General features: G+C 60.4%; 48 protein-coding genes, 1 tRNA gene and 1 pseudogene (1 of these 50 running past the window's edge). 35 read left to right on the forward strand and 15 right to left on the reverse strand.

Annotated elements, in window-relative coordinates:
• Positions 1-148: 148 nt before the first annotated feature.
• Positions 149-1,285, forward strand: a complete 1,137-nt coding sequence (locus F2P47_RS14655) for a hypothetical protein (RefSeq protein ID WP_152217132.1) — start codon at positions 149-151, stop codon at positions 1,283-1,285.
• A gap of 21 nt (positions 1,286-1,306) precedes the next feature.
• On the opposite strand, the gene F2P47_RS14660 is transcribed toward F2P47_RS14655, so the two are convergent.
• Positions 1,307-2,056 (reverse strand): hypothetical protein, encoded by a 750-nt coding sequence (locus F2P47_RS14660; RefSeq protein WP_152217133.1) that lies wholly within the window; start codon positions 2,054-2,056, stop codon positions 1,307-1,309.
• Positions 2,057-2,699: 643 nt separating this feature from the next.
• Positions 2,700-3,746 carry a methyltransferase domain-containing protein gene (locus tag F2P47_RS14665; RefSeq protein ID WP_152217134.1) on the reverse strand — a complete coding sequence of 349 codons (1,047 nt, stop codon included), beginning with the start codon at positions 3,744-3,746 and terminating at the stop codon, positions 2,700-2,702.
• Positions 3,747-3,936: 190 nt separating this feature from the next.
• Here F2P47_RS14665 and panD point away from each other — a divergent pair, with 190 nt between their 5' ends.
• Complete coding sequence (gene panD, locus F2P47_RS14670; protein ID WP_152217135.1) at positions 3,937-4,293, forward strand: aspartate 1-decarboxylase; 357 nt, start codon at positions 3,937-3,939, stop codon at positions 4,291-4,293.
• Positions 4,294-4,296: 3 nt separating this feature from the next.
• Here the strand turns inward: panD and F2P47_RS14675 are convergent, their stop codons facing one another.
• On the reverse strand, positions 4,297-5,043 hold the full coding sequence (locus tag F2P47_RS14675; RefSeq protein WP_152217136.1) for an SIMPL domain-containing protein: 747 nt from the start codon (positions 5,041-5,043) through the stop codon (positions 4,297-4,299).
• Positions 5,044-5,170: 127 nt separating this feature from the next.
• Between F2P47_RS14675 and F2P47_RS14680 the strand changes: the two genes are divergently transcribed.
• Positions 5,171-5,247: transfer RNA gene (locus F2P47_RS14680), tRNA-Ile, on the forward strand.
• A gap of 744 nt (positions 5,248-5,991) precedes the next feature.
• Here the strand turns inward: F2P47_RS14680 and F2P47_RS14685 are convergent.
• A pseudogene (locus F2P47_RS14685) lies at positions 5,992-6,510 on the reverse strand (transposase); the annotation flags it as partial.
• Positions 6,511-7,296: 786 nt separating this feature from the next.
• Here F2P47_RS14685 and F2P47_RS18150 point away from each other — a divergent pair.
• Complete coding sequence (locus tag F2P47_RS18150) at positions 7,297-7,524, forward strand: helix-turn-helix transcriptional regulator (protein WP_152217137.1); 228 nt, start codon at positions 7,297-7,299, stop codon at positions 7,522-7,524.
• 595 nt (positions 7,525-8,119) lie between these two features.
• Here the strand turns inward: F2P47_RS18150 and F2P47_RS14695 are convergent.
• Together F2P47_RS14695 and F2P47_RS14700 are read right to left on the reverse strand one after the other, a co-directional pair.
• Positions 8,120-9,322, reverse strand: a complete 1,203-nt coding sequence (locus F2P47_RS14695) for an EAL domain-containing response regulator (RefSeq protein WP_152217138.1) — start codon at positions 9,320-9,322, stop codon at positions 8,120-8,122.
• Positions 9,323-9,341: 19 nt separating this feature from the next.
• A complete protein-coding gene (locus tag F2P47_RS14700) occupies positions 9,342-12,599 on the reverse strand; it encodes an MASE4 domain-containing protein (protein WP_152217139.1) in 3,258 nt (1,085 codons plus the stop codon).
• Positions 12,600-13,063: 464 nt separating this feature from the next.
• Here F2P47_RS14700 and F2P47_RS14705 point away from each other — a divergent pair, with 464 nt between their 5' ends.
• Entirely contained in the window at positions 13,064-13,423 is a 360-nt protein-coding gene (locus F2P47_RS14705) for a hypothetical protein (RefSeq protein ID WP_152217140.1), read from the forward strand.
• 241 nt (positions 13,424-13,664) lie between these two features.
• Here F2P47_RS14705 and F2P47_RS14710 read toward each other — a convergent pair whose 3' ends face one another.
• Positions 13,665-14,291 carry a TetR/AcrR family transcriptional regulator gene (locus F2P47_RS14710; RefSeq protein WP_152217141.1) on the reverse strand — a complete coding sequence of 209 codons (627 nt, stop codon included), beginning with the start codon at positions 14,289-14,291 and terminating at the stop codon, positions 13,665-13,667.
• A gap of 156 nt (positions 14,292-14,447) precedes the next feature.
• Here F2P47_RS14710 and F2P47_RS14715 point away from each other — a divergent pair, with 156 nt between their 5' ends.
• The 12 genes from F2P47_RS14715 (at position 14,448) to dmpG (ending at position 25,965) form a co-directional block, all read left to right on the forward strand.
• Positions 14,448-15,389, forward strand: coding sequence for an AraC family transcriptional regulator (locus tag F2P47_RS14715; protein ID WP_152217142.1), 942 nt, complete (start codon positions 14,448-14,450; stop codon positions 15,387-15,389).
• A 113-nt stretch (positions 15,390-15,502) separates the two neighbouring features.
• Complete coding sequence (locus F2P47_RS14720; RefSeq protein ID WP_152217143.1) at positions 15,503-16,807, forward strand: aromatic ring-hydroxylating dioxygenase subunit alpha; 1,305 nt, start codon at positions 15,503-15,505, stop codon at positions 16,805-16,807.
• Positions 16,808-16,947: 140 nt separating this feature from the next.
• Positions 16,948-18,288 (forward strand): aromatic ring-hydroxylating dioxygenase subunit alpha, encoded by a 1,341-nt coding sequence (locus F2P47_RS14725; protein ID WP_281349296.1) that lies wholly within the window; start codon positions 16,948-16,950, stop codon positions 18,286-18,288.
• Positions 18,275-18,847 (forward strand): 3-phenylpropionate/cinnamic acid dioxygenase subunit beta, encoded by a 573-nt coding sequence (locus tag F2P47_RS14730; RefSeq protein ID WP_246176913.1) that lies wholly within the window; start codon positions 18,275-18,277, stop codon positions 18,845-18,847. Before F2P47_RS14725 ends, F2P47_RS14730 begins: the two co-directional genes overlap by 14 nt.
• Before the next feature lie 9 nt (positions 18,848-18,856).
• On the forward strand, positions 18,857-19,183 hold the full coding sequence (locus F2P47_RS14735) for a bifunctional 3-phenylpropionate/cinnamic acid dioxygenase ferredoxin subunit (protein WP_152217145.1): 327 nt from the start codon (positions 18,857-18,859) through the stop codon (positions 19,181-19,183).
• A complete protein-coding gene (locus tag F2P47_RS14740) occupies positions 19,180-20,406 on the forward strand; it encodes an NAD(P)/FAD-dependent oxidoreductase (RefSeq protein WP_152217146.1) in 1,227 nt (408 codons plus the stop codon). Before F2P47_RS14735 ends, F2P47_RS14740 begins: the two co-directional genes overlap by 4 nt.
• Positions 20,407-20,408: 2 nt before the next feature.
• The gene (gene hcaB, locus F2P47_RS14745; RefSeq protein WP_152217147.1) at positions 20,409-21,239 is read left to right on the forward strand and encodes a 3-(cis-5,6-dihydroxycyclohexa-1,3-dien-1-yl)propanoate dehydrogenase; all 831 of its coding nucleotides are present in this window, start codon (positions 20,409-20,411) and stop codon (positions 21,237-21,239) included.
• 52 nt (positions 21,240-21,291) lie between these two features.
• On the forward strand, positions 21,292-22,176 hold the full coding sequence (locus tag F2P47_RS14750) for a VOC family protein (RefSeq protein ID WP_152217148.1): 885 nt from the start codon (positions 21,292-21,294) through the stop codon (positions 22,174-22,176).
• 106 nt (positions 22,177-22,282) lie between these two features.
• On the forward strand, positions 22,283-23,134 hold the full coding sequence (locus tag F2P47_RS14755) for an alpha/beta fold hydrolase (protein ID WP_152217149.1): 852 nt from the start codon (positions 22,283-22,285) through the stop codon (positions 23,132-23,134).
• Positions 23,135-23,157: 23 nt separating this feature from the next.
• On the forward strand, positions 23,158-23,958 hold the full coding sequence (locus tag F2P47_RS14760) for a 2-keto-4-pentenoate hydratase (RefSeq protein ID WP_185681135.1): 801 nt from the start codon (positions 23,158-23,160) through the stop codon (positions 23,956-23,958).
• Between the two features lie 25 nt (positions 23,959-23,983).
• Entirely contained in the window at positions 23,984-24,928 is a 945-nt protein-coding gene (locus F2P47_RS14765; protein WP_152217150.1) for an acetaldehyde dehydrogenase (acetylating), read from the forward strand.
• Complete coding sequence (gene dmpG / locus F2P47_RS14770) at positions 24,925-25,965, forward strand: 4-hydroxy-2-oxovalerate aldolase (protein WP_152217151.1); 1,041 nt, start codon at positions 24,925-24,927, stop codon at positions 25,963-25,965. Before F2P47_RS14765 ends, dmpG begins: the two co-directional genes overlap by 4 nt.
• A 4-nt stretch (positions 25,966-25,969) precedes the next feature.
• Here the strand turns inward: dmpG and F2P47_RS14775 are convergent, their stop codons facing one another.
• Complete coding sequence (locus tag F2P47_RS14775) at positions 25,970-28,945, reverse strand: PAS domain S-box protein (protein WP_152217152.1); 2,976 nt, start codon at positions 28,943-28,945, stop codon at positions 25,970-25,972.
• A 311-nt stretch (positions 28,946-29,256) separates the two neighbouring features.
• Here F2P47_RS14775 and F2P47_RS14780 point away from each other — a divergent pair, with 311 nt between their 5' ends.
• The gene (locus tag F2P47_RS14780; protein ID WP_185681136.1) at positions 29,257-30,069 is read left to right on the forward strand and encodes a tetratricopeptide repeat protein; all 813 of its coding nucleotides are present in this window, start codon (positions 29,257-29,259) and stop codon (positions 30,067-30,069) included.
• A 15-nt stretch (positions 30,070-30,084) separates the two neighbouring features.
• Here the strand turns inward: F2P47_RS14780 and F2P47_RS14785 are convergent, their stop codons facing one another.
• Genes F2P47_RS14785 through F2P47_RS17740 form a run of 3 tightly spaced genes read right to left on the reverse strand, consistent with a single transcriptional unit; the run spans position 30,085 to position 31,092 of the window.
• A complete protein-coding gene (locus tag F2P47_RS14785) occupies positions 30,085-30,462 on the reverse strand; it encodes a TadE/TadG family type IV pilus assembly protein (RefSeq protein ID WP_185681137.1) in 378 nt (125 codons plus the stop codon).
• Positions 30,459-30,890: a TadE/TadG family type IV pilus assembly protein gene (locus tag F2P47_RS14790; protein WP_185681138.1), complete on the reverse strand. Its 432-nt coding sequence runs from the start codon at positions 30,888-30,890 to the stop codon at positions 30,459-30,461. Before F2P47_RS14790 ends, F2P47_RS14785 begins: the two co-directional genes overlap by 4 nt.
• Before the next feature lie 13 nt (positions 30,891-30,903).
• The gene (locus F2P47_RS17740; protein WP_185681139.1) at positions 30,904-31,092 is read right to left on the reverse strand and encodes a hypothetical protein; all 189 of its coding nucleotides are present in this window, start codon (positions 31,090-31,092) and stop codon (positions 30,904-30,906) included.
• Positions 31,093-31,544: 452 nt separating this feature from the next.
• On the opposite strand from F2P47_RS17740, the gene F2P47_RS14800 reads away from it, so the two are divergent.
• The 10 genes from F2P47_RS14800 (at position 31,545) to F2P47_RS14845 (ending at position 41,253) form a co-directional block, all read left to right on the forward strand.
• Entirely contained in the window at positions 31,545-31,742 is a 198-nt protein-coding gene (locus tag F2P47_RS14800; protein ID WP_152217157.1) for a Flp family type IVb pilin, read from the forward strand.
• 100 nt (positions 31,743-31,842) lie between these two features.
• The gene (locus tag F2P47_RS14805) at positions 31,843-32,376 is read left to right on the forward strand and encodes an A24 family peptidase (protein ID WP_185681140.1); all 534 of its coding nucleotides are present in this window, start codon (positions 31,843-31,845) and stop codon (positions 32,374-32,376) included.
• A complete protein-coding gene (gene cpaB, locus F2P47_RS14810) occupies positions 32,376-33,239 on the forward strand; it encodes a Flp pilus assembly protein CpaB (RefSeq protein WP_152217159.1) in 864 nt (287 codons plus the stop codon). The genes F2P47_RS14805 and cpaB overlap by 1 nt, the downstream gene beginning before the upstream one ends.
• Before the next feature lie 62 nt (positions 33,240-33,301).
• Entirely contained in the window at positions 33,302-34,711 is a 1,410-nt protein-coding gene (locus tag F2P47_RS14815; RefSeq protein ID WP_185681141.1) for a type II and III secretion system protein family protein, read from the forward strand.
• A gap of 73 nt (positions 34,712-34,784) precedes the next feature.
• Complete coding sequence (locus F2P47_RS14820) at positions 34,785-35,126, forward strand: CpaD family pilus assembly lipoprotein (protein ID WP_246176917.1); 342 nt, start codon at positions 34,785-34,787, stop codon at positions 35,124-35,126.
• Positions 35,126-36,334 (forward strand): CpaE/TadZ family protein, encoded by a 1,209-nt coding sequence (locus F2P47_RS14825; RefSeq protein ID WP_152217162.1) that lies wholly within the window; start codon positions 35,126-35,128, stop codon positions 36,332-36,334. Before F2P47_RS14820 ends, F2P47_RS14825 begins: the two co-directional genes overlap by 1 nt.
• Positions 36,331-37,737 carry a TadA family conjugal transfer-associated ATPase gene (locus F2P47_RS14830; protein ID WP_246176914.1) on the forward strand — a complete coding sequence of 469 codons (1,407 nt, stop codon included), beginning with the start codon at positions 36,331-36,333 and terminating at the stop codon, positions 37,735-37,737. The genes F2P47_RS14825 and F2P47_RS14830 overlap by 4 nt, the downstream gene beginning before the upstream one ends.
• A gap of 242 nt (positions 37,738-37,979) precedes the next feature.
• Positions 37,980-38,696, forward strand: coding sequence for a type II secretion system F family protein (locus F2P47_RS14835; RefSeq protein WP_152217163.1), 717 nt, complete (start codon positions 37,980-37,982; stop codon positions 38,694-38,696).
• 26 nt (positions 38,697-38,722) lie between these two features.
• Positions 38,723-39,664, forward strand: coding sequence for a type II secretion system F family protein (locus F2P47_RS14840; protein WP_152217164.1), 942 nt, complete (start codon positions 38,723-38,725; stop codon positions 39,662-39,664).
• 200 nt (positions 39,665-39,864) lie between these two features.
• A complete protein-coding gene (locus tag F2P47_RS14845) occupies positions 39,865-41,253 on the forward strand; it encodes an MFS transporter (protein ID WP_152217165.1) in 1,389 nt (462 codons plus the stop codon).
• A gap of 3 nt (positions 41,254-41,256) precedes the next feature.
• Here the strand turns inward: F2P47_RS14845 and F2P47_RS14850 are convergent, their stop codons facing one another.
• A complete protein-coding gene (locus tag F2P47_RS14850) occupies positions 41,257-42,291 on the reverse strand; it encodes an AI-2E family transporter (protein ID WP_152217166.1) in 1,035 nt (344 codons plus the stop codon).
• A gap of 219 nt (positions 42,292-42,510) precedes the next feature.
• On the opposite strand from F2P47_RS14850, the gene ettA reads away from it, so the two are divergent.
• Entirely contained in the window at positions 42,511-44,166 is a 1,656-nt protein-coding gene (ettA, locus tag F2P47_RS14855; protein ID WP_152217167.1) for an energy-dependent translational throttle protein EttA, read from the forward strand.
• Positions 44,167-44,244: 78 nt separating this feature from the next.
• Here ettA and F2P47_RS14860 read toward each other — a convergent pair whose 3' ends face one another.
• Positions 44,245-44,922: an MlaC/ttg2D family ABC transporter substrate-binding protein gene (locus F2P47_RS14860; RefSeq protein WP_152217168.1), complete on the reverse strand. Its 678-nt coding sequence runs from the start codon at positions 44,920-44,922 to the stop codon at positions 44,245-44,247.
• A gap of 76 nt (positions 44,923-44,998) precedes the next feature.
• Positions 44,999-45,817, reverse strand: coding sequence for an MlaA family lipoprotein (locus F2P47_RS14865; protein ID WP_152217169.1), 819 nt, complete (start codon positions 45,815-45,817; stop codon positions 44,999-45,001).
• A gap of 394 nt (positions 45,818-46,211) precedes the next feature.
• On the opposite strand from F2P47_RS14865, the gene F2P47_RS14870 reads away from it, so the two are divergent.
• Genes F2P47_RS14870 through metH form a run of 4 tightly spaced genes read left to right on the forward strand, consistent with a single transcriptional unit; the run spans position 46,212 to position 51,889 of the window.
• The gene (locus F2P47_RS14870) at positions 46,212-47,213 is read left to right on the forward strand and encodes an ArsR/SmtB family transcription factor (protein ID WP_152217170.1); all 1,002 of its coding nucleotides are present in this window, start codon (positions 46,212-46,214) and stop codon (positions 47,211-47,213) included.
• A complete protein-coding gene (metF, locus tag F2P47_RS14875; protein WP_152217171.1) occupies positions 47,210-48,106 on the forward strand; it encodes a methylenetetrahydrofolate reductase [NAD(P)H] in 897 nt (298 codons plus the stop codon). Before F2P47_RS14870 ends, metF begins: the two co-directional genes overlap by 4 nt.
• Positions 48,107-48,123: 17 nt before the next feature.
• Positions 48,124-49,185 carry a homocysteine S-methyltransferase family protein gene (locus F2P47_RS18155; protein WP_152217172.1) on the forward strand — a complete coding sequence of 354 codons (1,062 nt, stop codon included), beginning with the start codon at positions 48,124-48,126 and terminating at the stop codon, positions 49,183-49,185.
• A 22-nt stretch (positions 49,186-49,207) separates the two neighbouring features.
• Positions 49,208-51,889: a methionine synthase gene (gene metH / locus F2P47_RS14885; protein ID WP_152217173.1), complete on the forward strand. Its 2,682-nt coding sequence runs from the start codon at positions 49,208-49,210 to the stop codon at positions 51,887-51,889.
• A gap of 328 nt (positions 51,890-52,217) precedes the next feature.
• Here the strand turns inward: metH and F2P47_RS14890 are convergent, their stop codons facing one another.
• Complete coding sequence (locus F2P47_RS14890) at positions 52,218-55,814, reverse strand: hydantoinase B/oxoprolinase family protein (protein ID WP_152217174.1); 3,597 nt, start codon at positions 55,812-55,814, stop codon at positions 52,218-52,220.
• A gap of 158 nt (positions 55,815-55,972) precedes the next feature.
• On the opposite strand from F2P47_RS14890, the gene F2P47_RS14895 reads away from it, so the two are divergent.
• Positions 55,973-56,689: a TerB family tellurite resistance protein gene (locus F2P47_RS14895; RefSeq protein WP_152217175.1), complete on the forward strand. Its 717-nt coding sequence runs from the start codon at positions 55,973-55,975 to the stop codon at positions 56,687-56,689.
• A 62-nt stretch (positions 56,690-56,751) separates the two neighbouring features.
• Positions 56,752-57,365, forward strand: partial view of a DMT family transporter gene (locus F2P47_RS14900; protein WP_152217176.1) — the 5' portion only. 256 nt of this gene lie beyond the right edge of the window; only the first 614 of its 870 coding nucleotides appear in the window; its start codon is at positions 56,752-56,754; its stop codon lies beyond the right edge, outside the window.

The raw sequence follows: 57,365 nt of genomic DNA on the forward strand, positions 1-57,365 counted from the left end.
ATAACCGATCCTCATCACCGGAGAGCCGCTGAAACAGCTCAATGAATAGTTATTGGGCTGAGTTTTTCAACGATATCCACCAGAAGCGGACATTCACACGCAAGTTACTCAACGGTCGGAGGGCGAGATTTACCAAAGCGTCGCTTTGATGTTCATTCATTTCGCGAAACTGTCCTCCTTCACTGAGGACGAGATTGCCCGCGCCGCGAGCTCATCAGAATACTGTATATTAGGATGGGCGATATATGAATTTCTCGATTTCACGGGCCGCGACCACGTGACTCTAATCCGTCATCGCCAAGATCTGCCGACGCTCGAACGCATGTTCACGCACCTGCGCACGCGCATGGGCCTCTTTGTCGTGGGCGCTGGCGCGTCGGCGGGATCGTCGCCGCTCGGCCGGGATTTCTGGTGCGAGTCTCCATTGGACTATCTCCGCGACCTGCGTTCCTTCCCGGCTACCGTGACGCCACGGGGTCCGCTGACGCAGCGCATGATTGACCATTCGGGAATTGAGGTCGGAGACATTTTTCCCGGTCGCGAGCTCCGCCTCGGCACTGACGAATATCCATTTCGCGAGATTTTGAAGCGCTTGCCCGATGGATTTTCTCGGGAGCACTTGAAGCACGTACTTGCTCGCGCAAGGTATTTCGCGCGAACCGAAGGGACCGTTACGGACAACTATAGGGTCTTCCGTGCGTTCTACCCCTCAGTCATCGCCGACTACAATCACGACGGCCTGGCCCGAGAGTTTTGCGGCGCGCAGCATGCGATTGTTGAAATGCACGGAACGATCCCTCCGGTCTATGGGTCGCCCGAGTTCGGCGCGTGGATTTCGAGCCTGCGCGAATTCGACATCGCGGTGGCGCCTGACGATTTGGTCATGGGGCTCCCGGAGTCGTGGACCGACGCGCGCCTCTATCGGCGCTTGTCATGGGTAATGAGCAAGACCCCGCATCAAGTCGTAATTATTGGCTATAGCTTCGCCCAGATGGGAAGCGGTTACGACGACGCGGTGACGCTCGCTTGCTTCGTCCAGAGGTTCAAGCACTACCCCGGTCCAATCCTCGTTGTCAGCCCCGGTCCGACGGAGCTTTGCCAGATGCTTTCCGATGCGCTCGAAATCAAGACCGTCTATCCGATCAAACGCTATTGGAACGTGCTCGCGCATGCATATTTGGAGACACAGCGAGACCCGGACAAATTCCGATCTTTGGACCACGCACATGGGTTTCTATACGATCGATACGGCAGCGGTCAGGCATTCCCGATTCTGCCCCGCTGAGTCAAGTTCCTAACGCGGCGGCTAAACCTCTACAAAGAATGGGATCGAGACTTCATCGAACCTCGGCGCACCGATGACTTCGGTAATGCCCTCCGCGTCAATCTCCTTGCCGAAGTGCTGGACCCATAACGCTGCGAAGAACGAGTGCGCAAAATCGACCAGATTGAGGGCGGCTTCGCGTAGCTCAGTCATTAGCTGCATTTGCAGAGCCGCGAGGTCCGCCACGCCTGCCTCTGCCGCAATGCCCTTGGTCGAAATCACATCGCAAAATAGAAACATGGAATTGAAGCCATGGTGCGAGAAGTAGACTTTCCACATGCCGTCAAAATCCGCGTCGGCAATCGCAGCCTGAAACGCTTCCTCGGTTTCATGCGCTTTCGGGTAATGGAAGCCGTAGTTGTTTCGGACGGCGGCCAGAAGTGCCGACTTGCCCATGAGCTTCTTCAGATAGGCAAGGGCATCGCTGCCCTTTTTGTCGAGCCTTTCCCCGTAGTCCTTGCCAATCTTGCTCCCTACGAATAGCCGCTTGACGACAAGCAAGGACTCGAACACAGCGCTAACCGCGAGCCGGACAAGCATCTGCGTTTGCACGCCGGTCGTGTATTGCTCGACCTCGCTCTTGGAATCGAGCGTGGTCGCGAAGACCAGAAGCTTCTCAAACATCAGCACCTGATTTGCCATATGCCCTAACTGTAATAGGCATACGCGCTCCTCCGTCGGTAGCTTGAGCAAAGAGTCCTTCGGGATTGGGATGCGATAGACTTGGATCACGTCACACTCTCCTTGTTGCTCTCGGCGCGCTAAACATCATCTTTGAAAGAGACCGTGGCAGTCTGCTTCGGGTCATAAGTCCTGACCCCAAAAACTTATCCCCTTCCCATCCTCCGCACCCATATTAATTGCGACCCGCTCCACGAAGGGCGTTCGGCGCTCGCAAAGCTCCACTGGAGCTTTGCGCGGGGCTCTGCCCCGGCGCACCTCACCCGGAATGGCCGAATACGTGGAGAGGGAATGCGGCGTCCTGCGTCGCGGGGACAACCAGCCCCGCGCCCCGGGAGGGATGAATGGGTAGGCGAACACTACGGTTCGCGGAGCGCTCCGGCCGATAAAAGCCGGATGTCGCTGGTGCGGGTTGGCATCCCTAAAATCGCCGTGCGCGGGGCGGGCTTTGCCGCCCCAACACGTGCCACGCGTCACGCGTTGAACGCGGGCGGTGGAGCAGAGGCCCCGCGCATCCTTCTTTCGGGGAGGTTCGCGAGTTGCGTGCCGAAACCCCGGAGGCGGAGCCTTGCGGGGATGAGGGTGTTTGCCGGTTCCCGTTTTCGTCATGGCCCGCTTCATGCGGGCCATCCACGCCTTCCTTGTCCACCTCAAGACGTGGATGGCCCGGACAAGCCGGGCCATGACGGTTGGTTCAACAGCACCCGCCGCCGGTAACGCCCGCCGCCTCATCAAACGGAATATTCGTCCCGCAGCCTGCGAAAATCCCGAAGTGGCGCGAGAAGTCGCCGATGAAATCGAAATGGGGTGCAAAACGGGTTTCGTTCAGCATACGGAATGTATTGCCGCAGACCGGGAAGACGCGGCCTTTCTCGATGGCGTGGTGCTTGTCGAGGATGAAGACATCCTCGCATTCCGGGATCCCGCCCTTGTAGATCACTGCCTGTCCGTGGTCCTCGCAAGATGGCTCCAGCCCGTCGAGCTTGAAGAGCCGGTAGGTCGCGGAGAAGAAGCGGGCGGGGCCGAGTCTCGCGCGCATCTTCGCGTCGTTGACGGCAAGCGGACGGTCGGCGACGAGGCGCGGATCGGCAAAGCCCGCGGCCCTGGCGAGGTTGAGGAAATCGTTCCAGTAGAGCGCGCCCGCGAGGCATTCGCCCAGCAGCACCGGATCGTCGCGCAGCGTCGCCGGCAGCCGCCGGTCGGCATAGACGTCCGCGAAATAGAGTTCGCCGCCCGGCTTCAGCAGCTTCCACGCGCCTTCGAGCACGGCGCGCTTGTCCGGCGAAAGATTGATGACACAGTTCGAGACGATGACGTCGAAGCTTTCCGGTTCGAGGCCGAGCGCGCCCAGCTCCTCGATATAGCCGTCGATGAAGGCGACGTTCGGCTTCGCATAGCCATAGGCTCGCGTCTGCCCGTCGATATGGGCGCGGGCATGGGCGAGCTGTTCCGCTGTCATGTCGACGCCGACGACCGAGCCTTCCTCGCCGACGAGGCGGCTCAGGACGAAACAGTCGCGGCCTGCGCCGCAGCCGAGATCGAGCACGCGCGCGCCCTCGATCGCGGCGGGCACGACGAGGCCGCAGCCGTAATAGCGCGAGAGAATGTCGTCATGGATTTCGGAGAGTGCCGCGCGGATATGCGGCGGCACGTCGCTCGCGTCGCAGCAGGCATCGGTCTTGAGATCGGCCGAACCGCCCAGCACCTTTCCGTAATAATCCCTGATGCTCTCGACCGTCATGTTCCGCTCCCGCTGGCTCTTTCGTTCGGTCAGGGTGCATGGGCGGAGGCCCAAGTCCAATCACAAAGAGGCGAGGGCACAAAGAGGCGAGGGGCGGGCGCCCTCGCGCCGCATGGACTTCCCCCGCCGTTTTCGTTAAAACCCGCGCCAAAAGAAGGGCCCTCGGGGCCCATGCGACGGGAGTGCGCCCATGATCCTCACCATGATGAAGGCCAAGATCCACCGCGCGACGGTGACCCAGTGCGACCTCAATTACGAGGGCTCGATCACCATCGACCGCGATCTTCTGGAAGCCTCGGGCATTCTCGTCAATGAGCAGGTCGATGTGCTGAACATCAACACCGGCGCGCGCTTCACGACCTATGCGATCGAGGGCGCGGCGGGCTCCGGTATCATCGGGATCAACGGCGCGGCCGCGCGGCTGGCGCAGGCGGGCGATCTCGTGATCGTCATTTCCTATGCGCAGATGGAAGAGGCGGAGGCGAAACGCCACTGCCCCACAGTGCTGCTGATGGACGCGAAGAACCGCATCCTCGAACCGGCCTGATTTCTATTCGATCTCGATCACGAGCGAGACGTCGGACGTGACCTTCTGCGTGCCCGCCGCAACGGGCACAGGCGCGCTGTCACGCATCGCCATCGCCTTCATCGCATAGACGGGCTGGGGCGCGTATCCGCCGCTTTCCGAGATGGTCACGATCTTGCCAAGGGCGACGCCTGCCGCGCCCGCATAGATCTTTGCCTTGCGCAAGGCATCCTTCACCGCCTCGGCGCGGGCCTCATCAAGGAGCGGTTCCGGCTTGTCGATGCCGAAGCTGATGCCGCCGAGCTGGTTCGAGCCGAGCGAGACGAGCTTGTCGAGCGTCGCGCCGAGTTCCGCGAGCTTCCTCACCGTGACTGTCACCTGATTGCGGACCTGATAGCCGCGAATGACCGGCGCCTCGATGGCGCCGTCAGGCCGCGTGGGCGGTTGGGCGTAGACGGGCGACACGGAAAATTCTGAAGTGCGGATATCGTCGCGCGCGATCTTCATCGCTTCGAGGCCCTTGAAGACCTCGTTCATCGCCTTCGTATTGGCGGCCAGCGCGTCCGCCGCCGTCTTGCCTTCCGTCAGGACGCCTGTTTCGACCGTCGCGATGTCGGGATGGGTGGTGATCTCGCCCGTTCCCGTAATCGTGAGTGTCCGGCGCGGCGCTTCCTCGGCGCGGGCTGGCCCGGCAGCACCCATGAGGGCGCCGAGGGCTATCGCGCCTGCCAGCGCGGCGGCGAAGCGGTTGAGCGGCATTCTGGCGGGCATCGGGTCCTCCCGGTTGGTTGCAAAGGGAAGCTTCCCGGCGGAAACCGGCAAAATTGCGGCGTTCAGTCGGGCGGAAATATCTGCTATATGGTCCCACCCTCGGCCTTTGGGCCGAAGCGATATCTGGGGGCCTGTAGCTCAGTTGGTTAGAGCGGACCGCTCATAACGGTTTGGTCGCAGGTTCGAGTCCTGCCGGGCCCACCAGCCGCTTTTTTGTGGGGATGTGTGGGGACAAGTTCAAGCTGACTCAAAACATGCTGAAACTGATTCAACCCTAGAATGGCTCTAGGTTGGGTTGGCGGGCAGCTGCATGAAATTTATAAGTCATTGAAAGTAGGGGATGATTTGTCGAGTCATCCCACCCGGTGCCCGTGGCCGATTTTTTCTCACGATTTTAGCTAAATTGTCTGTATACGCACTTTTAGCTCTGAAAGCCACCGGATCGGCATTTCTGGCTACATTGAGTCATTTAGAGCTTGTTGTTTCACGGACTCAAAGTGACTCGACTGGTCCTAAGCTGTCTTAGACGACGTGCTGTGCGGTGAAAGCGCGAGTGAACGGCACGTGCGGAGGCGACGGATTCCGGAATTGCCATCAATGTTCGCGTATTGGTGCCCAGCCGTGTCGATATTGAGAGTAGGCAGTTAGCTTCGGGAGCCTGTGAGTACTCCGTCATTGGTGGCGGCTTCTTTCCAAAAAAGGAAGGAGCTGCTTCCGCCTGGGCGCTAACCCGCGGGATTCGGAGGATAGTTGGCTAAAATTTGGAATGATGCTTGGAGAGGGTCGACCTTATAGCCTTGCTGACGTCGGCTAAGCGCCGATATCGTTGATTTAATCGATGCGAGATCGAGCGATCGTCCGTTGGACGATGATTTCGAGCCCGCGGTCCGGGTTTTCTGACGCCAAATGGCTTTTGCAGCGCCGGGGCCGTGCCCGGCGGCGTCGGCTTCATGCCGCCGCGTAGCCGACGGTCGGCGTCGCTCGAAGCTTTGCCAGCTTCCTCAGGTTTTGCGCGGTGGCGGCGAGGAGGAACTCGTCTCTGGCCCCCTTCGGTCCGCGTAGCCGCAGTCGACCGAGTTTGAGGATGCGCTTGAGATGGGCGAACAGCATCTCGACCTTCTTGCGCCGATGCCGCGAACGCTCATAGGCCGGCGTCTTCGCCAGGGCACGGGCGACATCGCGGGCATCCTCGTCGAGGTCGCGCGGCACCTTGCGCTGCGGCGTGTTCGGGCAGCACTTTGCCTTGAAGGCGCAATCCCGGCAGTCGGACTTGCTCGAACGATATAGCCGCGTCCCGTCCTTGCTGATGCCCGAACGTGGCGTCGCATAGGTCCGTCTGAACTGCACCAGCAGCTTTCCGCCCGGGCAGGTGTAGTGATCCTGCTCGGCATCGAAGACGAAGTCGGATCGCGAGAAGGTGCCGTCGGTCCGGTTCGATTTGTCGAAGACGGGGATGTTTTGTGAAATTCAATATCCATATCCACGGCATCCCGGCTGTCCTTATGGCCATGTGGAGAACCAGCGGTTCCTGACGGAGGGCATTGATCTCGCCTTGCGGGATCTCGCGCCCTCGCAGGGGCGGATGAAAATCGTGCGATGCGAGGACTGGAACAACACACCTCGAAACTTCCATGATGCGCGCAAAGCAGCCGCAACTCGTGGATCTCGATGCACGGAAATGGTCGCCGCCTTACGCCGCGAATTCGCCATGTGAGGCGCGGCAAGAGCTACTTGCAGACTCAGTCAGAGGCACATCGAGGGCAGCGCCAATAGGTTTGTGATGTGACGTTGCATCTGCTTCGCAGATAGCGCCTATCGCATCAAAGAAGGGGCTTGCCGCTGTATCGTTGGTATAAATTTCGAAGCTCGGACGCCGCGTAGATCTACTTTCTATGCGAACCGACACTTCGGCGCTCATACGGACTGGGAGTGGATCGCGAGTGCCTCTGCGATGAGGGTCGAATTTCCGTCTCGCGCTGGATACGGGCGTCCAGGGATCACTTTGGCAGGGACTCGGCTGTTTATCGCTGGGGTGATCGACCGGATCTGAAATGTGAAGCCTCCGCATAGCTGAGGGGGATTGCGGGGGAACGCTGGCGCGGAGGCTTCGATAGATCCGTCTCCATCGGGGGGAAATGGAGACTGTTTGTAGTCTGTCGCCAACATGCGGGGAGGATAAGATCGTAATTCTACTTATCCGGCTCCTGCATTGACCTGTCCCCGGAAAACTGGACCATTTTTAGGACGGAATCCATGAACTCCGGTGCTTCGATCATCTCGGCGGTTGAATTCGGCAGGAGGGCAATCAGGCTCCGCCGCAAGGCGGTAGGGCTCAGCCAGACCGAGCTCGCTACCGCTATGGGCACCACCCGACAGCTGCTCTCAGCGTTGGAGAGGGGCGCACGCGGAGTATCAATCGACATGGCGTTGGTGGCTGCCACCGAGTTCGCTCTCGAGCTCCGACTGGTATCCAGATCATGACCCGCGAAATTGATCTTCCTTGGAGGCACTAACGGGCCTATCGGCCCACAGATCAGGATTTCGACTGCGCATAGAGCTTTTCCGCTATTGCTTGGCGCCGAAGTGCCGCTTTAGTCCAGTGTGTCGGCTGAAAAGGATACATTCGAGGCGACAGGAAGACGCGTCGGCGCAATGAGTACGCGGCGCGCCTCGACTAGGAGTCCTAGACTTCCGGTAGTTGTTGGAATTTTGCCCACGCGGCGGCGCAGCCTTGCGAACTTCGTTTCAAGTGCTGTCGATGCACCGCAGCAGCTGCCAATATTGATCCATGGACTTACGCTGACGACGATCTTCTCCAGGTAGGGCAGGCCTAAGTCCAAGAGCGAATGGTCGAGAATATGGATAGCGTAGAAATTTGCCAAGGGCGAACAAATGAAATCAAGCACTAACGGACAGTGAATCATTTTAGCCTGTAAGGTGCGCCGTTTGAGTCACTTTGAACCTGTGAAACGAACCTGTGAAACGAGTCTGCGCCTCGCTGCGGGCCCAAGGTTTCCTGCGGATTTATGAATCACTTTGAGCTTGTCCCCAAATGCCGCAAACGGCGATATGCTGTTTATGTTGGCATCCTGCCGATATCCCGGTAGCGCGTTTCCCAGTTTCCGACCCAGGCGAAGATCTCGTCGGCCGGAAGGGGCTTGGCGACGAAGTAGCCCTGGGCGGCGTCGCATGCCCGGTCGCGCAGGAAATCCCAGTCGGCGCGATCTTCGACGCCCTCCGCGACGGTCTTCATCTCGAGTTGCCGCGCAATGTCGAGGCTCGCCTCGACGATCGTCTGGAGGGAGCTGTCATGCGCCGCGCCATGGACGAAACTCCGGTCGATCTTCAGCTCCGTGAAGGGAACGTCCCGAAGCTGGGCGAGCGATGAGTAGCCCGTGCCGAAATCGTCGATCGACAAGCCGACATGCTTCAGGCGAAGACGTGTCAGGACATCAAGCGCCGCCAGCGGATTCTTCATCAGCTTTCCTTCGGTCACCTCAAGGACCAGAGTGGAAAGCGGCACCCCTTCATGACCGGCAATGGCGACGAGCCAGTCTGGAAAATCGAGCCTGCACAAGCTGTCCATGGAGACGTTGACGGCGACGGAGAGGCCGAGGCCGACTTCCCTCCATGCGCGCGCCCGGCGCAAGGCGCAGGTCAGCATGATCCGCGTAAGATCGTCGATGAGGTCGTGCTGCTCCGCGACCTCTATGAAGCGGGCAGGCGCGACAATGCCGTCCTCCGGGTGTTGCCACCGCACGAGCGCCTCCACGCCGACGACCGCGCCGCTGCCGATGTCGACCTTGGGCTGATAGTAGTCGATCATCTGCCCGCGCTCGATGGCGTGTGCGAGTTCATCCGCGCCATAGCCCCTTGTCGCATCCGCTTCCGCGGTGATCTTTTCCGAGGGCCGTTTTCCGAGCGCGTCGCGAATCTGTTCCTGCGTGAACGGCTTTTGCAGAGCGCCTGCCACATCGAGCCTGTGTGCACGGGCGAGTTCGGTCACCGTCTTCAGTATCTGCCTGTTTTCTCCGCTGATGAGTATCAACCGGCCGGCATATTCGATACGCGCCAAATGGCGAACGAGTTCCACGCCATCCATCTCCGGCATCTGCAGATCGCAAAAGACGATGCCGACCTTGGAGGCATTGTCGCCCAGCATGTCGAGCGCGTCCTGCGCTCTGGTATGCGAGTGCACCTCTGCGAAGCCGAGATTGGCCAGCTGGCGTTCGAGGAGCCTGAGGGCGAAGGCTTCGTCGTCGATCAATACAATCTGCATGGCCGTCTCCCGGGCGTACTCATATATGCTTCTCCGCCAGCAGCTCGGAAATGCGAACCTCGACGGCTGCGATGGCCGTTTCGACCCGCGCCTTGCATTGTTCGACCGTGTTGCCGTGTTCCGTCTTTCCCGCGTTTTCGAGTTCGGCGCAGAGGTCGCCGAGAGAAACGGCGCCGACCGAACGCGATGACGACTTCAGTCTGTGCGCGACCGCGCCGACCTTCCTGTAGTCGTCGCGATTGCAGGCGTCTCTGATCTCGCCCGCCGCGGCGCGTGCAGCCAGCAGGAAGTGCTCGAGGAATTCTCGGATGACCGACTCTTCGCTGCCGATCAGCGATTTCAGAACCTCGATATCCAGGACGCCATCGACGCTGTCGGCGGGAGCGCTTGTGGAGGGCTCCGGTGCAACTGCCGGCGGTGCGGGCATCCACCTGTCCAATGCCGACCTGAGAAGATCGAGCTTCACCGGCTTCGTCAGATACTCGTCCATGCCCGCCATCCGCGCCCGATTGGCCTCGCCATGCAGCGCATTGGCCGTCAGCGCGAGGATGGGCATACGGTCTCCGCTCTCCTCCTTGAGGCGTATCGTTGAGGCGAGCGTGTATCCGTCCATTTCGGGCATGTGAAGATCGGTGAGAAGCAGCGCATATTTTCCGTCGCGCCAGAGACGGAGCGCCTCCTTGCCGTTGGCGGCGACTTCCGCTGCATAGCCGAGCAGCGCCAGTTGCCGAAGGATGACCTTCTGGTTTGTCTCATCGTCCTCTGCGATGAGGATCAGCGTGCCGGCTATGCGGGCATCGGCGACGCTCGGCGGCTCCACCTGCTCCTGGAACGATTGTTGCGGGCTGTCCTGTACCATCTCCGGGGAGGCGAAACCGGCGGCGACGGCAACCGCGCGTAGGAGGATATCCCGCCTGAGAGCGTCGCCGTCGATTATGACGATATCCGGCGGTTGAACGCGCACATGCTGCTGCGGGTGGCGCATGATGACCAGATGCCGGGCGTCGGGAGCGTCGGCAAACGCCCTGTGCAGGGAGTCCTCCGAAAAGTCCTCGCATGTGGCACCTTGCACGACGACGACTGTGCCGCGATGGAGGGCAGCCTGCCTGGTCTCCTCGACGCTGGAAACGATCTGCACGTTGACCCCGGCGCGATCGAGATAGGCGCGCAGATCGTCAGTATTGATGGCGCCGTCATCGATCAGGATGCAGCTGCATCCCGCGATATCGGGCCGCGACCGCCGGCGCGCTTCCGGTGCCAGCTCGAATGGTAAGCATACGGTAAAGGCCGAACCGACGCCCGGCGTACTTGTCACCTCGATTTCGCCATTCATGAGATCCGCGAGACGCTTGCATATCGCCAGTCCAAGGCCGGTTCCTCCGAACAGGCGGGTCGTGGATATCTCCGCCTGCGTAAAGGGCGTGAAGAGATCCTTGAGCGCTTCAGCCGGAATACCAATGCCATTGTCCTCAATCCGGAATGCCAGGCGGAGAGGCGATGAATTCCGAACGTCGACGCGAACATAAACATGTCCCCGCTTCTCCGGGCGTCCGGCGGAAAACTTTATTGCATTACCCACGAGGTTGTAGATCACCTGCCGCAAGCGCACGTCGTCCGAGAGCACGTAGTCGGGGATATCGGGTGAGACGAAGACGTCCAGATCCACATCCTTGCCGGAGGCGACCGAGACCATAGAATTGCACAGGCCTTCGACCAGATCTCCGATGGAGAGCGGCTGCAGCTCGAATTCCAGCCGTCCCGCTTCGATCTTCGAGAAGTCCAGGATGTCGTCGATGATGACGAGCAGCGTGCCTGCCGACTCGTGTATGGTTCGCACCAGATCGGCCTGATGCTCGGACAGGCGGCTATGACCGAGGACTTCGATCATGCTCATGACGCCGTTCATGGGTGTCCGGATTTCGTGGCTCATGGTGGCGAGGAACGCGGACTTGGCGCGATTTGCCTGTTCAGCGTCCGAGCGGGCACGGGTCAGTTCCTCGATGAGGCGATTGCGGTCGCGCAAGTCATGCAACGTGCCGACGAACAGCTCCTCGCCATTGAGGGTCACTTCGTTGGCAGTCAGATGCAGCGGCACGAGTTCTCCGCTTTTATGCCGCCCGGAAAGTTCGCGGCCTTTGCCTATGATATGCGCCTCCCTGGTTCTCAGGTAACGACTGAGGTATTCATCGTGCTCGCTCCGTTCCGGTTCCGGCATGAGCATTGAAATGTTGCGGCCGACGATCTCTTCGGGGGCATACCCAAGCACACGTTCCAGAGCCGGGTTGGCGCCGAGGACGATGCCTCGCGCATCTATGGTAATGACAGGATCGTGCAGGTTGCTCAGATAGGCCCTCTCCCGTGCGCTCGCCGTGGCGAGACGAGCATAGAGCTTGCCGTTCTCGATCAGCAGCGCGACGAGCACGACGCTTGCAGTCACAAGTCCGTATACGCGTCCCATGTACCAGCCGACGTCATAGCGGCCGTGGTTCAGGACGGCGGCCAGCGCAACGTCGAATATCCAGATGCACATGATGACCATAAGCCACATGTCGAGCAGCGTGTGCTGCGTGCGCTGCCAAAGCAGCGCCAGCGCGACGAGGCTCAATGCCCAGACGGCGATGGCGACGAGCAACTTTTTATCGGTATCCATATCGCCCGTCATGATCTCCGGCAGCAGGCGAGACCCGGAAGTGGCGAGCAGCAGGAGCATGGAGGCGATTGCGAGCGCCGCGAGCCAGGCCGCCGCCGCCGTCCACATAAGAGGGATGCGGCGTTCGCGCTGGGTCTCCGTCTGACCGGTCAGGATTGCATAGGCAATGATGAACAGCGGAAAGGTGCCGTGCCAGAAGAAGTAGAGCCACGCCGTGGTTTGAGGGCCGGAGCCCAGGAGGCCGGCAGGCGCAAACAGGCCAGGAAAGCTCAGTGCATGAAAGGCCGCCATAGCCGCATTGAAAAAGTATGCAGCGGCGATCACGAACAGCTTGCGTGAGCGGAGAATGTCGTACTGGCCCAGGAGCAGGATGGATGTAATGACGTCGCTGATGATGACGGCGGTCTGGTAGATCGGAAGGAAGGCCGGCAACGATGTGAGTGGCGTCTTGGCAAATGGAGCTGTGATGATGAATGCCAGAACGGAAACCATCATGATCGCGAACGCGAGACGCCGATCGTGCGGAGTGGGGCGCACGGTCGACAAGAACGATGACTCCGCATCGGCCTGGGGCACCGCTTGCGTCTTGATGCGCGAGGCGGGAGCGGAAAGTTCCGGCGACGCCATGATCACTCTCTTCGTTTATTGAACGCTGGAGCGATGGAATTCTTGCATAGGATGTCGGGATACGCGGCAGCCCGTTTACGCAGGAAGTGTAGATGGCTCTTGAAAAAATCTCCATGAGCCGAAAGGAACGGGACGTCGATGACCGCAGAGATTGCAGGGGGAATGATGGCTATATGATCAGTTGACGGCGCAAATAGAGAGCGAACCGCGTGGTTCTGGAGCAGGCTTATAAAAATGGTCGTTTTGCGTGAGTCAATGAGAGGTGGCCGGCTTATCGCGGCGGCTGATCGAACTTTTCGAGAGCTTCGGGTTGCCGCTCGCCGTGTTGCTCAATAGCGCCTGCTACGATCATTGCCCTGAGCTGGTCTCTGCCTTTCCCAAATGTGGCGACGAGATCGTTGCGCATGGGTGCACGAATTCCGAACACCCCAACGGTATGTCGGAAGAGGAAGAACGCGCGACGATTGCGGAAGTCACCGCCGCTAGGGGGCAAGAACAAGAGCCGCGAGCAGCGTCTCGAGGCGATGGCGAAGAGCCAGGCGGCCCAGGATGAGCCGGCGCTCGCCAAGACCGCCGCGAACACGCCCAAGGCAAAGGCTGCACTCGGCGAAGCCTATGCTTCCTACGGCAAAATCGACAAGGCGATTGCCCTCTACAAGGAGGCGCTCGGCTCCTCATTCGCGGAGGCCGACCTCGCCCGGCTTCATCTCGGCCAGGCCCCACTTGCCAAGGGCGACACCGCCGCCGCAACCAAAGCCTTGCAATCCGTCAAGAACCCCAAACTCTCCGGACTCGCAAACCTATGGATCGTCGCCGGGAAGTAGATGCAGGCCGCGCATATCGCAGTTCGATACTTTGCAGCGCCTGCACCCGGAGGTCACCTCCGACCACGTCTGCGAGTGGTGCAAGGTGGAACAATTCCGACTTGGCCAACATGAGTCACTTTGAGCCTGTGAAATGAATCTGTAGCTCGCTGTGGCCCCAAGGTTTTCTAAGGATTTGTGAAACACATTGAACTTGTCCCCACATTTGTGGGGGACAAGTTCAAGCTGACTCAAAACAGGCTCAAGCGGCTGATTTCTCCGCGGAGTGAGGCTTGCCGAGCCCGGCGATGCCCTCGAAAAGCAGGTCTGTCGCCATGGCAGCGAGCTGATCGGGCGACACCGGGCCGTCGGGTCTGAACCATGTATGGGTGAAGTTGATCGTGCCGAAGAAGAGCATGGTTGCCGGACGGAGCAATTTGCGCTGACGACGGAAGCGCGGCTGTATCTGGACGAAGAGCCTCTCGACCACGGCGACGAGTTTGCGCTGCTGAAGAACGATTTTCCTTCGCCGTGCTGCGGGCAGGTTCTTGAGTTCGTTGAGAAGTACCTTCTGATGCGCGGCCGCATCGACATAAAGCGTCATGAAGTCCGATATGAGCCGCCGGAGACGGGCTTCGGCAGGTGCCTTCATGATCTCGATCTGCTCGGCAACCTCCGACAGCTTGTCGAGATGCAGGCGCATGGCGTCGTATAGAATATCGTCCTTCGACTGATAATAGTGATAGAGAAGCGCTTTCGAGGTTCCGCAAGCCTTCGCAAGATCGGCGATCGAGGCACCCGCGAAGCCGCGATCGGCAAAAAGGCGCGCGGCCCTGTCCACGATTTCTTTTCTGCGCTCGTCGTAATTCGCAGCCTGCGGCCGTGCCATGACGTTTCGAAGCCTCCGGTCACCGCCCGTTTGCGGCTCGCTCTGTTAGTCATAATCGGATTGCGCCTTCGAGGGCAATCGCCGTTCGCTCCTTCGATGGGGGTTGACTCTTTCCCGATAACCGTTCGCAGTTGAGGCAGGAGAAGGGAGAGAGGGATGGATATTGAGGAGCAGGTGCTGCTGACCGACGTCCATATGGACGGGGTCAAGTTTTCGATCGCACGGCTGCGCGCCCCTTTTTGCGTGAGCACAGCGCCGGGGCCGATCAGCTATTGCTATCTTCTGCGAAAGGGGAGGCTGTGGCTCGAAGTCGGCTCGGCGGAGCCGACCCTTATCGCTCTTGAAGCTGGCACGATCGTTGGCCTGACCGGGACCATTCCACACCGCTTCAGAAGCGGCCCGGGGCAGCTCCGCGTGAAAGAGGAGAGGCTCGTTACGCACGGCTTTGCCGAAGAGCACGAGGGCGACGCGCCCTTCGAGCTGATTGTCGGCGAGATTCCGCAGGAAGCGCTGGCCCTTTCCGGGCTTTTCCTGGGGGCGATGGTGCTCTCGCCCTCCAGGGCGGAAAAGGTGTGCCGCCGCATCTGGAAGGCGGCTGACCTTGTCGAGGAAGAGCTGCGGGACACGGAGACTATGGGGGGCAGCTCGCTCGTCATTCGTCGCCTGGCCGAGCTCATGCTGATTAATATTGCGCGATGGGTAATCTCCCAGGCGACGAGCGAGGAGGCGGGCGGCCTCCGCGCGCTCGCCGACATGCGGATATTACGCGCCATGGCGGCCTTCACTCGCGAGTCGCTGAAGAATTGGACGGTGAAGGAATTGGCCGACATCGCCGGCATGTCGCGAACGGCCTTTTCCGAGCGCTTCCACGACTTGATAGGTCTTTCACCGCTTCAATGCGTTACCCGAACGAGGTTGCGGACCGCGTCCGCAGCCCTGACGCGCGGTGGCCAGAGCCTTGAGGAGGTTGCGGCCATGGCGGGATACAGTTCAGCGGCCGCGTTTATCCGGGCATTTCGGCGTGAGTTCCAGACAACCCCTGCGCGGTGGCGGGCAAACCGCGGGCCCGAGCCTTTCGAGCAAGGATTGCGTGAATAATTAACCGAACGAACGGTCAATTAATATGTACAATCGGGTAGGAAGAGTCTGGTTCTGATGAGTTAGCGTCTCCGACAAGAGAGAAAGCTAACGCTCAGGGAGGGGCTGGTCGAATGTCTTCGATGTCGTGGAGGGAGGCATCCGATCTGTTTGACGAGAAGGCCGGTACGATCAACCCGGCGATCTATGCAGACCCGGCGATCTATGAGCTTGAACTCGAGCGCGTATTCAGCCGCTCCTGGCTCCTCATCGCCCATGAGACCCATATTCCGAAGGCCGGCGACTACCTCTCGACATATATGGGCGAAGATCCGGTTGTTGCGGTGCGGCAGAAGGATGGCGGCGTCAAGGTCTTCCTCAACCAATGCCGCCATCGCGGCATGAAGATCTGCCGCACAGATGGTGGCAACGCCAAGTCCTTCACCTGCACCTATCACGGCTGGGCCTATGATATCGGCGGTAATCTGGTTCAGGTGCCGGTCGAACAACAATCGTTTGCCTGCCTCGACAAAAAGCAATGGGGTGCACGTCAGGCCCGCGTCGACAGCTACAAGGGGCTGATCTTCGCGACCTGGAACATGGATGCGCCGACGCTCGCCGACTACATGGGCGATGCGGCGCTTTATCTCGACGCTGTTCTTGATCGTTCTGAAGCGGGCACGGAAGCAATCGGCGGCATCACGAAGTGGGTCATTCCCTGTAACTGGAAACTCGCCGCCGAACAGTTTGCGAGCGACATGTATCACGGTCTTTTCTCGCACGGTTCGATCTTCACGACGGCCGAGATTCCGACGTCGCCTCTGGGGCTCGGACGTCAGTTCCGCGCCTCAGAGGGCGGTCACGGAACCGGATTTTTCGTGCGCTCCGTTCCGGAGTTGAGAATCACCAATGCCGGAGAGTGCGTGCCTGGCTATGACCCGGTTGCGGACGAACAGGCTGCGGTCGCCAGGCTGGGGACGCGCGCTCAGCTTTTCGTGCAGCACATGACCATCTTCCCGACATTCTCGTTCTTCGCCGGGTTCAACACGCTGCGGGTGTGGCATCCGCGTGGCCCTAATGAGATCGAGGTCTGGGCCTTCACCATTGTCGAGAAGGACGCGAGCGAGGCAGCCAAGGAGCAGTTGCGTCTGTCGAGCACCCGTTCCTTCAGCCCGGCGGGCACCTGGGAACAGGATGATGGAGAGAACTGGGTCGAAATTCAGCGCGTGCTGAGAGGCTATGAGGCTCGGAGAACGCCGTTCAATGCCCAGATGGGCATGGGGCAGGACTACGGGGTCGATCCGGACCTGCCGGGGAGGTTCAAACAAGCGCTCTCGGAAGGGGCTGCGCGAGGGTTCTACGCGCACTGGTTGAAGCTGATGACCGAGCCTGTCGGCGAGCATGCTGAGTGTGGCTCGGTCGCGCGAGCCGCGGAGTGACGAGCCGGCCTCGGGCTTTGACAATAAAAATCAATATCTGAACGATCGATCAATTAATGCGAACGCCCTGATAGGAATGGCAGGTGTGGTGCGTGTTACGAAAATCGAACCATATCGTTCTCTGGGAGGAGACAATGTCGGTGACCAAGAGGAATGACGCCGGTGCTGCGCCGTCCGTCAGCTTGACGGACCTGTTCGACGAAAAATCCGGGACGATCAGCCCGGCGATCTATGCCGATCCGCAACTCTATGAGCTTGAGCTTGAGCGTGTGTTCAGCCGCTCCTGGCTTTTTATCGCTCACGAGACCCATATTCCGAAAGCCGGTGACTATCTGGCGACCTATATGGCCGAAGACCCCGTCATCGCGGTGCGGCAGAAGGACGGCGGCGTCAAGGTCTTCCTCAACCAATGCCGTCACCGCGGCATGAAGATCTGCCGTACAGATGGTGGCAACGCCAAGGCCTTTACCTGCACCTATCACGGCTGGGCCTATGACATTGGCGGCAATCTGGTTCAGGTGCCGCTTGAGCAACAGTCCTTTGCCTGTCTCGACAAGAAGCAATGGGGCGCGCGTCAAGCCCGCGTCGACAGCTATAAGGGACTGATCTTCGCGACCTGGAACATGGATGCGCCGACGCTATCCGATTATCTGGGCGATGCGAAAAGCTACCTCGATCTGATCCTTGACCGTTCGGAAGGCGGGACCGAGGCGATCGGCGGCATCGTCAAATGGGTCATCCCCTGCAATTGGAAATTTGCGGCGGAGCAGTTCTGCAGCGACATGTATCACGGGGCCACCTCGCACATGTCCCCGATGATGGCGGCGTCTCCGGACACGCTACCCGGAGATCCGACCGACTTCTCGGGGCGTCAGTTCCGCGCGAGCCGCGGTGGGCACGGCACTGGGTTCTTTGTCGAAGGTGCGGAGTGGCTTTGGCGCGTCGGTCAGGCGGGAGAACACGTGTCCGGCTTCGACATCGCGGCGGCCGAGCAGCGTACCAATCTCCACCGCAGCGGTAAGCGGCCGGTCGGGTTCTCGCAGCATATGACCGTCTTCCCGAACTTCTCGATCTTCGCAGGCGCAAACACGGCGCGCGTCTGGCACCCGAGGGGCCCGGGTGAAATCGAGGTCTGGGCCTTTGGCCTCGTCGACAAGGCAGCAAGCGACGCGGAGAAGGAACAGATGCGCCTCATGACGCTCCGAACCTTCAGCGCCGCGGGCACCTGGGAACAGGATGACGGCGAGAACTGGGTCGAGGTCCAGAGGGTGCTGCGCGGTCATGAAGCCCGGCGCACACTCTTCAACGCCCAGATGGGCGCCGGCGCTCCGCGCGGCGAAGACCCGACTTTTCCCGAAACGATCACCAACGCCTTTGCCGAAGAAGCTGCGCGTGGGTTCTACGCGCATTGGCAGAAACTGATGACGGATGTTGACGGGTCGTTTTCCAAGGCAGGGAGCTACGCAGATGCCGCAGAATAATTCCCTTCAGAGCGCAACGACCGACATCGTCGAAATGGGCCGCACAATTACGCCGGCCCTTCAGCAGGAGATCGAGCAGTTCCTCTATCACGAGGCTGAATTGCTCGATGACCGAAAGATCGCCGAATGGGTCGATCTTATGGCCGACGACATCCACTACTTTATGCCGCTGAGGACGACGCGCGGTCCGCGCGACCGTAATCTCGAACTGTCGGGCGCACACGACATCGCCTATTTCGACGAAAGCAAGGCTTCGTTGCAGCTGCGCCTGCGCAAGCTCCAGACCGGAACCGCATGGGCGGAGGAGCCGCCTTCGCGGACGCGTCACCTCGTCACGAATGTGCGCATCTCGACGACCGCCAAGGCCGACGAGTATGAGGTCAAGTCGGCGTTTCTTCTCTATCGGAACCGCTCAGAACGCCAGACCGATATTTTCGCGGGCGAAAGAACGGATGGATTGCGCCGGGTGGATATGCCTGCCGGCTTCAAGATATTCAAGCGCCTGATCCTGCTTGATCAGGCGACGCTCGAAGCGAACAACCTCAGCATTTTCTTCTGAGGCGCGGCGATGGCATTTGTTCGCGTTTGTTCCGAAGACGAGGTTGCGCCCGGTGAGGCACTCCGCACCGAAAGCGCGGCAGGGCCGGTCGCGCTTTTCAATGTTGATGGCGAGTTCTTTGCGATCGAAGACACCTGCTCGCACGGTCAATGGTCGCTATCTGACGGTTATCTGACGGGCGATCAGATCGAATGTACGCTGCACATGGCAAAGTTCTGTGTACGCACTGGAAAAGCTTGCTCATTGCCTGCGACGAAAGCGGTGAAGGTGTTTCCTGTACAACGTCAGGGGTGTGACGTGCTGATTGATTTTGAAGACGGACACTTCGCAGCATGATGAAGAACATCGCGATCGTCGGGGCGGGGCTGAGCGGCGCCAGCGCCGCACGCGTTCTGCGCGACGAAGGCTATGATGGCCGGTTGTGGATTCTGGGCGAGGAAACGCACAGGCCCTACGATCGCCCGTCATTGTCGAAGTCGGTTTTGTCCGGTGCCGATGAGATGCCGCCGGAACTTGCGGAACCGACGTGGTACGACGACAACCAGGTAGAACTTGTCAGCGGGACAAAAGTTTCAGCATTCGATCTGCGGGGCCGGAAACTCGAACTGGCGAGCGGTTGGTCCATCGACGTCGATGGAGTGTTGCTGGCGACTGGCGCGCGGGCGCGCCGCCTCGATGTGCCGGGGAGCCAGCTTGATGGCGTGCATTATCTGCGGACGATGGATGACAGCCTTGCCATGCGTACCAGCCTGAAGCCGGGCATGTCGGTGGTGATTGTGGGCGGTGGCCTGATTGGCTGCGAAGTCGCCTCAACTGCGCGAAAGCTCGGTGCCGAGGTAACAATCCTTGAGACGGCAGATGAACTTCTTCTCCGCGTCATGGGGCCGATGGTTGGCGCCGGATGTCGCGGCCTTCTTGAGGCGATGGGCGTCCGCGTCCTGCTTGGCGCCAAGGCGGCGAGCTTCCTGGGTACGAGCCGGGTTGAAGCGGTGATGACGCAGGCGAATGAGCGCGTATCTGCTGATCTCGTTCTCGTCAGCATCGGCGCAGAACCCGATGTGACTCTGGCCGCTGCTGCGGGCCTTGCCTGCGAGCGGGGTATTGTGGTTGACGGCGCGGGCCTTACGTCGGTCTCCGGCGTCTTCGCAGCAGGCGATGCCGCGGCCTGGCCGCTGAGAGGTGGCGGACGGCGCTCTTTCGAGACATATCTGAACGCGCAGGCGCAGTCCGCGACCGCCGCTCGCGCCATGCTGGGGTGCGTCGCGCGGGAGCCCCAGGTGCCGCTCTCCTGGACCGAGATAGCTGGACGCCGCATGCAGATGATCGGCGATCTTGCTGGCCCCGGCACTGTCGTGGTGAGGGGTGATCCGTCAGCGGGCTCTCATACCGTTTTTCGGATCGATGGCGACCGCGTCGCTGCAGCAGTGTCCGTCGATGCTGCCCGCGATTTCGTTGCGGCGCGGCGTCTCGTTGAGATGGCGGCGATGGTGTCGGCCGACGCATTGCGCGATGTGAACACTGATTTGCGGGGATTGACCCGCGCAACGAGAGGAGCCTGATCGTGGGACGCTTGGATGGACAGGTGGCGTTGATAACCGGCGGTGCTTCCGGGCTTGGGCGCGCGATCGTTGATCGCTTTGTCGCCGAGGGCGCGCGGGTAGGGGTGCTCGATCGCTCGCGCGAGAGACTCGATCAGTTGAAGTCGGATCATGGTAATCGCGTCTGCTGCTCTGCCGGCGATGTGCGTTCCTTCGCAGACAATGAGGCTGCGGTTCGCGATTGCGTCGCCGCATTCGGTTCGCTCGATAGCGCCGTCGGCAATGCGGGCATCTGGGACTATTCGGTCCCACTGGTCGATCTGCCGCCGGAAAATATCGATGAGGCTTTCGACGAACTCTTTCAGGTCAATGTGAAGGGCTACATGTTGATCGCCAAGGCGGCGTTACCCGCGCTCGTGAGGAGCCAGGGCTCGTTGATCTTCACGATCTCCAATGCAGGCTTCTATCCCGACGGCGGCGGTCCGCTCTACACGGCGACCAAACACGCGGTGGTCGGTTTGGTGCGCCAACTTGCCTATGAGTTCGCGCCGTCGGTCCGTGTCAATGGCGTGGCGCCGGGTGGCATCGGCACCGATCTCCGCGGTCCTGCTTCGCTCGGTATGGCCGAGCGCTCGATCGAAAGTATCGACCTGCCGAAGATGGCGGGGCCCATTCTTCCGATCGGCCGTCTGCCAACGCCGGAGGAATACACGGGTGCCTATGTCTTCTTTGCGACGCGCGGCGACACCGTGCCCGCAACAGGCAGTCTCCTCAACTATGACGGCGGTATCGGCATACGCGGCTTTGGCGGGCCCGCTGGCGGGCGCGGGCTTGCCGAGCGATTTGCAAAATAGGCGAAGAAGTTATGGCCCGGCCAATCCGGGTCTGGAACGGGAGGGATGTGACATGGCCGAACTGTCGAATTTGGGCTATGTGGTTTTCGGAGTCAGCGATCTCGCCGCGTGGGAAGATTTCGCCGTCAACATCGCCGGATTGCAGATCGGTCATAAAACCGACGATGCGATGGCATTGCGGATGGACGAATATGAACATCGCATCGCGTTGGAGACGAACGCGGCAGACGATATTCTCGCGGCTGGCTGGGAACTCGATACCGAGGACGAGCTCGACGAATATGTCGACGCCCTGAGAAAATCGGGTGTCGGCATCGCGGATGGCGGCGAGGAACTCGCCGCGCGCCGCTGCGTCGAGAGAATCTATGTCTGCGATGACCCGATGGGCTTCAAGCACGAGTTCTTTTACGGTCCGCGCGTCGCTTCGCTCTCAAACCCCTTCCGCTCTCACATGTTGCGCGGCGCCGGTTTTGAAACCGGCCGGCTCGGCATGGGGCACATTCTGCCAGGAACGAACGACTACGCAGCCTCGGTGAATTTCTACAAAAGCATTCTTGGACTGAAGATCACCGATTACATTCGAGAGGAAGTGGCTCCCGGATTCGTCGTGGACGCGACCTTCTTTCATTCCGCTACCGGGCGTCATCATTCGCTCGCCACGGCCATGATCCCCGGCCCGAAGCGCCTCAATCACTTCATGATTCAGGTGAAGGATTTCGATGATGTCGGCCTTGCATATGATCGTGTTCTGAAGGCCGGATTGCCGGTGGTGCTTTCGCTCGGCCATCACCCCAACGACAAGATGTTCTCGTTCTACGTACAGACGCCATCGGGCTTTGCCATGGAGTTCGGCCATGGCGGTATCGTCGTCGATGACGAGAACTGGAAAATCGTTTCGTATTCGCAGCTCAGCGACTGGGGGCACAAGCGCGCCTGAATTCAGCGCAGAAAACGCTCCATTCGCCAGCCGCAGGATACGCAAGAGATAGATGAATGCCCGGGACGAACAATCCCGATCGGAAAAATCAAAGCAGGAGAGACGAATGCCTGACACACATGTTCTGACTGAGGCCGAAACGAGCAAGTTCGTTGAGGCCAATGGCGTAAAGGTTCACTACAACGAGGCGGGAACGGGTGCGCCGCTGATCCTCATCCATGGTGGTGGCCCCGGCGCTGGCGGCTGGTCGAATTACAACCGCAACATGGGACCCCTGTCGAAGCACTTTCGCGTTATCTGTCCCGATCTTCCCGGCTTCGGGAAGTCGGACATGAAGCCGCTGGGCAGTCCCATGCCTGGCTGGTATGCCGAAACGATGGCAGCCTTTCTGCGCGCACTCGGACTGGAGAAGGCGCATTTCATCGGCAACTCACTCGGCGGCATGGTGACGCTCAAGCTCGCGCTCGAACATCCCGAGATGGTCGATCGCATGGTGCTTATGGGTACAGGCGGCAGCCTGCCGGTTTTCAGCACATTCCCGACCGAAGGCATCAAGACGCTGCTCTTCTTCTATGACGCTCCCGGGCCGTCGCTGGAGCGTCTCAAGGGCTTTATCGGACAGTTCGTCTACGATCCTTCCCAGATCACGGAAGAGTTGTTGAAGCAGCGCATGGAAGTCGCCCTCGACCCGCGCATTATCGCGAACCCGCCGATGCGTCCCAATCCCAAGACGCCGCCGGAAGAACTCTGGCGTGACGCGCGGTTGACGAAGTTGCCGCATGAAACGCTCATGATCTGGGGGCGTGAGGATCGCGTGATGCCGATCGACATGGCTTTCCCGCTTCTGAAGCAGATCCCGCGCGCGCGGCTCTTCGTCATGCCGCAATGCGGGCATTGGGCGCAGTGGGAGCATGCCGAAGAGTTCAACCGAACCGTCACGGGCTTCTTCAGCGCCTGAGATTGATCAGGGAGGGATCGGTCATGGTTTCGAATACGACCGGCGTAGCGTCGTCACAAGTGATGGCGGACGCACTTTACGATGCGCGGCGGATTGGTAAGTCCATTCCGCCGCTGAGTGCGACGTATGGTCTCGCCGATCCTGTGGCGGCCTATGGGGTCCAGGACATCAACACCGGGCGCTGGGTTGCGGAGGGCCGCCGGATCGTGGGACGGAAGATCGGCCTGACGTCGAAGGCAGTGCAGCAGCAGCTTGGCGTCAGCGAGCCCGACTACGGCATGCTCTGGGGAGATCTCGCCTACAAGGATGGCGATGAGATATCCGTGAAGCCTTTCCTGCAGCCTCGGATCGAGGCGGAGATCGCCTTCGTCATGGAGAGCGAAATCCGTTCGCCCGATGCAACGCTGACGGAACTCATGTCGGCCATCGGCTATGCGCTGGCCTCGGTCGAGATCGTCGACAGCGCCATCGCCGACTGGAAGATCACACTCGCCGACACGATTGCGGATAATGCGTCGGCCGGCGGCTTTGCCCTCGGCACCAATCCGCGCAAGATCTGCGATGTGGACCTGAAGCTCTGCGGGATGCTGATGTCGAGGAACGGGGTGCATGCCTCTCTCGGGGTCGGTGCTGCCTGCCTCGGCCATCCGCTCGTCGCGGCGCTCTGGCTCGCACGCAAGATGGCCGAGGTCGGGCGACCGCTTGAGGCGGGTGACATTGTGCTTTCCGGTGCGCTGGGGCCGATGGTCTCCGTGGCCGCCGGCGACTACTTCACCGTCGAGATCCAGGGCTTCTCGCCTTTCGGCGTCAGCTTTGTCGCATAGCTGAAATTTGTCATTGGAACGAGTCATGTCTTCAAAGGTCAAGGTCGCGATCATCGGTTCCGGGAACATCGGGACGGACCTGATGATCAAGGTGATGCGGTTGTCGCAGGTGCTGGAGATGGGGGCCTTTGTGGGTATCGACCCGGAGTCGGACGGGTTGAAGCGGGCGGCGCGGATGGGCGTGCCAGTGACGGCGGAGGGCGTCGAAGGTCTGGTGAAGATGCCGGGCTTCGACGAGATCGCGATCGTCTTCGACGCGACCTCGGCGGGTGCGCATGCGCATCACGACGCCGTGTTGCGCGCGCATGGCAAGCGCGTGATCGATCTGACGCCGGCGGCCATCGGGCCCTATACCGTGCCGCCCGTCAATCTCGACGCGAACCTCGATGCGCCCAACGTCAACATGGTGACCTGCGGCGGGCAGGCGACAATCCCGATCGTGGCCGCGGTGAACCGCGTCGCACCGGTCCATTACGGCGAGATCGTAGCCTCCATCGCCTCGAAGTCGGCAGGCCCCGGCACGCGGGCCAATATCGACGAGTTCACCGAGACGACCTCGAAGGCGATCGAGGTCGTCGGCGGCGCGAAGCGCGGCAAGGCGATCATCGTGTTGAACCCGGCCGAACCGCCGCTGATCATGCGCGACACGGTCTATTGCCTCTGCGACGACGCGGTCGAGGCGGCCATCGAGGCCTCGGTCGAGGAGATGGTGCGCGAGGTGCAGTCCTATGTGCCGGGTTACAGGCTGAAGCAGAAGGTGCAGTTCGAGCGCATCGGCCACAACAGCCGGCTCTATATCCCCGAAATGGGCGAGGCCTTTGCCGGCCTCAAGGTGACGGTGTTCCTTGAGGTCGAGGGCGCGGCCCACTACCTGCCGGCCTATGCCGGCAATCTCGACATCATGACCTCGGCGGCGTTGAAGACCGCCGAGCGCATGGTCGAGCGCGGGCTCAGGAGGGCCGCCGAATGAGCAAGCTCTACATCCAGGACGTGACGCTGCGCGACGGCATGCATGCGATCCGGCACCAGTACGACCTCGACCATGTGCGGGCGATTGCCATCGCGCTCGACGAAGCGAAGGTCGACGCCATCGAAGTGGCGCATGGCGACGGCCTGTCGGGCTCGAGCTTCAATTATGGCTTCGGCGCCTATACCGACTGGGAGTGGATCGCGGCGGTCGCCGGTGTGGTCAAGCATGCCACGGTGACGACGCTGCTGCTTCCCGGCATCGGCACAGTGCATGACCTCCGCCACGCCTATGACCTCGGAGTACGGTCTGTGCGTGTGGCAACGCATTGCACCGAGGCCGACATCTCGAAGCAGCATATCGAGGCGGCGCGGAACCTCGGCATGGATGTCTCGGGCTTCCTGATGATGAGCCACATGAGCGCGCCGGAAGCCTTGGCGGGGCAGGCGAAGCTGATGGAGAGTTATGGCGCCCATTGCGTCTATGTGACGGACTCGGGCGGAGCGCTGACCATGGACGGGGTCGCCGAGCGTCTTCAGGCCTATGACCGGGTGCTGAAGCCCGAGACCGAGCGCGGCATCCATGCGCATCACAATCTGAGCCTCGGCGTCGCGAACTCGATCGCTGCGGTGCAGAACGGCGCCATCCGCATCGACGCCTCCCTCGCGGGCATGGGCGCAGGCGCGGGCAATGCGCCGCTCGAAGTGTTCATCGCCGCCGCCGATGTCTATGGCTGGGAGCATGGCACCGACCTTTTCAGGCTGATGGATGCTGCCGAAGACCTTGTCCGCCCGTTGCAGGACCGGCCCGTCCGCGTTGACCGCGAGACGCTGAGCCTTGGCTATGCAGGCGTCTATTCGAGCTTCCTGCGCCATGCCGAAAAGGCCGCCGGAACCCACGGCCTCGATGTGCGCCAGATCCTCCTCGAGCTCGGACGGCGGCGCATGGTCGGTGGCCAGGAAGACATGATCCTTGATGTCGCACTAGATCTCAAAAAGAAGATGTTGGCGCCGGAGGCGGCCAGCGTCGACTTACCCTAGTGCATTATCGCGAAGTGCGTTCGGGTTCCGACTCTGATGCGGTGAACTTCGCGTCGCCCGATTCGATGACCTCAACACAAGCTTTGACGACGGACGGATCGTAAATCGTCCCGCTTCCTTGTTTGATCTCGGCCAGCGCTGCTTCAAGGCCCAGAGCCGGGCGATAGGGCCGGTGCGACGTCATGGCGTCGATTACGTCGGCCACCGCGATGATGCGCGCTTCGAGAAGAATCTCGTCTCCCTTGAGGCCATTGGGATATCCGGAGCCATCCATGCGTTCGTGGTGCTGAAGGATGATCTGCGCAATGGGCCAGGGAAACTTTACATGTTTCAGAATGTCGTAGCCGGTTTGCGGATGTGTCTTGATGAGTTCGTATTCGACGTCGGTGAGCCTTGCGGGTTTGCTCAGAATCTCAGCTGGCACGTTGATCTTGCCTAGATCGTGGACGAGCCCTGCGAAGTGGAGGCCGCGAATTCTGTCGGCGGGGAGCCCCATCTTGCGCGCAATCGCCTCCGCGATTTCGGTAACGCGGCGCTGATGGCCGGCTGTGTAGAGGTCGCGCATCTCGACGGTGTTGGCGACCGCTGCGATGGTGCCCTCCATGGCCTCCGCCATATTGGCCGTGTATTCTTCGCGTGCAAGCCGGTCTTCGATCGTTTCGACGCCAAACGCAAGGTCGTTCGCCAGTTCCTCCAGAAGTCCGACTTCATCGGCGCCGAAGGCGTCGGTTTCATTAGCGTAGATCGTCAATGTTCCGTATACGCGTCCATCCGCGACCTTTAAGGGCAGTGCGATGCTCGAGCCATAGCCTCGTTGCAGTGCCGCGTCTCGCCAGAGCGCGACGCGCGGATTATTTGCGAAATTCTGGTTGATCTGGGTGGTACCGGTCCTGAACGCGGTTCCCGTCGGGCCTTGCCCCCTTTCCGTATCGGACCAGGTGACCTTGGCTGACTTCAGATAATCTTCGTCCGTACCGCTCGAAGCTACGGGAAGGAGTAATTTCTCCGGGTCGTTCCGAGGAGTTCCGATCCATGCCATCCTGTAGCCGCCCGCTTCGGTGATGACCCGGCACATATTCTGAAAGAGTTCCTGTTCGCTGGCAGCACGGATGAGCGCCTCATTTGCGCGGCTGAGCGTCAGTAGGGCACGTGAGGTGTGCTCGGCAATTCTTCTGGCTTTCACGCGCTCGGTGATGTCGATGACGATAGCTGAAATGCCTGCAAGGATGCCTTCTGAATTATAGATGGGGGAGTATATGAGCGAGACGTTGACGAGGGTGCCGTCCTTGCGCCGTCGGACGGTTTCGTATCCGTTGACCTCGTGGCCCGCGCGTACTTTTTCGATTAACTGCGCGATTTCATTCGGGCGATCCGGCGGCAGAAGGATATTGGCGGAACGGCCTACGATTTCGGACGCGCTGTAGCCGAACAGTTTTTCCGCGGCGGGATTCCAGGTTTTGATGTTGCCACTCAGGTCTTCGCCAACGATCGCGCCACCTGACGAATCGACGATCATGGCCAATTGGGTGAGTGCGTCTATTCGTTCGCGTCTTTCGGTGATGTCGCGGATGATGAGCTGTAGCCAGCGCTTGCCACCGGTCTTTGTCCAGCGCGCTTTGATCTCGACTGGAAAAACGCTCCCGTCCTTGCGCCTCTGGACGCTTTCGAACACCGAGGGAGAGCCGTCTCGGTCGGTGCGCATCCTGTCTGGATTGAGGTAGTCGGGACTGGTGCCGGCGGTATGCAAATCCTGCGCAGATCGCCCGATCAATTCGTCAGCCGCATATCCATAAGCGGAGAGCGCGCGCTCATTGGCTTCTTTCACCCGTCCGGCATCATCGACGAGTAGAATAATTTCGTCGGTGTTTTTGCTGAGGTGATCAAACCGCTGCGATATTTCGCGCTCGCGCAGCTCCGCCCTCAGTTGTCGGACAATCAGGTCGGCCTGTTCCCGTCGTAAAATTTCCAGAAGTGAAACGCCTGCTATGAGGATGAGCAGCACGGCACCCCCAAGGCCGATCATGCGCAGCCTTCGAAAAGGTGCATAAAGTTCATCGGCGTCGACCTTGGTCTCCAACAGCCAAGGCGTCTTCGGTACATCGGTAATGGTCGCCAACACGGACGCGCCGCGATAGTCCACACCTTCCATGGTGCCCCTGAAGCCCCGGGCGGCGGCACCGGCGGGGGTATCCGATGCGAGGGGTAACTGCAGCAGGCGTGGACGCCGTAGAGAGGAGGGGGCCGTGGCGTGGCGTGGGGTCGTGAGGAACTGCACGGCATCGCCGACACGCATCACGATGTTGGTTTCGGCTGTGAGGCTCTTCCCGGGCCACCTGTCGATCAGGGAGAAGAGGTCGAGCTGTGGATCTATTATGAAAAAGACAACCGCAATGGCCTTGCGCGCGTCCCGTTGGGACATAACAGGCGCGCATATGATGATTTCGGTGGAATCAGGATGCTCAGGCACAAGCCGGATGTTGGAGATTTGTGGCGTGCGGGTCTGCAGAGCCGCGCTTTCGAGTTGACGGATAAATGGGTCGATTGTCGGGGCCCCACCGTCCGCGCTCAAAAGCGCTATGCCGGTGGTGTTGGAGAGAAAAATCTCGCCGTAATTCCGGTAGACACCCATGGTAGCCATGCGCAACCGAATTCTCTCGGCGCGATCATCCGCTGGTGAGCCGTCAGAAAGCCATACCTCGATATCGCGCGTTAAAGAGATCTGCCTGGCGAGCACCTCAGCATCGGAAATGCGGCTTTCTACCCAGTGAGTAATCGCTTCGCTATTGAGGCGCGCCACGACCGAGAGGTCTTCGCTGGCGTAACGCTTCAGCGCATCCAGCTCGTTTTGTGCGATGAAATAGTCGGTTGCGAGGATCGCGAGGCTAAAGAGCCCAAAGAAAGCAATGGGACGCCAGAAGCTCGCTAGCGCATTCCATAGACGCGCTTCGGATTTTTCTGGGTGAACCTTCGTTGAGGGCATGCTGGATCAAGGCGTCAATCGCAAAGCTCGTCTCGTCGGACGCGCGATGATGCCCGGGAAACCGGAATTTCTGGGCATACGCGCCTTTGCAAAAGTAGTGCGGCGACTGACCGCGCGCGAGCGGTGACTATTGTAGCGCAGGGGCAAAGTATTCCGATGTGACATGGATGTTCGTTGCAAAAGCGGAATGCTTGACGTCGCAATATGAAACAATATCAGGCAAAGTTCGTTGACATTTTGGTGTGGACGACTGGTACAGCGAAGCGAGCTGAACTAGGATTTCAGGCGGCCGTTCAAAAAGGATGTGCGCCATGATGATACGCTCACGGAAAAATGGGAAGTTCAGAAAGGCGGCATTTGCCTGCCTTTCGGCTGCGTTGTTGCTTGCCGGATGCGCCGATCTCGACATTCAGGGCAAGGGCGCGGCATTGGCGAAGAAGGACGCCCAGGCTGCCGTTGATCGGGGCGGCGCGCCGCTCAGGCTTGCCCGTGCGGCGAGAGACGTTGGTGACTTTGCATCTGCCACGGATCTCTACAAACGTGTTCTCGCCGCCAATCCGGATGATTTCGCTGCCATGGCGGAGTTAGGTTCGACCCAGCTTGAGATGGGTGCCATTTACGATGCAATCGATACATTCAACAAGATTCCATCATCTTCGCCTTCGCAACTCGATGCACAGCTCGGCCAGGAGCGGGCGCAGCTGATGCTATCAAATCCCGTCAAGGCGCTTGAATATGCGGACAAGGCGATGGCAATCGCGCCGAAGAATATTCGCGCGATGGTCGGACGGGGAGTAGCGCTCGACATGCTTGCGCGGCATGAGGAGGCGCAAGAGGCCTATCGCGCTGCGCTTGCCTTGACGCCCCACGACATGGGCGCCACCAGCAACCTTGCCCTGTCGCTCGCTATGACCGGGCAATATGATGATGCCATCCGCATTCTGACGCCTATTGCGCGGGCGCCCGAGGCCACGGCGCGCATCCGCCAGAACCTTGCGCTTATCTATGGCCTGAAAGGCGACGACGACGCGGCACGCGCGCTCAACCGCGTTGATCTCGACGAACAGACGACCGAGAAAAACCTGCAATTTTATGCGGCCGCGCGGGAGCGTGTCGTTAAATAGCAGGGCAGGCTGCCGTCAGCTCGTTGGATAGCAGGATTTTGCCGCCAGGTTCACCGTATCCCCGACCCAGGGGATGATGAGCTGGAACGTAAGAGAGGCATAAACGCAAATGTCGCTCGTTCCCGTTGAAACGGTGAATGCGCTACTATCTATATTCATGCCATAGGCTTGCGTAACGGCGTAATTCTTGATGCTTGTGGCGGAACCGCAAGTCGTGGTGTTAACTGCGGCGCAGCGTGCGGCGGCCTGCACGGCACGGTCGAGGGTGGTCTGCGTCCAGAGAAGACGCCCGACATCGACGATGCCTATCGTGAACAGCAATACGAGTGGAACGACGAGTGCGAATTCAATCGCTGCGGCGCCGCTTGTCCCCAGGCATACCGGCCTTTTCATTGAATTCTCACGATGGCATGGGCCGTCAGCGTCGCCGGAATGGGAAGTCCCAGATAGGACAGTATCGTCGTGTGCGGGATAGTTGCGTCGACACGAACATATTGTCCGGGACTGCCGCCGCCGGTGCATGTAGCAGTGCAGAGGGTTGTCGTGACGCCGGTCGCCGTGGGGCACCCGCAAAAGGTTTGTGGTGAGGGCGTTGCCGTGATCCCGGTCTCGGCGGTTGCGCCTGTAATCGCGTTTGAAATACCGGTGGAGTCCCAGCCGTACTGGGTGGCGTAACTCGCCCCCGCTTCCACGGCCTCATGCACCATCATCGACTCGCGGATAGAAAAGCCGACCTCGACAAGTCCCGCCAAAAGGATCAGCAGGACGGGTGCGAGAAGGCCGAATTCAATTGCGGCCGTGCCTGCATCGTTTCTCCGCATGGTCGCATCGCTCCTAATCGACGAGTTTGGGTGAGCCGTTGATAATCGGCAGGACGCCCATATTCGCCGCGGATTCGGCGCCATGTTCCAGCGACGGCCTGCGACGATGTTCCAGATGCATCGCGTCGATCGCGACAGGACCGATTGGCCCTGAAAAGGCCAGAACGTAATGGATGGCGATGCAGTTGTGTTTATCCAGCATGAATCCGGGCATCGGCAATCTCACGAAGCGAAGCGGCATCTTCGAGTGCCTTCAGGTTTCGTATCACCGCTACGAACTTCAACGACGACAAAGACATCGGCATTGCGGTCATCCCATCCGGGTGAGGCACTGTAAAGAATGCGCCAGATTGAGGTTGTTTGATATGGCGGAATGTTTTCCGAAAGAAAATAAAAGAGATGTAGGCGGACAAAACTGAAATTTCGCGAACCGGGTAAAATTCATAATTTAAGGCATGCTCATCAAAATGTGTCTCAATGTGGGCAATTCGAAATGCCAGTTTCCTGAATTCTTTGTTGACCTGTCAGGACATTAGGCGCGTTGTAAAGAGGCTTAATGGGTGCGATTACGGAAACGGATGATCAGCACCTATTGATGAGACTGGAGAAAAAGGCCGGCACCTGCCCGGCGATAACATATGAGGATCGTGCGCGATGTCCATTCTCAGAGACACTTCGAAGAAGATAGCGACGGCTCTTTCCATCAAGTCGGAGAGTGGCGTTACCGCGGTCGAGTATGGCTTGATCGCATCGCTGGTGGCGCTGGCAATTATCGTTGGTGCGGGTTTGCTCGGCACCAATCTCAACTCGCTGTTCAACTACATCGCCGGTAAAGTTTCGACGCCGACATAAGCGCTGGCGCAACCAGCTTGGGTTGAGGAGCGCTTTCGTCTCAATGTGAAGCCTGGGCGGAGTTGCTCCCCGTCACCTATGGCGCCGAAGCGAGGCAGTCGTGACCACGTCGGCGATAGCGCTCTGGGGCGTTGCATTTTCAGCGGTGCTTGCGGGCGTGGCGCGGGACCTGCAGGACAGGATAATCCCAAACGCTTTGGTGTTGATCGTGTGCGCGGCAGGCGTCGCGATGCAGTGCGTCGGCGAGGGCTGGAACGTTTGGCATAGCCTGTCCGTTACGACGGCGGTCTATCTCTGCGCGGCGGCGCTTGCCTATTGGGGCTTTATGGGCGGTGGCGATGCGAAGTTGATCGTTGCATCCACCCTGCTGGTGCCGCCGGGCCAGGTTGTGGCGCTGCTGCTGAGCATCGCCTTGGCAGGTGGTCTGCTCAGCTGCTTTTACCTGGCTGCGCAGCTTGTGTTGAAGCGGAGACGGCTTGCGACCCCGGTGAAGGACGCAGGCGTGAGGAGGGGAGGACGCATTTCCAATCTTATACGGACAGAAGCCGAGAGGATCTTGGCAGGTGAGCCAATGCCATATGCCATCGCCATTCTCGGCGGGTTGGCCTTTCACTTCTTCGTCGAGGTTATCTGATGCAATTTCGGAACATCGTGTTGATGCTGGGGCTCGTTGCGCTGTTGGTTGGAGTTGCGCTCGCGATTGTCTGGGCCCGGTTGCCGGCGGAAAAGCCACAACCTGAGGATGTAGCCATGCGGCATCCCGCAATTCTCGTTGTAACGACCGATATTCCGCAAGGGGCGCAGTTGCGCGCCGATCAGATCGCGTGGAAAGAAGTACCCGCCGCCGATATTACTCCTGCGAACATCGTACGTGGTCAGGTGTCATCGGATCTCTATGTCGGCGCCGTCGCGCGCCGCGCTTTCGGCGTTGGTGAGGCGCTTGCGCGCAACGCGCTGGTGCTGCGCGGCGAACGAAATTTCCTCGCTGCGACCCTGACACCGGGAATGTACGCAGTCTCTCTCTCGGTCGATCCGGCGCAGATTGTGGCCGGCCTTCTGCGTCCCGGCGATCATGTCGACGTCATATTGTCCCAGGCTCTTGGCGACGCGAACGGCATTGCGAATGCGGTGGACGGCACGGTTCTCAGGGACATTCGGGTCTTGGCCGTCGATCAATGGTTCGCGGGGACAAATACCCCGGCGGAGGCGGCCGTGCCAATGGCGCCCGCCGCAACGAAGATGCCGACAACGATCACGCTGGAGGTCACGGAGGTCGATGCGAAACGACTTCTGGTGGCAACGCAGATCGGCCACGTCACGCTCGCGCTACGCTCGCTCGAAGGAAGCTTTGTCGTTTCGGACGTGTCGCTCGAGGGCGCAATGCCGGTCTGGTCTGACGAGGTGTCGTCGGCATTCCGCCCCGCGCGAGAGACCTCCGTTGCGAGCGCACGCGGTACGGTGCGGATCATACGCGGTTCAAAGGTGGGGACTGATTGATGCAGCTCATGATGCGATCCGACAGGACGGGGCGTACAAGGCGCGAGACCGCAGACCGCGGCATGCAGATGATGTCTGCGCTCTCCATCGGCTTGTTCCTCGTTCTTTTTGCGGTAAGCCTCACCGTGCATTCTGGTCGAGCCTATGCCGCAGAGACCGCGACGCAGGGATCTGTTGTCGTCGAGGCCGACAAGGCAAAGCTCATCCATCTTGCCGCACCCGCGGCTACGGTATTCGTAGCCAACCCTGATGTCGCAGATATCCAGGTGCCGGACCCGCAAACGGTCGTCGTGCTGGGCAAGCGCGCGGGGGCAACGACCGTCTATGTCTTTGACGGGGCGGGGAAGGCAACTGGTTATTCGGTTCTGGTCCGGCATCAGACCGGAGATGCGGCGGCAGACATACGCCGCAACGTGCCGGACGCGAATGTGGCCGTTTCCAGCACACCCAAAGGCATCATAGTCAACGGTAGCGTCACCTCTCCGCTCGACGCCAACCGGATGAAGGCCATTTCGTCGCAATATCTCGGGCCGAAGGAGCAGGTGATCCTTAATGCTGGCGTCACAAGCTCGACGCAGGTGAATCTGCGGGTGCGCGTGGCGGAGGTGTCGCGCGATGCTCAGAAGGAGTTCGGCTTCAACTGGGATGCGCTTTACAACAACGGCAAACTTGCCATCGGTCTGCTCACGGGTCGCGCGCCGGCTTCGGCCTTCGGCACCTTTACTCGCGATACCTCTTCCAACAACCTGGATTCGCTCGGTGTCGGCTACAAGAACGGCAACTGGAATGTGGCTGCGCTCATCGATGCATTGAGGGAAGAAGGGCTCGTGAGCATTCTTGCAGAACCCAACCTCACGACGACTTCGGGTGAGCCAGCGAACTTTCTGGCAGGTGGCGAATTTCCCGTGCCGGTATCTCAAGGAACTCTAAGTTCATCTGCGATAACGATCGAATGGAAGCGCTACGGCGTGAGCGTCGATTTCACGCCGACTGTTCTCAACGGAAACCGGATCAGCGTGAAAGTGCGTCCGGAAGTCAGCGAACTGTCGACTAACGGTGCTGTGACGCTCAATGACATCACGATCCCCGCTGTGACGGTAAGGCGGGCGGAAACGACGGTAGAACTTGCAAGCGGACAAAGCTTTGCGATCGCCGGGCTTTTCCAGAACAATGTTCAGAACGAAGTACGCGATTTTCCCTGGCTTGCCGACATTCCGGTCCTCGGGGCCCTTTTTCGTTCGACGAGCTTCCAGCGGCATGAGAGCGAACTGGTGATCATCGTCACGCCCTATATCGTCCAGCCCGTATCAAACCCTGATGCATTGGGCTTACCGACGGACGGCCTCGTTTATGCGAGCGATCTGGAGCAGCTCTTGCTGGGCCGCTTGACCGCTGTCAAGGCAGGCACACCCACGCCGGCCTCTCCCAATCAGCCGCATCTCAATGGGGCGGCGGGATTTATTGTGGAATGAACAGATGACGCAAAGCAGACGTAAGTTTCGAGTCGTCTCCATGGCCGCGGCGTCAATCGTCCTTTCGGCAATGATGGTTCCGCACGGGCCGGCAGCGGCAGAGGTGGCTTCGGACCCCTGCAGCGGGCGATTGACAACTGACATAGTCAGTGATCACGCCAACGCACCAACATTCGGCGGAGGCTGTGTAAACAAAAACAACATCGAGAATATGGTTCAGCAGAAGAGCGACCTGATGCAAGGACGCCCGCTCGGGCCCGCGAATGCAGAGCGCGAGGCTCAGGCAGTCAGGCGCTATGAGGAGGGTAAGGTCAAGACGGAGTCCGACTACAAGGGAACCTCGCCAGTCTCGATTTTCGGCGCACCTGCCTCGTCGGGCGGACAGTCCGGCTCTTCCTCGTCGGGAGACCAGTAATGCAAGGCCGTCCAAATACAACTGACGATATGGTGCAGGGTCAGGCTGCGTATGTTGCCATGCTCTATCTGAACGACAGCTATAGCGAGAATGTGCTCCAGACACGTCTGAATGTGATCGGCGTCCAGAACCCCTATATCGGCAAGGGCGGAATTGTCGGCGCAATCAAGGACCTTGCGAAGATGAGATCGCCGCGCCTGCTGATCGTCGACATCTCCGGCGTAGATGATCCGCTTGAACGTGTTCACGAGCTGGCCGCGCTTTGCGATCCACAGGTCGGCGTGATCGTGGTCGGAGAGACCAACGACGTCGTTCTTTACCGGAGCCTGAAAAATGCGGGCGTTTCGGAGTATTTCTTCAAGCCTATCGTCGGCGATGTTGTCGGGCACACCTGCAATGCGTTGCTGAATGGCGCCGTCGAGCAAACGAGCCCCGGTATCGGCATTGGAAAGCTGGTGCTCCTGCTCGGCACGCGTGGTGGCGCCGGCGTGACGACAATTGCGACGCAATTGTCGCTGTATCTGGCAAATGAGCGAAAGCGGCGAACCGTTCTGGTCGATCTGGATCTGGAAGCCGGCGATGTCGCGCTTCAGCTTGGCGTCGAACCGCAACGTGCGCTTGGCGAAGTTCTCGCTCATCCGGAGCGCATCGACGATCTCTTTCTTGAACGTGGTGTCACCCATATCTCCGACAGGCTCGATCTTCTTGCCTCGCTTGAGCCGCTTGACGACGCCGCGCATTATGAAGAAGACGCGGTTCTCTCCTTGCTGACAAATTTGGTGCGCACCTATCGCTATGTCTTCGTCGATCTTCCGGTGCACAGCGCAATTCATCTTCCGCGGCTTATGCGGCAACCAGGCACCTGCTTCCTGATCAGTGATTGCACATTGACGGCAGCTCGCGATGTCGCGCGTTGGCGAACGGCGTTGGGCGCGAATTCCGTCAATCGGACGACCTTCCATATTCTGAACAAGAAGGGAGCCGATTTTGCTTTGCCTTTCGATGAGTTCCTCCACGCGGTGGGAACGCCACCCGATGTTGTCATTTCATACAAGCACGAAGTAGGACGTGCCTCGGTTCTTGGCGCCACCGAAGTCGTGAAATGCCGTTCGTTCATGCAGGAGCTCGGCCCGGCTCTGCAGATTATTTCGGGCGAAGGGGTTCACGCGCCCAAGCGCGGATTTCTCCGTGGGATATTGGGCGGATGAGTACGTTCACTTTCGGCAAAAAGCCAACCGAGGAAGGGCCCGTGGGCGGAGAGTCCGCTGAGCCAAAGACGCCCTCGGACATGAGGCCCTTCACAGCACGGCCGGATGTAGCCGCTCGCTTGAAGACGAACATCAAGGCCGTCGAGTTTATTCAGGATCAGGTTCTGACGATGGTCGAGCCCGCCCTTGCGGTTCGTCTATCGCCCGACATGCTGCGCAAGCGTGTAGAGGAACTGATAGCGGTAGTTGCGGCGCAGCATCAGCTTCTTATCAATCAGGAAGAGCAGCGTGCGCTCGCAGAGCTGATTGTGGACGATATGGTGGGGCTTGGTCCCATTGAGCCACTCCTGAATGATGAGACAGTGTCGGACGTCATGATCAATGGCCCGAGCATGGTCTATGTCGAGCGCAAGGGTAAGTTGCAGCTGACGCCGGTTCATTTTCGAAATGATGCGCATGTAATGCATGTGGCGCAACGCATCGCGTCCTCCGTGGGCAGGCGTATCGACGAATCCAGCCCCATGCTCGATGCGCGTCTGCCGGACGGGAGCCGGGTCAATGCGATTATTCCGCCATTGAGTCTCAAGGGACCTTGCATCTCGATCCGCAAGTTCTCCAGAAATGTCATGAATTTCTGGCGGTTCACGGAACTTGGCACCGTTTCGCGCGAGATGGCGCGCGCATTGGAGATCGCAGCGCGCTGCCGGCTCAACGTTATCGTCTCGGGTGGCACAGGCTCGGGGAAAACCACCTTTCTCAATGCTCTCTCGCTCATGATCGATCACGGTGAACGCATTGTGACGATTGAGGACGCGGCGGAGCTTCAGATGCAGCAACCGCATGTCATCCAGTTGGAAACGCGCCCCGCCAATATCGAGGGAAAGGGCGAAGTGACGCAACGCGATCTCGTGCGCAATGCGCTGCGGATGCGCCCCGACCGCATCATTCTGGGCGAGGTGCGCGGTGTCGAGGCGTTCGACATGATGCAGGCCATGAATACCGGCCACAACGGTTCCATGTCGACAATTCACTCGAATTCCGCCCGGGACGCGCTGGCTAGAATCGAAAATATGATCCTGATGGCGAATGTGAATGTTCCCCTTCAGTCGATCCGTATGCAGATCGCGAGTGCGCTCGACCTTATCATTCATACGGAGCGTATGCGCGACGGCGTGAGGCGTGTCACGGAGGTGGTTGAGGTTGCGGGCATCGAACACGAAACGATCTTGCTGGGCTCTCTGTTCACTTATCGTTATGTCGGCCAGAATCCGGATGGATCTCTCAATGGATATTTCAAGTGTGAGGGCGGCCGCCCGCGATTCCTGCCGCGCGTTGAATATTACGGCTTCGGCGATGAATTCCTGGAGGCGTTGACGCCGACGAAGCCACCGGAGCGCAAGTGAGGACGCTCATACCATATATTGCAATATTTCTGCTGCTCCTGTTCGGAGCCGGAACTGCATTTGGCGCCTTTGCTATCAGAAGAGAAAAGTACCGAAATATTCGTCGCCGGGCGAAGCTTCTCTCGCCGACGCTGCCGCCATGGCTGAGCGCAAAGGATGAAGAAGCAGATCTATCTCTGCCAACGGTGATTGCACATCGCATCCGTGGTTTCTTTTGCGTAGGCATCCCGCACCGATGGGGAATGACCGTGAGTGGCGGCGTTCTGATCGCCATCGGTGTCGTCTCCGCTGCCGTGGCGTGGCTCTTCCTTTCCGCCTTGTTGCATCTACCGATCTATATCGTCGTGCCCGGCGTTGTTGCGGCTTTCTATGTTGGGCCGAGGCAAGTTCTGAAGACGCAGCAGCGGCGCGTCGAGGATCAATTCACCGATCTGTTTCCGGAGGCGGTCGACATGGTGACGCGCATGGTCAGGGCGGGCCTGCCGATCAATGTCGCATTTCGTGCGGTCGGTGAGGAAGCGCCGCCCCCCGTGAACAGGATTTTTTCCGAGCTTGCGGCCGAGGAAAAGATCGGTGCTCGTTTTGACGAAGCGCTCGCGTCGGCCGCCGATCGTGTAGGCCTACCCGATTTTCGTTTCTTCGCCGTGGCCGTGGCGTTGCACTATTCGACCGGCGGCAACATCGCGGTGACCCTGGAAATTCTGTCCGATATCGTACGCAAACGAAAGGCGACGAGGTTGAAGGCGAAGGCGACGACGGCGGAGGTGCGGACTTCGGCCATGGTGCTGGGCGCGCTTCCATTTGTTGTCATTGGCGGATTGTTGGTTCTGAGCCCGGCTTATCTCGCGCCGCTGACCACGGACCCACGCGGAAACGTCATCATTGGCCTTGCAATAGGGTTTCTGGCTGCTGCCTATTTTTCAATGCGCTGGATGATGCGCAGGGCGACGAGGATTTAGCTGCGGGATGTAAGGAACAGGATGCTATGGGTTTCCTTGTCACGAACCAGCCCGGTGTAACGCTGCTCATCGCGGCGCTGGCGCTCATCTGGGCGGGATTCGTCTTGGTCATTTACGCCATGCATATCCGTCGTCAGGCCATCGACCGCCGGGTTGCTCTTGTCGAACCAAAAAAAGTCTCCAAGGTCGCCGAGAGGAACGGCGAAATGGAGCTTGGAAAACCGCAGGTACCGTCAGGGCTTCCCGGCGGCATGACCGAGCGCGAGCAGCATGAACTGATGCGGATATTCGCACGCTGGGGAATACCGATCGGTTATGCTGTTGCGGCTTACATGGCGCTGCGGCTGGCCACTGTCGTGGCGTTGGCAGTGCTTTCCTATCTGCTTTCTTCCTATCTTCCGGCCATTGGGAGAAATGCGCCGCTCCATTATCTCATGTCGGCTGCAGTCGGCATGGCTGGATGGCTGCTGCCGCATTACGTGATACAGAAACTGGCGGCGCGTCACGCGGCGACTGCCGCGAGGGGGTTGCCGGAAGCACTCGAATTGCTTGTCATCTGCGTCGAGGTCGGTCTCGCGCTCGAAGACAGCATCAAGCGCGCGGCGCAAGAGTTGCGGCACACAAATCCCTATCTCGCTGAAGAGCTCTATCTTACGTCCGCCGATCTTGAAATTCTGCCGAGCCAGGATCAGGCACTCCACAATTTTGCAGAGCGGCTCGGAGTGCCCAGTGCACGCTCGGTTGTGAGTACGTTGACGCAGACGCTTCGGTACGGTACGCCGCTGGTGAGTGCGCTGCGCGTGGTTGCTGCCGAGTTGCGCAATACCTCGCTTCTGGAGATGGAGGAGCGCGCCAACAAGCTGCCGACATTGATGACACTGCCCATGATCCTCTTCATCATGCCGACGATCTTCCTTGTCGTCGGTGGGCCGGCTGTGCTTCGCGTAGTCGATATCTTCCTTAAATAGACGATTGGCCGGAGTAGAGGCGGCAGCTTCAAGCAAGCGCAGTGGTGTGCCTTTTGTAGCTCGGCTTGCCTGTTGCGTAGGCAAAAATGCGATGAACTGAAATTTTCCAGTCGGCTGCGGATAAAACGGCGATTGAAAGATTGCCAAAGCCGCGACGACCGCCTATCTCCGGCCAACCTGGACAAGGATAGAGCGGTCAAATGACCTCAACGGCGGCGCGGGCGACGGGTTGGAGGGAAGTGCTTGGAGGCGGACGCTTTCCGCGTTTTGCGCTTCTTTGCCTCGGCATCTGGCTCAATGCCGCCGACGCGCTGATGACCTCCACGATCATGCCGAGCGTCGCCCGCGACATTGGCGGCTATGCCTATTTCGGCTGGGCGATTGCAGGCTTCATGTTGGGCTCGATCATTGCGGGAACGAGCGCGGGGCAGTTTTCCCTACGCTTCGGCGTGCGCCGCGCCATGGTCATCGCGGCATTGGCTTATTCGGCCGGCTGCGTCATTAGCGCCGCCTCACCAGAGATCGCGAGCTTCCTTGTCGGGCGCCTGCTGCAAGGCGTCGGTGCAGGCTGGATCGTCGGTCTTTGCTATGTCGCGGTTGGCACCATGTTCCCTGAGCACATGCTTGCCCGCGTTCTCGCTGCTGTTTCAGGTGTCTGGGGCGTTGCCACTCTGCTCAGCCCGCTCATCGGCGGCATTTTCGCCGAGGCAGGGCTGTGGCGCTGGTCGTTCTGGCTCTTTGCATTTCAGGGGATTGCCTTTGCCATTGCCGCGATATGGCTGCTCGACAGGGGTGGGGCAGCGTTGTTGCGCGATCCGTTGCCGCTCCGCCAGCTGGCGGTGCTGACGCTTGGCATTCTCTGCATCGCGGCGGCGGGTCTCGTCCCCGATGCAGCGCGCGCCGCTCTGCTCGGCCTTGCCGGTATGGCAATGCTCGTGTTTTTCGTGCGGCTCGACGGGCGCTCGCCGGTTCCGCTTCTGCCGCGGCAGACCGGCAATCTTTCGAGCGTCCCTGCCGCCGCTTATATGATGATCTTCATGCTCTCTGCTGGAACCATCAGCTTCGGCGTTTATGGCTCCGCGATCATGCAGGCATTGCACGGGAGTTCTCCGCTCGTTGCGGGCTATGTCATCGGCATTGAAGCTTTCACCTGGACGGTGGCGTCGCTCTTCGTCGCGGGGCTCAGAAGCGAGTGGCATTCGTTTTATATAAGGCTCGGGACGAGTTTGATCGTCGTCGGTGTCTCGGGCCTTGCTTTCGCCATGCCGCGCGGTTCGCTTGCGGAGGTGATTGCCTGCGCGGTCCTGCTTGGCGGCGGCTTCGGCTTTTGCTTTGCCTTCATGACGCGCCGGCTGCTTGCCAGCGTTCCGACGGAGGAGCGCGCTGTCGCATCATCCGCGGTGCCGACAATGCAGCTTGTCGGTGGGGCAGCCGGATCGGCGGGAGCGGGGGCAATTGCCAATTTCCTGGGCTTCGGACACGGGATCGACGCTGCGACGGCGGCTTCGGGTAGCTTCTGGCTTTTTGCCTGCTTCGTGCCGGTTGCAGCGATCGGCTGGTTTGCCGCCTGGCGTCTCGCGCGCCTTTGAAGGTTAGATCAGGCCCCGTGCGGAGAGCTCGTCCTTCACATAGGCATAGTAGATCGGCGCGGCGATGACGCCAGCCACGCCGAACGCCGACTCCATCACAAGCATGACGACAAGAAGCTCCCATGCGCGCGAGCTGATGCGCGCGCCGATGATGCGCGCATTGACGAAATATTCGAGCTTGTGCATGCACACGAGAAAGACGAGGGAGCCGGCAGCCGCATAAGCCGAAATGCCGAGGCTCACCACGACGATGACCGTGTTCGAGATCAGATTGCCGATGACAGGCAGAAGCCCTGCGATGAATGTCACTGCGATCATCGTTTTCACCAGCGGCAGGTGGATACCGAACATGGGTAGCACGAAGAGGAGATAAATACCCGTCAGGGTGGTGTTGAGTGCGGATATGCGCACCTGCGCGAAGACGACGCGACGGAACGCCTCGCCGAGAAGCTGTGCCCTGACGAGAAGCGCGCCGCGCAGCGGCGGCATGGTCGATGGCTCCGGCGTCGCGTCGCCCATGGCGGCCAGTCCGCCGATGACCGCGCCGACGATGATGTGAACGATCAGGCGGCCGAAATTCTCGCCGAGACTTTGCAGTGCTCCGGCATTCTCGCGCAGCCATTGTGAGGCCTGGGTCTGCCATTCCCCGGAATTGGCGGGCAGGTAGTCATGCGCCCAGACGGGGATGTAGCTCTTTGCTGCCTGAACAATTTCGGCCATGCGGCGCAGGAGCACGATTACGTTGTCGGAGCTGTCGGTGAAAAGCGACGTCAGACCCATGATGCCGGTGGTGAGCAGCAGGATGAAGGCGACGGAAAGAGCGGCGAGGGCGATGAGCTTGGCGCCGCGATGCGTGAGCCGGCCGACGCGCAAGCGCCCCGCGACGACATGGACGAGCTCATAGACGAGGACCGCGGCCAGAAAAGCCGCCAGCAGGCCGAGCTGGAGCACACCGAGAAGGGCAAGGCCAGTCAGGATCATGGCCGCCAGAACGTAGCGGCGGTCGTCCCTGATCTCGAAGCTCGTTGGCGCTGTCATATTCGTGCCTTCTCTGCGCGCGTATCGCCGGCGCCTGATCCGCCCGCGCGGATCATACAAGTGCCGAGCATTTCGGCCTATATTCAATATAGGTGCGATACGCCTGCATATCAGGTGGGCGGGCTGTGGGTCGGCATCGTGGCCCCGTCATTGCCCGGCACCCTCTGATCGGCTAGAAGAGGCCACATCTTTTTTCTCCGAAATCGAGAGCGACGACGCATGGCTTCCTATCAATATGTCTATGTCATGGACCGCCTATCCAAGACCTATCCGGGCGGAAAGCAGGTCCTGAAAGACATTCGTCTGTCCTTTCTTCCGGGCGTCAAGATCGGCGTTGTCGGTCTTAACGGCGCCGGTAAATCGACGCTGCTCCGCATCATGGCGGGCGTCGACAAGGACTTTACCGGTGAGGCCTGGGCGGCCGAGAGCGCGCGCGTCGGCTATCTTGCGCAGGAGCCGCAGCTCGATCCCGCCAAAGACGTGTTGGGCAACGTCATGGACGGCGTTAAGGAAAAGAAGGCGTTGCTCGACCGCTATAACGAGATCGCCGTCAACTATTCCGACGAGACGGCCGACGAGATGTCGAAGCTTCAGGACATCATCGACGCGCAGAACCTCTGGGATCTCGACAGCCAGGTCGAAATGGCCATGGACGCGCTGCGCTGCCCGGAAGGCGACGCCGATGTCTCCAAGCTCTCGGGCGGTGAGAAGCGCCGTGTGGCGCTCTGCAAGCTGCTGCTCGAAGGTCCCGATCTTCTGCTGCTCGACGAGCCGACCAACCATCTCGATGCGGAATCGGTCTCCTGGCTCCAGAGCTATCTGAAGGCCTATAACGGCACGGTCGTCCTCGTCACCCATGATCGCTACTTCCTCGACAATGTGACCGGCTGGATTCTCGAACTCGATCGCGGTTCGGGCATCCCCTATGAGGGCAATTATTCCTCGTGGCTGGAGCAGAAGCAGAAGCGGCTCGAACAGGAAGGCCGTCAGGAAGAGGCGACGCAGCGTACGCTGGCCCGCGAACTCGAATGGATCCGGCAGAGCCCCAAGGCGCGTCAGGCCAAGAGCAAGGCGCGTATTCGCGCCTATGACGACCTGCTCGCCGAAGCAGGCCGCCAGCAGGATGGCAAGGCACAGATCGTTATTCCTGCGGGCCCCCGTCTCGGTGGCGTCGTGGTCGAGGCCGACCATCTTTCCAAGGCCTTCGGCGACAGGCTCCTCATCGACGATCTGTCCTTCCAGCTTCCGCCGGGCGGCATTGTCGGCGTCATCGGCCCGAACGGCGCCGGCAAGACGACGCTGTTCCGCATGCTTACGGGCCAGGACAAACCTGATAGTGGCACGCTCAAGGTCGGCGATACCGTCGTCATGGGCTATGTCGACCAGAGCCGCGACTCGCTCGACCCGAACAAGAATGTCTGGGAAGAAATCTCCGGTGGCACCGACATCATCGAACTCGGCAAGATCACCATGCCAAGCCGCGCCTATGTCGGCGCCTTCAACTTCAAGGGCAGCGACCAGCAGAAGAAGGTCGGCGTTCTCTCGGGCGGCGAGCGCAACCGCGTTCATCTTGCCAAGATGCTGAAGTCGGGCGCGAACCTTCTTCTCCTCGACGAACCGACTAACGATCTCGACGTCGATACGCTGCGCGCACTCGAAGACGCGCTGGTCGCCTTCGCCGGCTGCGCCATCGTCATCAGCCATGATCGCTGGTTTCTCGATCGCATCGCCACGCATATGCTTGCCTTCGAGGGCGACAGCCATGTCGAATGGTTCGAGGGCAATTATCAAGAATACGAGGAAGACAAGAAGCGTCGCCTCGGGCCGCAGGCGGAAATCCCGCACCGGATCAAATACAAGCGTTTCAGTCGCTGATGCATTCGGCTTCCACAAAGAAAAACGGCGCGGGAATTTCTTCCCGCGCCGTTTTTCTTTGAACCGTTTGGCCGCCGCTTACTGTGCCGTGGTTGCCGCCGTCGTCGGAAGCTTGCCGTTCTCGGCATCGGCGATCTGCTGCTTCAGGTGATCGAGAAGGGCAGTGAAGTCGCCGCCGTGATTGTTGATAACGGAGGTGAACGCGGAGCGCTGCTCCTGGGCAAGCCAGACGCCGACGACATTGACGTCGAACAGCTTGTAGCCGCCATCTTTCTTCAGCAACCACCAGGTGACTTTCACCGGCTCGCGGCCATTGGTGAAGTTGATCTGGCTCTGCACCAGCGCCTGCGTGTCGCCCTTCAGCTGCGAACCGGTAATGACGAGCTTTTCGTCATGATAGTCCGAGAGGCGGGTCACATAGACCTTCACCACGAAATTGTCGAAGAGCTTGATGTATTCGTTCTTCTGGTCGGGCGTCGGCGTGCGCAGGAACTGGCCGAGGCAGAAGGCGGCGATGCGCTGCATGTCGGCATTGGTGCCGAGCAGGGCAGCGAACTGGGCTTCCCGGCCGGTGCGGTCGAGGCTCTTGTCGCTGATGATCTTGATGGCCTGCTGCGAAACATTCGACACCCATGCCTCGGCGGCGGGATCGGCATTTGCAGCTTGCGCCGGAAGCGATCCGACGGTCGAGGCAAGAAGGGCAACACAGAACGCGACCGGCGCGAATGCGGATCGCATGAAGTTAAGGCGGCTCATGGCCTGATCTCCTGCAGACGAAAACGCGAAGCTCAATTTTTGCGTCGGCTTTGACACCGAACGCGGGGCGTCGCTCCTATTTCGTAGGAGCAACAGCCTGCGGTTCGTTTGTGTCGAAATTTAGGTTTTCGATATCGGGAAGCTTTTCGCTCGACACATTGCCGTTGGCAATCTCGTTCACGCGCATCTGGCGATAGAGGCTGCGCACGGTGGCGTAATAATCGACGGACGTGCGTTCGATCTGATCAAGCGTCTTCAGGTTGCGCGAGCGAATATCGACGCCATTCACGACGAAGCGCGCGACGGGTACCGTGTACGGACCGTTCCAGTAGATATAGGTGAGCGGGTCGAAGAACTGGTCGACAGCATAGCCGGCCAGGTCGCGGGGCGGCTTGGGCCCAAGGATCGGCAGGAAGAGGTAGGGGCCTTCCGGCGTGTCCCAGGTTGCAAGTGTCTGGCCGAAGTCTTCGTCATGTTGCGGATAGCCCATCCCGGTCGCGGGGTCGAAGAGGCCGAGAACGCCGATGGTGGTGTTGATGCCGAAGCGCGAGGCGGTCACGCCGGCACGGCCCCACTCACCCTGAAGCGAGTCGTTGGCGAGGATGACCGGCGAGTCCAGATTGTCCATGAAGTGGCGGACGCTGTTGCGTGCCGGGTCGGGCACGACGCCCTGATACCAGGTCGCCACCGGCTTGAGGATGATGATGTCGAGGAAGCGATTGAGCTCGAAGAAGTAGCGGTTCAACGGCTCGATCGGGTCGTTGGTTTCTTCAAAGGCCTTCACGGCTGCCGGATTCGAGGCGTCGGGACGCGTTGCGCAACCCGCGAGTGCGACGGCCAACACGATACATGCCGTCTTGGCGCCTGCGTTCGCAATCCTTGCGACTACCGTCATCTTATCCCCACATCTCAATTTCGCTTCGAGCGTCCCGCTTGTCTGCACAGGCCCTGCATTCACCGGGCTTGAAGTCCCGGCGCCAAGGCGCTTTGCAGGCTCGGGTTAAATAGCTACCGCCGCAGCCTGGTTCCAATGTCCGGTTAAAATATTAAGCATACCGCTTAACACCTCATGAACGCCGTCGCCTCAGGTGTGCGGCATAGGCAGACATTCTCATGTGTCATTTTAATTATCAAAGTGAATCTTCGTTAACCAGCTAAGCCCCCGAGACTACTGCATTGAACGCTCGCAGGTGTTGCTGAAATGCTGCTGTGGAAAGATGTGAATTCGGAGTTGAGAACACATAAAGATATGTTTATATAGACTCCAAATTCACCGATGGTGGCGTTGTATGGAAGAGCTTCTGACAGGACTGAGAGCGGCGGGGGAGCCTACCCGGCTGCGTCTGCTCGCCATCCTGGCCAAGAGCGAGCTCACCGTCACTGAGCTCACACAGATCCTCCGCCAGAGCCAGCCACGGGTCAGCCGGCACCTGAAGCTGATGTGCGAGGCAGGCCTGTTGGACCGCTTCCGTGAGGGAAGCTGGGTCTTCTATCGCCGGGCCCATGATGGGCAGGGCGCGCGGCTCGCGACGCTCCTCACTGGCCTTGTGCCGGCAGGCGATCCGACCGTTGCGCGGGATCTGGAGCGGCTTGAGGCTGTGCGCGCTCTTCGGGCGGAGCGGGCGGCGGCCTTCTTCAGCGCCAATGCCGAGCAGTGGAACCGCATCCGCTCTCTCCATGTGCCGGAGGCAAAGGTCGAGGAGGCGCTTCTCGATCTCGCCGCAGGCCGCAGGACCGGAACGCTGGTCGACCTGGGTACCGGCACGGGGCGCATTCTCGAACTGATCGGCGCCAATGCCGAAACCGGCATTGGCATAGACCTCAGCCCCGAAATGCTCGGCCTTGCCCGCACGCATCTTGAGCAGGCTGGCGCCGACCATTGTTCGGTGCGGCAGGGCGATCTCTACGATCTGCCGCTTCAGGATGAGACGGCTGATCTGGTGACGTTGCATCAGGTGCTTCATTATCTCGACGAGCCGGCGGCAGCGGTTGCCGAGGCGGCGCGTGTGCTGAAGCCCGGCGGCCGTTTGCTGATTGCGGATTTTGCGCCCCATGAGCTCGATTTTCTGCGCGAGGAGCAGGCGCATCGCCGCCTCGGCTTCACCGAGGAAGAGGTTCGTGGCTGGCTCGTACAAGCGGGCCTTGAAGTGAAGGAAGTACGCGAACTGCCGCCCGAAGGCGGCGACGAAGCGAAACTCACGGTCGTGATCTATGCGGCCGACAAGCTCAAAGCCGGCGCGGCGCAGAGGCGTAACGCGACGGGCAGTCAATTGGCGGGGGTAAAGGCATGAGCGGGCAGGACACTAAAGCAGAGGCGGCGCGGACCAGCGTCTCCTTCGAATTCTTTCCGCCCCGGACGCCAGAGATGGAAGAGAACCTGTGGCGCGCGATCCGCCGCCTCGAACCGCTGCGCCCGGAATTCGTGTCCGTTACCTATGGTGCGGGCGGCTCCACGCGCGAGCGCACACATGCGACGGTGAAGCGCATCGTTCAGGAGACGACGCTGGCGCCCGCGGCGCATCTCACCTGCGTCGGCGCGAGCCGCGACGAGGTGAATGAGGTCATCCGCTCCTATTGGGAGGCGGGCGTGCGCCATATCGTGGCGTTGCGCGGCGATATGCCGGAGCTTGGCGCGACCTACCGCCCGCATCCGGAAGGCTATCAATCGACGCCGGAGCTCGTCGCGGGCATCAGGAAGATTGCCGACTTCCAGGTCAGCGTCAGTGCCTATCCGGAAGGACATCCGGAGTCGCCCTCCTTCGAGGCTGATATCGAGCTTCTCCGGCGGAAGGTCGATGCGGGCGCGACGCGCGCCATTACGCAATTCGCCTTCGATACAGAGCGTCATGCGCGTTTTCTCGAAGCTGTAAGGAAGGCGGGCATCGACGTGCCGGTCATCCCCGGCATCATGCCGACGACCAACTTCAGGGGCACGAAGCGCATGGCGGAGCGGTGCGGCGCCAGCATTCCGAAATGGCTCGATGACTATTATATTGGTCTCGACGACGATCTTGAGACGCGCAAGCTCATCGCGGCCTATGTCGCGGCAGAGCAGGTGAACCGCCTGCGCGCCTACGGCTTTGACCGCTTTCATTTTTACACGCTGAACCAGGCCGATCTCACCTTCGCGATCTGTCATGTGATCGGGCTACGGCCCGAGCGCGTGGCGGCTCCGGTCGCGTGAAAGAAAGGACCGCCGACATGACCAGAGAAGAACGCATTGCCCGATTGAAGCGCGAGATCACGGAGCGTGTGCTCGTGCTCGACGGCGCGATGGGCACGATGATCCAGGGCTACAAGCTGACGGAAGCCGACTTCCGCGGCGAGCGCTTCAAGGATCACCCGGTGGACCTCAAGGGCGACAATGAGCTCATCTCGATCGTCCGTCCCGACATTCTTCGCGACATCCATCTTGCATATTACCGGGCGGGCGCAGACTTTGCCGAGACCAACACCTTCAGCGCCACTAGCATCGCGCAGGCCGACTATCATCTCGAGGCGCTCGCCTATGAGATGAATGTCGAGAGTGCCCGCATTGCCCGTGAGGCCGCCACCATCGCGGAGGGTGAAGCGTCGGGCCGTGTCTGCTATGTCGCGGGCGTGTTGGGGCCCACGAACCGCACAGCCTCGATCTCGCCCAAGGTCAGCGACCCGGGCTTCCGCAATGTCAGCTTCGATCAGCTTCGCGACGCCTATAAGGAGGCGACGCGCGGTCTCATCGAAGGTGGCGCGGACACGATCCTCGTTGAAACGATCTTCGACACGCTGAACGCCAAGGCGGCGCTCTTCGCGGTTGAGGAAGTGTTCGAGGAGGTTGGCTTCGAATTGCCTGTGATGATTTCCGGTACGATCACCGACATGTCGGGCCGCCTTCTTTCGGGCCAGACGCCGGAGGCCTTCTGGAATTCGGTTTCCCATGTGAAGCCGCTTTCCATCGGCCTTAACTGCGCGTTGGGCGCGAAGGAAATGCGCGCCCATATCGACACGTTGTCGCGTGTGTCCGATGTGCGCGTCAGCGCGCATCCGAATGCCGGCCTGCCAAACGAGATGGGTGAATATGACGAAAGCCCCGAGCACATGTCGCATCTCGTCGGCGAGTTCGCGACGTCAGGTCTCGTCAATATTGTCGGCGGCTGTTGTGGCACGACGCCTGCGCATATTCACGCCATTGCCGAGGCGGTGAAGGGCGTGAAGCCGCGCACTCCCCCCGTCGTCGAGCCGCATCTGCGCCTCTCCGGTCTCGAAGCCTTCACCGCGCCGTAAGCCCGCTTAGAAAAGAAGTGAAATGACCAACGCCTCTGCCAGTTTCATCAATGTCGGCGAACGGACCAACGTCACCGGATCGGCGAAGTTCAAAAAACTGATCGTCGAAGGCCGCTTCGACGAGGCGCTGGTCGTCGCCCGCCAGCAGGTCGACAATGGCGCCCAGATCATCGACATCAACATGGATGAGGGCATGCTCGACAGCGAGCAGGCCATGGTCACTTTTCTCAACCTGATCGCCGCCGAGCCGGACATTGCCCGCGTGCCGGTCATGATCGACTCATCGAAATGGTCGATTATCGAGGCAGGCCTCAAATGTGTGCAGGGCAAGGCGATCGTGAATTCGATCAGCCTCAAGGAAGGCGAGGACGCCTTCCTCGAACATGCCCGCAAGATTCGTCGCTATGGCGCAGCGACCGTCGTCATGGCTTTCGACGAGGATGGGCAGGCCGACACGGCGGAACGCAAATTCGCGATCTGTGAGCGGTCCTACAATCTGCTGGTCGACAAGGTTGGCTTCCCGCCGGAAGACATCATCTTCGATCCAAATATATTCGCCGTCGCGACCGGCATTGAGGAGCACAATAACTACGGCATCGAATTCATCGAGGCGACGAAGCGCATCAAGCAATGCCTGCCTTATGCCCATGTCTCGGGCGGCGTCTCGAACATCTCCTTCTCGTTCCGCGGCAACGAGCCCGTGCGGGAGGCGATGCATTCCGTTTTTCTCTACCACGCCATTCAGGCGGGCATGGACATGGGCATCGTCAATGCCGGCCAGCTTGCGATCTATGACGAGATCGAGCCTGAGCTGCGCACCCGCGTCGAGGATGTGATCCTCAATCGCCGTGCCGATGCGACGGAGCGCCTGCTTGAAATCGCCGAACGCTATAAGGGCGAGGCGGGCAAGAAGAAAGAAGAAGACCTCTCTTGGCGCGAGCTGCCCGTGAAGGAACGCCTGACCCATGCATTGGTGAAGGGTATCAACGCCTTTATCGAGGAAGATACCGAGGCCGCACGCAAGGAAGCAACGCGTCCGCTCGACGTTATCGAAGGGCCGCTGATGGACGGCATGAATGTTGTCGGCGATCTCTTCGGCTCGGGCAAGATGTTCCTGCCGCAGGTCGTGAAGTCGGCCCGCGTGATGAAGCAGGCTGTCGCCTATCTGATGCCCTTCATGGAAGAGGAGAAGCGCCTCACCGGCGCAACGCAGAGGGAGGCCGCAGCCAAGATACTCATGGCGACGGTGAAGGGCGACGTGCACGACATCGGCAAGAACATCGTCGGCGTCGTTCTCCAGTGCAACAATTTCGAGGTGATCGACCTCGGCGTCATGGTGCCTGCGCAGAAGATCCTCGAAGTCGCCCGCGCGGAAAAGGTCGATGTGATAGGTCTTTCCGGCCTCATCACACCGAGCCTTGATGAGATGTGCCATGTCGCTGCGGAGATGGAGCGCGAGGGCTTCGACATTCCGTTGATGATCGGCGGCGCGACCACGAGCCGCATTCATACCGCCGTGAAAGTGCATCCGAACTACAAACGCGGCCAGGCGATCTATGTGACGGATGCGAGCCGTGCCGTGGGCGTCGTCTCGAACCTGATGTCCGAGACGTCGAAAGACAAATATATCGCCGATGTCCGTGACGAATATGCGAAGATGGCGGCAGCCCATGCGAGCGCGCGCAGCTCGCGCGATCGCCAGACGCTCGAAGCGGCGCGTGCGCACAAGCTCAAGATCGATTGGGTGGGCTACAAGCCGGTGAAGCCGAGTTTCCTCGGCACCAGGGTACTGGAAGATTATCCGCTCGAAAAACTGGTGCCTTTCATCGACTGGACGCCCTTCTTCGCCACATGGGAACTCGCAGGTCATTACCCGCAGATCCTCAAGGACGACAAGATGGGCGAGGCAGCGCAAGCGCTGTTCGACGACGCTCAGGAAATGCTTGCCCTGATGGTCAGCGAGAAATGGCTGAAGGCGTCGGCCGTTATCGGCTTCTGGCCCGCGAACCAGATCGGCACCGATGATATCGAGCTCTACACCGACGACAGCCGCAAGGAGCGCCTCACGGTTCTCCATTCGCTGCGCCAGCAGATGGCGCGGGGCACGTCAGACCGCGCCAACATGGCGCTTGCCGATTTCATTGCGCCCAAGGAGACCGGTATCGCCGACTATATCGGTGGTTTCGCTGTAACCTCGGGCCATGGCGAGGACGCGGTTGCCAAGCGCTTCGAGGACAAGAACGACGACTACAAGGCGATCCTTTCCAAGGCACTGGCGGACCGTCTTGCCGAAGCCTTTGCCGAGCATCTCCACGCCCGCGTGCGCCGCGAGTTCTGGGGCTATGCGGCGGACGAGCAACTTTCGAACGAGGAAATGATCGCCGAGAAATATCAGGGCATCCGGCCTGCGCCGGGATACCCGGCCCAGCCCGACCATACCGAGAAGGCGACGCTCTTCAATCTTCTCGATGCGGAAAAGGCGGCGGGCATCAAGCTCACCGAGAGCTATGCCATGTGGCCGGGAGCTGCCGTGAGCGGCCTCTATTTCAGCCATCCGCAATCTGAATATTTCGGCGTCGGTCGTATCGAGCGCGATCAGGTGAAAGATTATGCCGCGCGCAAGGGCATGATGCTGGCCGAATGCGAACGCTGGCTCGCGCCGATCCTTAACTACACGCCGGGAGCGGACGAGGCGGCGGCCTGAAGCCCGGCGTCAGAACACGCCGAAGGTGACCGCGCCGACAAAAAGGAATGCGAGACCGGTAATGGCGTAACCGACTTTCGTGGAAAAGGTCATCTTGGCCTCCCGAGAGTGGTTGATGCGCAACGGGCGTGAGGCGAGAGTTTGCGCAAGTCGCGAGGTGACGCAAGCCTGTTTATTGTTGCGTCGTCGCCGCAACATTGTGACTTCATTGCATGGGTCAGAAAGGGCAGGATTCGGCCCCTGTCGTGGCCACTGTGCCCGGCATGCCATGCGCCATTTCGCGTCTGCGGCAGAATTCCCGCGACGTTCGACTCAAGCGCGTGACATTTCACGGTTTCGCAGAGCCAAATCCGCCGCCGCCTGGCGTCCTTATGATGATGGCGTCGCCTGCTTCGAGTTCGGCCTGAGCTGAGCCTTCGAGAATTTCCTCGTGTCCGTCGGCGCGACGAATTGCGTTCTCGCCGAGCGCCGCGTGTTCACCGCCGGCAAGACCGAAGGGTGGAACGATGCGATGTGTAGAGAGGATCGACGCCGTCATCTTCTCGCGGAAGCGAATGCGCCGCGTCGCGCCGTCGCCGCCTCTGTGGCGTCCCGCGCCGCCCGAACCGCGCCGGATCGAGAAGTCTTCGAGCAGAACGGGGAAACGCCATTCCAGCACTTCGGGATCGGTGAGCCGCGAATTTGTCATATGTGTGTGCACGGCAGATGCGCCATCAAATTCCGGCCCCGCGCCTGCGCCGCCGCAAATCGTTTCGTAATATTGGTACTGCGCATTGCCGAAGGTGAGATTGTTCATCGTACCCTGCGCCGAGGCCATGACGCCGAATGCGCCGAAGAGGGCGTCCGTCACCGCCTGACTCGTCTCGACATTGCCGCCGACGACAGCCGCCGGATAGCGGGGTGAAAGCATTGTGCCCTCGGGGATCACGATTTTGAGTGGCTTCAGGCAGCCTTCGTTGAGCGGAATGTCGTCATCCACCATGCAGCGGAAGACATAGAGCACGGCGGCGCGGGCGACGGAGGATGGTGCGTTGAGATTGCTCGCAAGCGTCGGATTGGTGTCGGTGAAGTCGATCTTCGCAGAGCGCGCCGCGCGGTCGGTCGTGACCGCTACTTTGATGATGGAACCGTCATCCATCTTCTGCTCGAAGCGCGCATCTTTCAGTCTGCCGATGACACGGCGTACGCTTTCCTCGGCATTGTCCTGCACATGGCCCATATAGGCCTCGACGACGGCAAGACTGAATTGCGCGACCATCTTTCGCAGTTCTTGCGAGCCCTTTTCGCAGGCGGCGATCTGCGCGCGAAGGTCGGCGATGTTTTGGTCCGGGTTGCGGGCAGGGTATGCGCCTAAAGAAAGCAGCGCGCGCATTTCGGCTTCGCGAAAGCGTCCGCGTTCGACCAGCCGGAAATTGTCGATGAGGACGCCTTCTTCCTCGACGGTTCTTGAATGAGCAGGCATGGAGCCGGGCGAGATGCCGCCAATATCGGCGTGGTGTCCGCGCGCCGCGACATAGAATAGCCGCTCGCCCCCCACCTTGTCATAGACGGGCGTGACTACCGTTACATCGGGTAGATGTGTGCCGCCATTGTAAGGCGCGTTGAGCACGAAGACGTCGCCGGGGCCCATGTCCGGGTTTTGCTCGATTACCGCGCGCACGCTCGCACCCATTGAGCCCAGATGCACAGGCATATGCGGGGCGTTGGCGACGAGACCGCCCGCGCGGTCGAAAACGGCGCAGGAGAAATCCAACCGTTCCTTGATGTTGACGGAATAGGCGGTCTTTTCGAGTGTGAAGCCCATCTGTTCGGCAATCGACATGAAGAGATTGTTGAATATCTCCAGCATGACGGGATCGGCGTGTGTGCCGATGGCGTGCGCCCGCGCTTTCGCCTCGTGTCGCGTGAGCAGAACATGGTCGAGCTTGGTTACTTCCGCGTGCCAGCCGGACTCGACCACGATTGTCTGATGCGGCTCGATGATGATGGCGGGGCCGGCGATGTCGTCGCGGGGCGACAGCGCTTCGCGCAGATATACGGGCGCTTCGCGCCATGCGCCTTCGCTGAAGAAGCGTGTCGTGCGGGCGGGTGTCGCCACGCCACCCTCGCGCAGGCCGACGCGCAAATCCTCCGACACTTCGGCGTCCTTGCCGACAGCTTCGACGGACACAGCCTCAATGACGACGGGCTTTGCCTCCGCGATGAAACCGAAGCGCTTGCGATGCGCAGCTTCGAAGGCATTGCGAAGCGGCTCCAGCGCCGCGTGATCGACGATCAGCGCCGTGTCGGTTCCCGCGTAGCGCAGATGAAGGCGCGGGAAGAGCGCAATGCGCGTGGCGGCAATGCCTTGGCTCGCAATCTCGGCATGTGTTGCGGCGGAGAGTTCTGCGATTGTCGCGTCGAGCGCGGCGAGCGAACTGGCATCGAGCACAGCTTCGACGGCCCGTTCCCGGTTCGCGCGAATGTCCGCGAGGCCCATGCCATAGGCGGAAAGCACGCCCGAAAAAGGATGGAAGAAAACGCGGGTCATGCCGAGCGCATCGGCAACGAGGCAGGCATGCTGCCCGCCCGCGCCGCCGAAACAGGTGAGCGCATAATCCGTCACGTCATGTCCGCGCTGCACAGAAATTTTCTTGATTGCCTGCGCCATGTTCTCGACGGCGATGCGGATGAAGCCGTCCGCCGTTTCCTCAGGCGTCTTGCCGATCTCGGCGGCGGCGTCCGCGAAGCGGGTGCGGACGGCAGCGGCGTCGAGCGGCTGGTCCGCCCGTGGGCCGAAGACATGGGGGAAAAAGTCGGGCATCAGTTTGCCGACCATGACATTCGCATCGGTCACCGTCAGCGGCCCGCCGCGCCGGTAGGAGGCGGGACCCGGATTTGCGCCCGCGGAATCCGGCCCGACGCGGAGTCGGGCGCCCTCCCAATGGAGGATTGATCCGCCGCCTGCGGCTACGGTGTGGATCTGCATCATCGGCGCGCGCATGCGCACGCCCGCGACTTCCGTTTCGAAGCTTCGTTCGAATTCGCCGTCATAGTGGCAGACGTCGGTAGAGGTGCCACCCATGTCGAAGCCGATGATGCGATTGAGCCCCGCGAGACGGCTTGTCTCGACCGCGCCGACGACACCCCCTGCCGGGCCGGAAAGGATCGCGTCCTTTCCTTCGAAGAGTCTTGCTTCGGTGAGACCGCCAGAGGAACGCATGAAGAAGAGCCGCGCCGCTTCGTCGCCTCCGCTGAGCGCCGACGCGACGCGGTCTACATAGCGCCGAAGGATCGGCGAGAGATAAGCGTCGACCACGGTGGTGTCGCCGCGTGAGACGAACTTCATCAGCGGGCTCACATGATGGCTCGCCGATATTTGTGTGAAGCCGATCTGCCGCGCGATCTCGGCGGCGCGGGCCTCGTGCGCGGGATAGCGATAGCCATGCATGAAGCAGATGGCGACGGCGCGGATGCCTGCCGCATAAGCCTCGCCAAGCGCCCGCCGCGTCGCTTCCTCGTCGAGCGGCATCAGAACTTCGCCCTGAGCGGTAAGCCTTTCGGCGATTTCCGCTGAACGTTCGAAAAGCATTTCGGGCTTTTCGATCCTGAGGCGGAAGAGGTGGGGGCGGTTCTGGTAGCCGATGCGCAGGGCATCGGCAAAACCGAGCGTGGTCAGAAAGAGAACGCGCTCGCCCTTGCGCTCGAGCAGGGCATTGGTGGCGACCGTCGTTCCCATCTTGACCGCGCCGATGCGATGCGTGGGCAGGGGCGTGCCGGGGCTCATGCCCAGAAGCTCGCCGATCCCGGCAAGCGCCGCGTCCTCATAGCGTTCGGGATTCTCGGAGAGGAGCTTCCTGGCGACGAGCTTGCCCTGTGGCGTCCTCGCCACGATGTCGGTGAAGGTGCCGCCGCGGTCGATCCAGAAATCCCAGCGTTCTGTCATGGCGAATAGGGGTCTTCGGTTTAACGGGCGGGGTATGTTCGCGCGCGATTGTAGGCAAGGAAGCGCGGCGGCGCATCGGCCCTCTCATCACGATTTATTCAAAGCGTCCTGCGGAAATGTCCGGTGCGGACGCTGCGTTTTCGTCCTAAACTCTTTCTATGTCCATTTGGGGAAAAATCGCGGGTGCCGGCGTCGGTTTGGCGGTTGGCGGGCCGTTGGGCGCGCTTCTCGGCGCCGTGGCGGGCCATTTTGTCATCGACCGCGCGCTGGGCGACGACGAGGTCGTGTTCACAGTCGCCCTTATTGCCCTTTCCGCCAAGATGGCCATGGCCGATGGAGAGGTGACGGAAGACGAGATTCGCGCCTTCGATCAGGTGCTGCATGTGCCGCCTTCCGAGCGCGGCAACGTCAATCGCCTCTACCGGATCGCCCAGCAGGATGTCGCCGGCTTCGAGGCCTATGCAGGCCAGATCGCTCGGGTCTACCGCGACAAGCCCGGCACGCTGGAAGACGTGCTCGACGCGCTCTTTCACATCGCCAAGGCGGACAATTATGTCCACCCCGCCGAAATCGAATATCTCCGTGCCGTGGCAGAGATTTTCGGCTTTTCCGAGGTCGAGTTCGCGCGTATTCGTGCGAGCCATCTCGGTACAAAATGCCTCGATCCCTTTCTGGTTCTCGGCATCACGCCGGATATCTCCAACGAAGACCTGAAAAAGGCCTATCGCCGCCTTGTCCGGGAAAACCACCCTGACACGCTGATCGCCCGCGGCGTACCGGAGGAACTGGTTTCCATCGCCAGCGACAAGCTCGCGGCGATTAATGTGGCCTATGAAAAGATTGTAAAGGCGCGCGGGCTTCAGGAAAGAGCCTAGGCGCGGCCGTCGGGCTGGGCTAACAAGGGCGGCCCAGACCATCAGGTTCGTCCGCACCCGCCATGACCCCGCAACACCTCGCCTTCATGATGCTCATAAACCTCGTCTGGGGTTTCGCGCTCATTGCGTCGAAGGTGAGCCTCGACCATTTCCCGCCCATGCTGTTCACAGCGCTGCGCTTCACGCTCATCGTCCTGGTGCTTTTCCCCTTCCTGCGGATACACGAAGGCCGCATGAGGCAGGTGCTCATCATCGCGCTTTGCGCAGGTCCTATCGGGTTCGGGTTCTTCTTCGCCGGTATCGCGCTGTCGAGGCCCTCGGTGGTCGCCATCGTCAGCCAGCTTGGTGTGCCTTTCTCCACCATCATGTCGGTGATCTTCCTGAAGGAGCAGGTTCACTGGCGCCGCTGGACGGGCATCGCACTGTCCTTCCTCGGGGTCATGGTCATAAGCTTCGACCCGACCGTGTTTCAATTCATCGCCGGTGTGCTCTGTGTCATCGCGTCGTCGCTGGTCGGTTCGGTCGGAACGATCGTCCAGCGCCAGATTAGGAAGGTGGGCGTCTTCGAGATGCAGGCCTGGATCGCCGCCGTCGCGGCGCCGGTGATGATAGCGGCATCGCTCATGTTCGAGCATGACCAGTGGCGGATATTGACCAGCGCCAGCATGCTGCAATG

Source organism: Parvibaculum sedimenti, assembly GCF_009184905.1.
Lineage (GTDB): Bacteria > Pseudomonadota > Alphaproteobacteria > Parvibaculales > Parvibaculaceae > Parvibaculum > Parvibaculum sedimenti.

What these genes read in the sequence shown, in the direction of transcription:
- cpaB (WP_152217159.1), top strand. Translation starts at nt 32,376, where the DNA reads ATGCAATTTCGGAACATCGTGTTGATGCTGGGGCTCGTTGCGCTGTTG.
- F2P47_RS14860 (WP_152217168.1), bottom strand. Translation starts at nt 44,922, where the DNA reads ATGAGCCGCCTTAACTTCATGCGATCCGCATTCGCGCCGGTCGCGTTC.
- ettA (WP_152217167.1), top strand. Translation starts at nt 42,511, where the DNA reads ATGGCTTCCTATCAATATGTCTATGTCATGGACCGCCTATCCAAGACC.
- F2P47_RS14720 (WP_152217143.1), top strand. Translation starts at nt 15,503, where the DNA reads ATGTCTTCGATGTCGTGGAGGGAGGCATCCGATCTGTTTGACGAGAAG.
- dmpG (WP_152217151.1), top strand. Translation starts at nt 24,925, where the DNA reads ATGAGCAAGCTCTACATCCAGGACGTGACGCTGCGCGACGGCATGCAT.
- panD (WP_152217135.1), top strand. Translation starts at nt 3,937, where the DNA reads ATGATCCTCACCATGATGAAGGCCAAGATCCACCGCGCGACGGTGACC.
- F2P47_RS14675 (WP_152217136.1), bottom strand. Translation starts at nt 5,043, where the DNA reads ATGCCCGCCAGAATGCCGCTCAACCGCTTCGCCGCCGCGCTGGCAGGC.
- F2P47_RS14850 (WP_152217166.1), bottom strand. Translation starts at nt 42,291, where the DNA reads ATGACAGCGCCAACGAGCTTCGAGATCAGGGACGACCGCCGCTACGTT.
- F2P47_RS14700 (WP_152217139.1), bottom strand. Translation starts at nt 12,599, where the DNA reads ATGGCGTCGCCGGAACTTTCCGCTCCCGCCTCGCGCATCAAGACGCAA.
- F2P47_RS18155 (WP_152217172.1), top strand. Translation starts at nt 48,124, where the DNA reads ATGACCAGAGAAGAACGCATTGCCCGATTGAAGCGCGAGATCACGGAG.
- F2P47_RS14835 (WP_152217163.1), top strand. Translation starts at nt 37,980, where the DNA reads ATGACCGTGAGTGGCGGCGTTCTGATCGCCATCGGTGTCGTCTCCGCT.
- F2P47_RS14750 (WP_152217148.1), top strand. Translation starts at nt 21,292, where the DNA reads ATGGCCGAACTGTCGAATTTGGGCTATGTGGTTTTCGGAGTCAGCGAT.
- F2P47_RS14840 (WP_152217164.1), top strand. Translation starts at nt 38,723, where the DNA reads ATGGGTTTCCTTGTCACGAACCAGCCCGGTGTAACGCTGCTCATCGCG.
- F2P47_RS14890 (WP_152217174.1), bottom strand. Translation starts at nt 55,814, where the DNA reads ATGACAGAACGCTGGGATTTCTGGATCGACCGCGGCGGCACCTTCACC.
- F2P47_RS14665 (WP_152217134.1), bottom strand. Translation starts at nt 3,746, where the DNA reads ATGACGGTCGAGAGCATCAGGGATTATTACGGAAAGGTGCTGGGCGGT.
- F2P47_RS14785 (WP_185681137.1), bottom strand. Translation starts at nt 30,462, where the DNA reads ATGAAAAGGCCGGTATGCCTGGGGACAAGCGGCGCCGCAGCGATTGAA.
- F2P47_RS14815 (WP_185681141.1), top strand. Translation starts at nt 33,302, where the DNA reads ATGCAGATGATGTCTGCGCTCTCCATCGGCTTGTTCCTCGTTCTTTTT.
- F2P47_RS14695 (WP_152217138.1), bottom strand. Translation starts at nt 9,322, where the DNA reads ATGCAGATTGTATTGATCGACGACGAAGCCTTCGCCCTCAGGCTCCTC.
- F2P47_RS14865 (WP_152217169.1), bottom strand. Translation starts at nt 45,817, where the DNA reads ATGACGGTAGTCGCAAGGATTGCGAACGCAGGCGCCAAGACGGCATGT.
- F2P47_RS17740 (WP_185681139.1), bottom strand. Translation starts at nt 31,092, where the DNA reads ATGCTGGATAAACACAACTGCATCGCCATCCATTACGTTCTGGCCTTT.
- F2P47_RS14820 (WP_246176917.1), top strand. Translation starts at nt 34,785, where the DNA reads ATGGTTCCGCACGGGCCGGCAGCGGCAGAGGTGGCTTCGGACCCCTGC.
- F2P47_RS14730 (WP_246176913.1), top strand. Translation starts at nt 18,275, where the DNA reads ATGCCGCAGAATAATTCCCTTCAGAGCGCAACGACCGACATCGTCGAA.
- F2P47_RS14765 (WP_152217150.1), top strand. Translation starts at nt 23,984, where the DNA reads ATGTCTTCAAAGGTCAAGGTCGCGATCATCGGTTCCGGGAACATCGGG.
- F2P47_RS14780 (WP_185681136.1), top strand. Translation starts at nt 29,257, where the DNA reads ATGATGATACGCTCACGGAAAAATGGGAAGTTCAGAAAGGCGGCATTT.
- F2P47_RS14740 (WP_152217146.1), top strand. Translation starts at nt 19,180, where the DNA reads ATGATGAAGAACATCGCGATCGTCGGGGCGGGGCTGAGCGGCGCCAGC.
- F2P47_RS14655 (WP_152217132.1), top strand. Translation starts at nt 149, where the DNA reads ATGTTCATTCATTTCGCGAAACTGTCCTCCTTCACTGAGGACGAGATT.
- F2P47_RS14760 (WP_185681135.1), top strand. Translation starts at nt 23,158, where the DNA reads ATGGTTTCGAATACGACCGGCGTAGCGTCGTCACAAGTGATGGCGGAC.
- F2P47_RS14830 (WP_246176914.1), top strand. Translation starts at nt 36,331, where the DNA reads ATGAGTACGTTCACTTTCGGCAAAAAGCCAACCGAGGAAGGGCCCGTG.
- metH (WP_152217173.1), top strand. Translation starts at nt 49,208, where the DNA reads ATGACCAACGCCTCTGCCAGTTTCATCAATGTCGGCGAACGGACCAAC.
- F2P47_RS14800 (WP_152217157.1), top strand. Translation starts at nt 31,545, where the DNA reads ATGTCCATTCTCAGAGACACTTCGAAGAAGATAGCGACGGCTCTTTCC.
- F2P47_RS14870 (WP_152217170.1), top strand. Translation starts at nt 46,212, where the DNA reads ATGGAAGAGCTTCTGACAGGACTGAGAGCGGCGGGGGAGCCTACCCGG.
- F2P47_RS14775 (WP_152217152.1), bottom strand. Translation starts at nt 28,945, where the DNA reads ATGCCCTCAACGAAGGTTCACCCAGAAAAATCCGAAGCGCGTCTATGG.
- F2P47_RS14790 (WP_185681138.1), bottom strand. Translation starts at nt 30,890, where the DNA reads ATGCGGAGAAACGATGCAGGCACGGCCGCAATTGAATTCGGCCTTCTC.
- F2P47_RS18150 (WP_152217137.1), top strand. Translation starts at nt 7,297, where the DNA reads ATGAACTCCGGTGCTTCGATCATCTCGGCGGTTGAATTCGGCAGGAGG.
- metF (WP_152217171.1), top strand. Translation starts at nt 47,210, where the DNA reads ATGAGCGGGCAGGACACTAAAGCAGAGGCGGCGCGGACCAGCGTCTCC.
- F2P47_RS14735 (WP_152217145.1), top strand. Translation starts at nt 18,857, where the DNA reads ATGGCATTTGTTCGCGTTTGTTCCGAAGACGAGGTTGCGCCCGGTGAG.
- F2P47_RS14825 (WP_152217162.1), top strand. Translation starts at nt 35,126, where the DNA reads ATGCAAGGCCGTCCAAATACAACTGACGATATGGTGCAGGGTCAGGCT.
- F2P47_RS14755 (WP_152217149.1), top strand. Translation starts at nt 22,283, where the DNA reads ATGCCTGACACACATGTTCTGACTGAGGCCGAAACGAGCAAGTTCGTT.
- F2P47_RS14845 (WP_152217165.1), top strand. Translation starts at nt 39,865, where the DNA reads ATGACCTCAACGGCGGCGCGGGCGACGGGTTGGAGGGAAGTGCTTGGA.
- F2P47_RS14710 (WP_152217141.1), bottom strand. Translation starts at nt 14,291, where the DNA reads ATGGCACGGCCGCAGGCTGCGAATTACGACGAGCGCAGAAAAGAAATC.
- F2P47_RS14715 (WP_152217142.1), top strand. Translation starts at nt 14,448, where the DNA reads ATGGATATTGAGGAGCAGGTGCTGCTGACCGACGTCCATATGGACGGG.
- F2P47_RS14895 (WP_152217175.1), top strand. Translation starts at nt 55,973, where the DNA reads ATGTCCATTTGGGGAAAAATCGCGGGTGCCGGCGTCGGTTTGGCGGTT.